The 44,863-nt window shown below is 71.9% G+C and carries 29 protein-coding genes and 1 tRNA gene (1 of these 30 cut by a window edge); 15 read left to right on the forward strand and 15 right to left on the reverse strand.

Annotated elements, in window-relative coordinates; genetic code table 11:
- From mfd to GVV75_RS01225, 7 genes are all read right to left on the reverse strand, one after another.
- Positions 1-3,357, reverse strand: the 5' portion of a protein-coding gene (gene mfd, locus GVV75_RS01195) for a transcription-repair coupling factor (protein ID WP_159813108.1). The gene continues 327 nt to the left of window position 1, outside the view; the window shows 3,357 of its 3,684 coding nt (coding positions 1-3,357); its start codon is at positions 3,355-3,357; its stop codon lies off the left edge, out of view.
- A gap of 94 nt (positions 3,358-3,451) precedes the next feature.
- Positions 3,452-4,894 (reverse strand): hypothetical protein, encoded by a 1,443-nt coding sequence (locus tag GVV75_RS01200; protein ID WP_159813110.1) that lies wholly within the window; start codon positions 4,892-4,894, stop codon positions 3,452-3,454.
- Between the two features lie 109 nt (positions 4,895-5,003).
- Positions 5,004-5,660: a hypothetical protein gene (locus GVV75_RS01205; protein ID WP_159813112.1), complete on the reverse strand. Its 657-nt coding sequence runs from the start codon at positions 5,658-5,660 to the stop codon at positions 5,004-5,006.
- A gap of 103 nt (positions 5,661-5,763) precedes the next feature.
- Positions 5,764-9,039 carry a PKD domain-containing protein gene (locus GVV75_RS01210; protein ID WP_159813114.1) on the reverse strand — a complete coding sequence of 1,092 codons (3,276 nt, stop codon included), beginning with the start codon at positions 9,037-9,039 and terminating at the stop codon, positions 5,764-5,766.
- 324 nt (positions 9,040-9,363) lie between these two features.
- A complete protein-coding gene (locus tag GVV75_RS01215; protein WP_159524432.1) occupies positions 9,364-10,347 on the reverse strand; it encodes a ribose-phosphate diphosphokinase in 984 nt (327 codons plus the stop codon).
- 58 nt (positions 10,348-10,405) lie between these two features.
- The gene (locus GVV75_RS01220; protein WP_159524433.1) at positions 10,406-11,425 is read right to left on the reverse strand and encodes a bifunctional UDP-N-acetylglucosamine diphosphorylase/glucosamine-1-phosphate N-acetyltransferase GlmU; all 1,020 of its coding nucleotides are present in this window, start codon (positions 11,423-11,425) and stop codon (positions 10,406-10,408) included.
- 109 nt (positions 11,426-11,534) lie between these two features.
- Positions 11,535-11,606: transfer RNA gene (locus GVV75_RS01225), tRNA-Gln, on the reverse strand.
- Positions 11,607-11,827: 221 nt separating this feature from the next.
- Here GVV75_RS01225 and GVV75_RS01230 point away from each other — a divergent pair.
- Together GVV75_RS01230 and GVV75_RS01235 are read left to right on the forward strand one after the other, a co-directional pair.
- Positions 11,828-13,126 (forward strand): acyltransferase family protein, encoded by a 1,299-nt coding sequence (locus GVV75_RS01230; protein WP_159813116.1) that lies wholly within the window; start codon positions 11,828-11,830, stop codon positions 13,124-13,126.
- A gap of 111 nt (positions 13,127-13,237) precedes the next feature.
- On the forward strand, positions 13,238-14,041 hold the full coding sequence (locus GVV75_RS01235) for a YveK family protein (RefSeq protein ID WP_159813118.1): 804 nt from the start codon (positions 13,238-13,240) through the stop codon (positions 14,039-14,041).
- A gap of 155 nt (positions 14,042-14,196) precedes the next feature.
- Here the strand turns inward: GVV75_RS01235 and GVV75_RS01240 are convergent, their stop codons facing one another.
- Complete coding sequence (locus tag GVV75_RS01240; protein ID WP_236266020.1) at positions 14,197-15,252, reverse strand: glycosyltransferase family 2 protein; 1,056 nt, start codon at positions 15,250-15,252, stop codon at positions 14,197-14,199.
- Complete coding sequence (locus tag GVV75_RS01245; protein WP_159813120.1) at positions 15,249-16,277, reverse strand: glycosyltransferase family 2 protein; 1,029 nt, start codon at positions 16,275-16,277, stop codon at positions 15,249-15,251. Before GVV75_RS01245 ends, GVV75_RS01240 begins: the two co-directional genes overlap by 4 nt.
- Positions 16,278-16,442: 165 nt before the next feature.
- On the opposite strand from GVV75_RS01245, the gene GVV75_RS01250 reads away from it, so the two are divergent.
- Complete coding sequence (locus tag GVV75_RS01250) at positions 16,443-17,459, forward strand: glycosyltransferase family 2 protein (RefSeq protein WP_159813122.1); 1,017 nt, start codon at positions 16,443-16,445, stop codon at positions 17,457-17,459.
- A 55-nt stretch (positions 17,460-17,514) separates the two neighbouring features.
- On the opposite strand, the gene GVV75_RS01255 is transcribed toward GVV75_RS01250, so the two are convergent.
- Positions 17,515-18,201 (reverse strand): hypothetical protein, encoded by a 687-nt coding sequence (locus GVV75_RS01255; RefSeq protein ID WP_236266021.1) that lies wholly within the window; start codon positions 18,199-18,201, stop codon positions 17,515-17,517.
- Positions 18,201-19,751: a hypothetical protein gene (locus GVV75_RS01260; protein ID WP_236266022.1), complete on the reverse strand. Its 1,551-nt coding sequence runs from the start codon at positions 19,749-19,751 to the stop codon at positions 18,201-18,203. The genes GVV75_RS01255 and GVV75_RS01260 overlap by 1 nt, the downstream gene beginning before the upstream one ends.
- Before the next feature lie 418 nt (positions 19,752-20,169).
- On the opposite strand from GVV75_RS01260, the gene GVV75_RS01265 reads away from it, so the two are divergent.
- The 3 genes from GVV75_RS01265 (at position 20,170) to GVV75_RS01275 (ending at position 23,310) form a co-directional block, all read left to right on the forward strand.
- Complete coding sequence (locus GVV75_RS01265) at positions 20,170-20,811, forward strand: LppP/LprE family lipoprotein (RefSeq protein WP_159813124.1); 642 nt, start codon at positions 20,170-20,172, stop codon at positions 20,809-20,811.
- Positions 20,812-21,043: 232 nt separating this feature from the next.
- Positions 21,044-22,177 (forward strand): DUF1972 domain-containing protein, encoded by a 1,134-nt coding sequence (locus GVV75_RS01270; protein ID WP_413227762.1) that lies wholly within the window; start codon positions 21,044-21,046, stop codon positions 22,175-22,177.
- Entirely contained in the window at positions 22,174-23,310 is a 1,137-nt protein-coding gene (locus GVV75_RS01275) for a glycosyltransferase family 4 protein (protein WP_159813126.1), read from the forward strand. Before GVV75_RS01270 ends, GVV75_RS01275 begins: the two co-directional genes overlap by 4 nt.
- 118 nt (positions 23,311-23,428) lie before the next feature.
- On the opposite strand, the gene GVV75_RS01280 is transcribed toward GVV75_RS01275, so the two are convergent.
- Together GVV75_RS01280 and GVV75_RS01285 are read right to left on the reverse strand one after the other, a co-directional pair.
- On the reverse strand, positions 23,429-24,193 hold the full coding sequence (locus GVV75_RS01280; protein WP_159626654.1) for a CDP-alcohol phosphatidyltransferase family protein: 765 nt from the start codon (positions 24,191-24,193) through the stop codon (positions 23,429-23,431).
- A gap of 27 nt (positions 24,194-24,220) precedes the next feature.
- Positions 24,221-25,516, reverse strand: a complete 1,296-nt coding sequence (locus GVV75_RS01285; RefSeq protein WP_201288679.1) for an oligosaccharide flippase family protein — start codon at positions 25,514-25,516, stop codon at positions 24,221-24,223.
- 652 nt (positions 25,517-26,168) lie between these two features.
- Here GVV75_RS01285 and GVV75_RS01290 point away from each other — a divergent pair.
- The 9 genes from GVV75_RS01290 to GVV75_RS01330 all read left to right on the forward strand — a co-directional run bounded on the left by GVV75_RS01290 (position 26,169) and on the right by GVV75_RS01330 (position 42,160).
- On the forward strand, positions 26,169-27,626 hold the full coding sequence (locus GVV75_RS01290; RefSeq protein ID WP_235925299.1) for a sugar transferase: 1,458 nt from the start codon (positions 26,169-26,171) through the stop codon (positions 27,624-27,626).
- Positions 27,626-28,081, forward strand: a complete 456-nt coding sequence (locus GVV75_RS01295) for an adenylyltransferase/cytidyltransferase family protein (protein WP_159524489.1) — start codon at positions 27,626-27,628, stop codon at positions 28,079-28,081. Before GVV75_RS01290 ends, GVV75_RS01295 begins: the two co-directional genes overlap by 1 nt.
- A gap of 40 nt (positions 28,082-28,121) precedes the next feature.
- Positions 28,122-29,657, forward strand: a complete 1,536-nt coding sequence (locus tag GVV75_RS01300) for an RDD family protein (protein ID WP_159813130.1) — start codon at positions 28,122-28,124, stop codon at positions 29,655-29,657.
- Between the two features lie 129 nt (positions 29,658-29,786).
- Positions 29,787-30,329, forward strand: a complete 543-nt coding sequence (locus GVV75_RS01305) for a hypothetical protein (protein WP_159524491.1) — start codon at positions 29,787-29,789, stop codon at positions 30,327-30,329.
- A 25-nt stretch (positions 30,330-30,354) separates the two neighbouring features.
- Positions 30,355-30,978 carry a TetR/AcrR family transcriptional regulator gene (locus tag GVV75_RS01310; RefSeq protein ID WP_159813132.1) on the forward strand — a complete coding sequence of 208 codons (624 nt, stop codon included), beginning with the start codon at positions 30,355-30,357 and terminating at the stop codon, positions 30,976-30,978.
- 176 nt (positions 30,979-31,154) lie between these two features.
- A complete protein-coding gene (locus tag GVV75_RS01315; RefSeq protein WP_159813134.1) occupies positions 31,155-37,229 on the forward strand; it encodes an Ig-like domain-containing protein in 6,075 nt (2,024 codons plus the stop codon).
- Positions 37,230-37,242: 13 nt separating this feature from the next.
- Positions 37,243-38,475: a DUF58 domain-containing protein gene (locus GVV75_RS01320; protein ID WP_159626660.1), complete on the forward strand. Its 1,233-nt coding sequence runs from the start codon at positions 37,243-37,245 to the stop codon at positions 38,473-38,475.
- On the forward strand, positions 38,472-40,769 hold the full coding sequence (locus GVV75_RS01325) for a transglutaminase-like domain-containing protein (RefSeq protein WP_159813136.1): 2,298 nt from the start codon (positions 38,472-38,474) through the stop codon (positions 40,767-40,769). Before GVV75_RS01320 ends, GVV75_RS01325 begins: the two co-directional genes overlap by 4 nt.
- A complete protein-coding gene (locus tag GVV75_RS01330; RefSeq protein ID WP_159813143.1) occupies positions 40,766-42,160 on the forward strand; it encodes an FHA domain-containing protein in 1,395 nt (464 codons plus the stop codon). The genes GVV75_RS01325 and GVV75_RS01330 overlap by 4 nt, the downstream gene beginning before the upstream one ends.
- A gap of 112 nt (positions 42,161-42,272) precedes the next feature.
- On the opposite strand, the gene GVV75_RS01335 is transcribed toward GVV75_RS01330, so the two are convergent.
- Both GVV75_RS01335 and GVV75_RS01340 read right to left on the reverse strand, forming a co-directional pair.
- Positions 42,273-43,685, reverse strand: a complete 1,413-nt coding sequence (locus GVV75_RS01335) for a serine/threonine-protein kinase (protein WP_159626666.1) — start codon at positions 43,683-43,685, stop codon at positions 42,273-42,275.
- On the reverse strand, positions 43,685-44,863 hold a 1,179-nt coding region (locus GVV75_RS01340), incomplete at its 5' end, for an FHA domain-containing protein (RefSeq protein WP_159813145.1). The genes GVV75_RS01335 and GVV75_RS01340, both read right to left, overlap by 1 nt.

Raw genomic sequence — 44,863 nt, forward strand, 5'->3', positions numbered from 1 at the left:
CACCGGATCGGGCACGGGCCCGTAGCGATCGGCGACCTCGTCCAGCACGTCGGCCACCTGCTCATCACTGCGCGCGGCGGCGAACTTCGTGTAGGCCTCCAAGCGCAGGCGCTCGTGGGGCACGTAGTCCTCGGGGATGGTCGCGTCCACGGGCAGCTCGATGCGCAGCTCGGCCTCGTCCTCGCCATCGTCCGCGGCCCCGGCCCTGTCCCCCATCCCCAGGGAACGCTTGTAGGCGGCGACGGCGTCGGAGACCATGCGCACGTACAGGTCGAAGCCGACCCCGGCGATGTGGCCGGACTGCTCCCCGCCCAGCAGGTTCCCGGCGCCGCGGATCTCCAGGTCCTTCATGGCCACCCGCATGCCGGCGCCGAGGTCGGTGTTGGTGGCGATGGTGCGCAGGCGCTCCAGGGCGGTCTCGGTCAGGGGCTTGTCCGCGGGGTAGAGGAAGTACGCGTAGGCGCGCTCGCGCCCCCGCCCCACGCGCCCGCGCAACTGGTGGAGCTGGGATAGGCCGAGGCGGTCGGCGCGATCGACGATGAGGGTGTTGGCGTTGGACACGTCCAGGCCGGTCTCGACGATGGTGGTGCACACCAGGACGTCGATCTCCTTGTGCCAGAAGCGGTCGATGACGGCCTCAAGCCGCGCCTCGCTCATCTGCCCGTGGGCGGTGGCCACGCGCGCCTCGGGAACGAGCTCGGCGATCTGGGCGGCGACGCGGTCGATGTCGGAGACGCGGTTGTGGACGAGGAAGACCTGCCCGTCGCGCAGGAGCTCGCGGCGGATGGCGGCGCCGACCTGCTTGGTCTCCCATGCCCCCACGTAGGTGAGGATGGGGTGGCGGTCCTCGGGCGGGGTGGCCAGGGTGGACATCTCACGAATGCCGGTGACCGCCATCTCCAGGGTGCGGGGGATGGGGGTGGCTGACATGGCCAGGACGTCGACGTCGGTGCGCAGTGCCTTGAGGGCCTCCTTGTGCTCGACGCCGAAGCGCTGCTCCTCGTCGATGATGAGCAGGCCGAGGTCCTTGAAGCGCACCTGCCCGGTAATGAGGCGGTGGGTGCCGACGACGACGTCGATGGAGCCGTCGGCGAGCCCGGCCAGGACCTGGGCGGACTCGGCATCGGATTGGAAGCGGGAGAGCTGGGCGACGCGCACGGGGAAGCCCGCGTAGCGCTCGGTGAAGGTCTCCGCGTGCTGACTGACCAGCAGGGTCGTGGGGGCCAGGACCGCGACCTGCTTGCCGTCGGCGACGGCCTTGAAGGCGGCGCGCACGGCGACCTCGGTCTTGCCGTAACCGACGTCGCCCATGATGAGGCGGTCCATGGGCTGGGGCTTCTCCATGTCGGCCTTGACGTCGTCGATGGTGGCCAGCTGGTCGGGGGTCTCGGTGTAGGGGAAGGCCTCCTCGAGTTCGGCCTGCCAGGGCGTGTCGGGGCCGAAGGCGTGCCCCGCGGCGGCGGCGCGGGCGGCGTAGAGGCGCACGAGCTCGCCGGCGATCTCGCGGACCGCCTTGCGTGCCTTGGACTTGGTCTTGGCCCAGTCGGCGCCGCCCATCTTGTTCAGGGCCGGCGCGTCCCCGCCGACGTACTTGGTGACCTGATCGAGGGAGTCGGTGGGGACCATGAGCCGGTCGCCGGGCTGGCCGCGCTTGGAGGGCGCGTACTCGATGACGAGGTACTCACGGGTGGCGGCGCTCTTGCCGGTGCCGACGGCGCGGCGCTTGAGCTCGATGAATCGCCCGACGCCGTGCTGGGCGTGGACGACGAGGTCGCCGGGGTGGAGGGACAGGGGATCGACGGAGGCGCGGGAGCGGCGGGCGGGCAGGGCCTTGGGGCTGCGTGGGCCGGTGGTGGCGCGCCCGGTGAGGTCCGACTCGGCGATGAGGGCGAGGCGCGGCCCCTCGGCGACGAAGCCGTGGCCGGCGGAGGCCTGGGTGATGCGCACGACGCCGTCGCCCTGCGGCACATCGCCGGGCGACCACCCGAGGTCGGCGGGCTCGTCTAGTTGGGTGACGATGCGGGCGGGCACATCTCCGTCGGCGAGCAGCTGGGCCATGCGGCGGCCGGGCCCGGGCCCGTCGGTGGCCACGACGACGCCCCAGCCTTCCCGGGCCATGCGGCCGAGGTCGGTGACGGCCTCGTCGAGACGGCCCCGGTAGCCGGCGGGGTCGCGCAGCGCCAGCGCCGTGGCATCCGGGGAGGAGGCCAGGGAGGTGAGCGCCCACCAGCCCAGATTGGTGGACAGGGCCAACGCCCGGGCCTCGCTGAGGCTCGCGAAGGCGGCGGCGGACAGGTCCACGGGGACGGTCCCGCCGGAGGCGGCAGAGGTCCAGGCGGCGGCGAGGAACTCGGAGGTGGTGGCCACGAGGTCCTCGGCACGCTTGCGGATGCGCTCGGGCTCCAGGGCGACGACGAGCCGTTCCCCGACGAGGTCGAGGACGGGCACCATGCGGGGGGCGAGCACGGGGGCCAGGGATTCCATGCCCTCGCAGGGGATGCCCTCGGCGATCTTGCCGAGCATGTCGGCGGCTCCCGGGATCGCCCCGGTCAGCGCCCGGGCGCGCTCGCGCACGGCGTCGGTGAGGAGCAACTCGCGGCAGGGGTGGAGGGTGGCGCCGTCTAGCTCCTCCACTGTGCGCTGGTCGGCGACGGCGAAGGAGGACACGGATTCGATGTCGTCACCGAAGAAGTCGACGCGCACGGGGCGCGGCAGCGTGGGGGGAAAGACGTCGAGGATGCCGCCGCGCACGGCGAACTCGCCACGCGACTCCACCATGTCCACCCGCGTGTAGGCGGCGTCGGCCAGTCGGGCGGCGATGGCCTCCAGGCCCTGGCTGGGGCCGGGGGCGAGCCGGATGGGCTCGATCTCCCCCAGGCCGTCGATGACGGGAGCGAGCAGAGCGCGGATGGGGACGACCAGGACGCGGATGGGGCCGTCGGCGCTCGCGGGCCCTGGCCGGGGGTGGGCGAGACGGCGCAGGACCGCGAGCCTGGTGGCCACGGTGTCGGCCCGCGGCGAGAGGCGCTCGTGGGGCAGGGTCTCCCAGGCGGGGAGGACGGCGATGTCGGTGGGCGGCAGGTAGCAGGCGAGGGCGGCGGCAAGGTCCTCGGCGTCACGGCCGGTGGCGGTGATGACGAGCAGTGGCGCCCCCTCGCCCGCGGCGGCGCCGGGCTCCGCCCCGACGGCGCGAGCGACGCCGCGCTCCCCCATCGCCATGGCGGCGAGGATCGCGGGCCGCGCCCCGGGGGCGACGACGGCGCTGTTCTCGCCTCGCCGGGTCGCGGCGGCGTCGCGGACGAACTCGGCGATCGCGGGGTCGGCCAGGAGCGGGGGCAGGAGGGCGGTCAGTCGCACGCGCCGAGTCTAGAGGCGCCGCGGACAGGGGCCGAGCGCGGGGCGCGGGTAGACGCCCGCCCGCTGGCCATCAGCGCGGGGCGCCGCCGCGCGCCTATCTCGATTCTGGGCTCGGCGACAGGCGGAAGCGGGCGAGGTCGGCTGATGACATCATCAGTCCTTCGGGCCCGGCGACGGCGCCACTGGGCACGGCGACGGGCGCCGGGCCCCCATTGGGAGAACCGGCCACGGCCCCACCGGCGCCGGGCGGGGCCTGGGCGCGCTGGCCGTCGTCGATCTGGCCGGGGCCCGGGCGCCGGCTGGGCAGCCCGGCAGCGTCGTCCCTCCCCTCGCGCTCGGCGGCGCTAGCGGCGACGCTGGCCCCCGCGATCACCCAGACCACGGTGGACAGCTGGGTGATGAAGGCGACGGACACGAAAGCCGGGATCATGGAGGCGATGGCGACCTGGGCAGCGTTGCCACGGCCTCCCATCACGCGCAGGACCACGTAGAGCGCGCCGATAAGGAAGGGGATGACGGGCGCCCAGCCGTAGCGGAGGGCGGCCAGGAGCACCTGGTCGTCGATGGAGCGGAACCCCTCCCAGTACACCGTGCCGTTGCGGACGACGCGGGCGGGCGAGGCGCCAATGAGCACCAGTCGTTTGACCAGAATGAGCAGTTGCCCCCGGTACTCCGCGCTGCCCTCCTGCTCATCGCCGGCCTGGGCGAAAACGTCCAGCAGCACGGGGGTGGCGATGAATATCCCGGCTCCCAGCGCGATGAGGGTGGCCGAGCGCCACGAGGGCGTGATGTCGGTGCGCATGATGGTCAGGGAGAGGACGAGGGCGATGACGGCGCCGATGATGCCCGCGCGTGACAGGGAGGGCAGGGTCACGCCGACCAGCGCCATCATCCCGGCGATCCTCGCCCACGAGGGCCAGCGGGCGATGGCCACCATGGGGACGCCCGCCGCCATGGACACGCCGAAGACGATCGAGTGGCCGAAGGCCCCTTCGATGCGGGGCAGGCCGGCGCGGATTTGGATGCTCGCCCAGTCGGCGTAGGCGCGGGTGGGGAACTCGATGAGCACGAAGGGATTGATGCGGGTGATCGCCTCGAAGTATCCGAGCGCGGCAGCGATCAGCCATATGGCGGCCACGGCGGTGGCGAAGTCTCTCAGCCCGATCCTCTCCACCAGCATGCGCCCGGCGAGGTAGGCGGGTGCGGCGTCGAGGATGAGCTCGCCCAGGACCGTGTTGAGGGACGCCCCGGCCGCCAGCGAGATCGCCACGAGGGCGAAGCCGGCGCAGATGAGGATGTCGCCCGGGGTGAGGCGCCAGGAGAAGTCGGAGGCCAGCGCCAGGCACACGAGCATGCAGACCCCGGCCGCGGGCGGGATGAACAGGCCGACGTTGACGGTCATCCAGATGCCCATGAGGGCCAGTGAGCCCGCGATGAGGACCGCGCCGACGATCGGCTTGCGCCGAACCGTCCACAGGGTCATCGCGATGACCGGGTAGGACAGGAGGACGATGGCCCCGAGTAGGAGCATCTGCATGATCGGCCCCTCCTCTCTTCCCGCGGCGCCGCCCGTCAAGGGGCGCCATGAGGCTACTACGCGCTCGCCGCCACCGCGCAGGGGCGCGGGTCAGGCGGGGTGGGACCGCTCAGGCCGCGGAGCCCTGGAAGACGACGGCGGGCTGGCCCGGGACGACGGTGACGGAGACGGTCACCTTGTCGCGCGCGTCAGCGGGCACGGAGAAGCGGAAGGACCCGGTGACGGTCTCCCCCGCGGCGACGCTGCTGGGCAGCTCAGTGCCTTCGGCGTCCCTGAGCGGGGAGGCCGGGGTCGCGTCCTCGCCGTAGGTGAGGGTCGCCGAGGCGCCGGACAGGTCGACGTCCTGGGAGCCGGCCGTGACCGAGATAGTGACCTGGAGCGCGGGGCCGGCGATCTCGCCGGGGGCGAGGGAGTCACCGGAGACCTCGATGGCCTCGACGGAGGCGACCTTGACGGTCGCGTCCCCGGTGGAGGAGGACTCGTTCAGGGCGACGGGCGGGGCGGAGGCCCCCCTGTAGCCGGCCTGGCCGGGCAGGAGGCCCTCGGGATCGGTGGCCTGAGCACTCGGCGCGGCCCCGTCAGAGGCGGGTGCCACCGGAGTCGGCGCGGTGGTGGCTCCGGCCGTCTCGGTCGTGGTGACCGGCGGCACGGACTCGGTGGCGGCGGCGTCGGTCGACGAGGAGCCGTTCGAGCAGCCGACGAGGATCGCTGCCGACAGGACGAGGGCGGAGGCCCGGAGGGTACGGGGGCTTGTCCGAGGTGACATGGTGACTTCCATGGGATCGTTGGGAACGGGTGGGGAGCATCGGCCGGCGGCGACGAGGGGATCGACGCCGCCGGCCGATGTCAGTGCCGGTTCGCGGTCACTATCAGGCGGTACGGGCCTGGAAAGTGGAGACTAGCATCTTGTTGGTCAGCGAGGTCGCCGAGCCGGAGAGATACCCGGACATGAGGACCGAGCCGGCGCCCTGGATCTCCTCGGTGGAATCCGAGGCGGTCAGGGTGGGCGCGGCGGGCTCCTGCTCGCCGTCGAGCCACACGGTGGCGGACAGGTTGGTGGTGCCCTTGCCAACGGCGGAGGTCTTCACGTTGATGTTCTTGCCCACGGCCCAGGTGCCCGGCAGCTGGGTCTGGGCGAGGACCTTCTCAGTCCCGCCGACCTGCGAGGTGAGGAACACGAGCACCTCGCCAGTGGACTTGACGTGGATCTTCGTGCCGTAGGCGCCCGAGGCGGTGGAGCGGGGCAGGAAGGAAGCGTACACGCCGCCACCGGTGGGAACCTCGGAGAGGGAGAAGGCCGAGGAGACCTGCGTGGACTCCGAGGAGATCTTCGGCAGCATGGCCGTGGACATCCAGCCAGCCTTGTTCAGGGCGATGGAGCCGACGCCGTCGGCCGTGGCGAAGCGCCCCGGCGAGGAGAGCTTCCAGGCGCCGCCCAGGCTTGAGTCGGGCCAGCCCTTCTCCTGAGCCTTCTTGAAGGCTGCCTGGGCCATGATGCCCTCGCCCTGCGGGACGTCGGTGACGGTGATGGACTGGGTGGTGGACTGGCGGGCACCGGCGTTGTCGGTGACCGTCAGCGTGACCGTGTACGTGCCGGCCTCGGCGTAGGTGTGGTTGGCGTTGGCGCCGGTGGCGGTGGTCCCATCGCCGAAGTCCCACTCGTAGGACTCGATGTTGCCGTCGGGGTCCACCGACTCGTTGCCGTCAGCGGTCACAGCCATACCGGCGACATGAGGACGCAGCACGGCGCGGGGCCCCACGTTGCCAGCCTGGCCCTGGCGCCGGGCGATCTGATCAGCGCTCAGCTGGGAGTGGTAGATAGCGGTGGAGTCCACAGTCGCCTCAAGCGTACCGGGGGTGCTCTCACTCACCTTGGGCCAGCCCTTGAGGGAGCCCGTGCCGAGGCGCCAGGAGCCGTTGAATTCCTGCGCTTTGACCACCGTCTTGTCGGAGGCGACGGGCTTGCCGTCGACGTAGAGGTTCTGCCCGTCTGCCCCCAGGGTGGCGACGACGTGGTGCCACTTACCGTCGTTGAAGCCTGCCTGTGAGGACACGACCTTGGTCTCACGGGGATAGACACCGAAGTGGATGGCGCCATCGGAGCTCATGTAGAGCAGGCGGTCGCGGTCACCGTTCTTCTCGTAACTCAGGATGGCGCCACCGCTGGTGGAGGTGGTCTTCACCCAGCTCTCAATGCTGAAGGTCTGGACATGGCCGTCGGTGCCCGAGGAGACAGCGGTGGCGTTCCCGCCGACGCCCAGGGCCTTGGAACTGCCCCGAGAGCCCTCCTGGGCGGCCTTCACGCCCGCGGTGCCGGTCATGTGGGCGCCGCCGAGGATGTCCTTGAAGGTGGTCCCGGCCTCCTCGTCGAAGGTCCACAGGTGCTTGGCACCCAGGTCGACGGCGCCGGTGTCGAGGCTGTCGAGGTCGCTGAAGTCAGCCGCCTTGGCGACGGTGACCTTCTTCGCCTCGCTGGTCAGGGTGTTGCCGCCCGCGTCGGAGACGACGACCGTGTACGTGTGCTCACCCGCGGGGGCGCGGTTGTCGCGCAGGGTCTTGCGGAACTCCCGGTTCCAGAAGCGGTCGGAGACCTGCAGCGTGCTCACGGGCTTCTGGCCACCATCGCGGTAGAGCGAGTAAGTCAGGGTCGAGTCGTCGCGATCCCAGGTGGGGGAGAAAGTGACGTCAACAACCCCGTCAGCGGGACTGCTGACATACGGGGCGAGGTCAGCGCCCTTCCCCTCGGGGGCGTGGCTCTTGGTGGCGCCGCGCTTGGGGAAGCGGACGAGTCCCTGCTGGGCCTTGCCGTCGACGGCGAGGAACTCGCCCCCGGCGACGATGTACTCGTCGTTGCCGGTGACGTCCCAGGCACCCTGGCCCTGGCCGGTGTACTTGCCGGCGGAGAGCTCCGGGAACCAGTCAACGATGGAGGGGGAGGTGTGGCCCGACCAGTCCTTGTAGCCGTCAGTGCCCTTGCGGCCGACGGTCACCTCGCCGTTGGCGGTGAAGGAGGTGAGACGGTACTGACGCTGGCGGGTGGTGTTGTTCTCGTCCCTGTAGTAGGTGTCCCCCCATCCGCCGATGGTCTCGCAGGAGTGCGCGTGGCTGGCGACGTAGACCTGGTCCTTCGCGGGGTAAATGGCGTAGGAGTCACCGTGGCAGGGCTCCACCCAGGTCATGTTGCCATCCCAGTCGGCCTTGAAGGCCCCCTCCAGGTTGGCGTTGCGCACGGAGAAGGAGTAGCCGACCCCGTACAGGCTGGTGCCGTCGGTCTTGAGGTCCGTGATGGCACCGTAGACGCCGCCGTTGCGGACCTCCTTGTTGACGGGAGTGGCCAGCAACTTGCCGTCAGAGGCGGAGACGAGGGCCAGGCCGTAGCCGGGGTTCTCCGAGTCGTTGAGCTTGGTGAAGGAACCACCGAGGGCGACCTTGGTGCCGTCGGGCGAGACCTGCAGAGACCAGACCTGGGCGTTGTTGCCCTCGGCCTTAGGCGCCCAGGAGAGGGTCTCACCGGTCTTGGCGTCCACGGCGGCCGCCTTGGAGCGCGGGACGCCGTTGACGTGCTTGAAGGCGCCGCCGGCGTAGACCGTGTTCCCGCGCACGCCGATGGCCCGCACGGTGGTGTGGAACTGGGGGCGGAAGGTGGAGATGAGCTTGCCCTCAGGCGTGGAGATGTCGAAGGCGGCCAGGCCGCTGTGGAACTCCTCGTTGACCTTGTTGAAGTCACCGCCGACGTAGAGGGTCTTCTTGTCATCAGACAGGGCGAGCGTGCGCCCGGCGCCGTTGAGCACGGGCTTGAACTCTTGGATGAGCTCGCCGGTACTCAGTTTGTAGGCCAGGATGTTGGCCCGGGGCGTCTCATTGGTCCCGGCGGGGGACCCTGCCGGGCGGGCCTGGGTGAAGGAGCCGACGACGTAGACGGTGTCACCGACGATGAGCTGGTCCCACACCACGCCGTTGATCTGAGTGGTGGGCAGGGGGTCAGCGGTGTGGTTGGACTGAAGGCGGCCTGAGGCATCGGCCGCCGCGGCGGCGGCGGGGGCCTCAGCGGCGGCAGCGGGCGCCGCCGCGGGCAGGAATGCCAGGGCCATGGGGACGCTGGCGGCCAGCGCGGCCATGGCGCGCAGTGGACGATAAGGGCTCAACGGTACTACTCCGGAACTGTGTGAGGAACCAAGGAGAAACCAAGGTTCGTCGTCGATCAGGGCAAGGCGCCGGCGGATGGGGAACTTTGGCGCCCATACGATCGTAGAGCACAGGACCTCAGAATGACAGCGTGGCTGGTTATGGGTCGTTCAGCACCGAAAAGCGATGCCGATCACTTTCGTACTACTCAGAAGATAATGACTCGCCCACCTCGTCCGACCTGCGTCGGAGCGCCTCTCCGACCTTCGGAGGAGCCGAGATGGGCGAGTCGTCCACCACCACGCGAGCACGGCGCGATGGCGCCATACCCGCCATGATTTGCCTCACACGCCAGCGGCGTCGAAGAGCTGGGCGACGGAGCCGTCGTCGAAGACCGCCTTGATGGCACGGGCCAGGAGCGGGGCGATCGGCAGGACGGTGAGCTGCTCGAACCGCTTCTCCGGGGGGATCGGCAGGGTGTCGGTGACGACCACCTCGCGGGCGCCGCAAGTGGCCAGACGCTCGATAGCGGGGCCGGAGAGCACCCCGTGAGTGGCGGCGACGATGACGTCCCTCGCGCCGGCGTCGAGGACCACCTTGACGGCCTTGGCGATGGTGCCGCCGGTGTCGATCATGTCATCGACCAGCACACAGGAGCGCCCCTCGACGTCACCGACGACGCGGTTGGCCACGGCCTCGTTGGGGCGGCTGATGTCCCGGGTCTTGTGGACGAAGGCCAGCGGCGAGCCCCCCAGGGCGTTAGCCCATCGCTCGGCGACGCGAATGCGACCGGCGTCCGGGGAGACCACGGCGGCGTTGGTCACGTCGAGCCGGCCCTTGATGTAGTCCACGAGCACGGGCTGGGCCCACAGGTGGTCCCAGGGGCCGTTGAAGAAGCCCTGCTCCTGGGCGGTGTGGAGGTCAACGCTCATGATGCGGTCCGCCCCCGCTGCGGCGTACATATCCGCCACGAGGCGGGCGCTGATGGGCTCACGGCCCAGGTGCTTCTTGTCCTGGCGCGCGTAGGGGAAGAAGGGGGCCACCACCGTGATGCGCTTGGCCGAGGCGCGCTTGAGGGCATCCACCATGATGAGCTGCTCCATGAGCCAGTCGTTGACGCGGTCCCCGTGGGACTGCACGACGAAGACGTCGCAGCCGCGCACCGACTCGTTGAAGCGGACGTAGGTCTCCCCGTTGGCGAAGTCGTAGGCGGTCGAGGACAGGACCTCGGTGCCCAACTCGCCCGCCACGTCGTGGGCCAGTTGCGGGTGGGCCCGGCCGGAGACGATGACCAGTCGCTTCTCACCGCTGGTGATGATGCCCGTCATGAGGTGATTCCCTTCGTTCGGGCCCGTCGGGCCCGGTCGGTGCGCGGGGCCGGGGCGGTCACGCGCCTGTGGTGCCGGAGCCCTGGGCGGGAACCGGCGTCTCGGCGTCGTACTGGGCGAAGGGCGCCACGACGGCGCCCGCCGGGATATCGACGTCGGTGAGGATGGCGTAGGCGCCGATGCGGGCGCCGGGGCCGATGCGGGTGGCGCCCCTCAGGAGGACCCCCGGCTCCAGGAACGAGTCCGGGCCGAGCTCGACGGTGACATCAACCCAGGTGGAGGAGGGATCGACGACGCCGACGCCGGATTCCATCGCGCGGGCAAGGATGCGGCGGTTGAGTTCGGCGCCGAGGGCGGCGAGCTGGGCGCGGTCGTTGCAGCCCTCGACGAGCCAGTGGTCGGCCACCACGAGCGCGGAGGTGGGCCGGCCCGCGGCGTGGGCATGGGCGACGACATCGGTGAGGTAGACCTCGCCCTGGTCGTTATCCGTGCCCAGGGTGGCCAGGGCCGCGCGCAGGTGCGCCAGGTCGAAGACGTAGACGCCCGCGTTGATCTCAGTGATGGCGCGCTGGGCCTCGGTGGCGTCGCGCTGCTCGACGATCGCCGAGACCGTGCCGTCCGGCTCGCGCACGACACGGCCGTAGCCGTGCGGGTCGTCGACGACAGCGGTGAGAAGGGTCACGGCGTCGCCCCGCTCGTGGTGCTGGGCCACGAGGGCGGACAGCGTGGCGGTGTCGAGCAGGGGCACGTCCCCGCTCGTGACGACGACCGCGCCATCGGCGTCCTCGGGCAGGGCCGCCAGGCCGCAGGCCACGGCGCGGCCGGTGCCGGGGATCTCATCCTGATCGGCGGGGATGGCATCGGGGGCGACCCGCGCCAGGTGGGCGACGACAGCATCGCGCTCGTGGCGCACCACGACCACGAGACGCTCGGGATCCAGGCCCCGGGCGGCGGTGACCGCGTGGTCGAGGAGGCTGCGTCCGCCGATGCGGTGCAGGACCTTGGGGGTGGCGGAGCGCATGCGCGTGCCCTTGCCTGCGGCCATGACAATGACGGCGGCGGGAGTGGTGGGAGCCACGAGTCCTCTTCTCGCTCAAGATGGGCGTCCTGCGGCGCTGCCGGGGACATGACGCCCCGTGCTGGCCGAGCCGGCCGGTACGGGCACATCCTACGACGCCGCGCACCGGCTCCGCCCCCAGGGTTCGAACCCGGGCCTCAAGGCTCCAAAGGCCTGCGTGCTGCCACTACACCAGGGCGGAATGCGCAGGCCGCCCCCACTTCCCCAGGAATCGGGCGCGCTCCTGCGCGGCGTACAGTCTCTCACTTTTTCGCCGCGACTTGGTCAAGAGGTGGCATCATCAGTTCCCCGGGCCCACCGGATGCGGCATCCTGACGCCCTGCGCGGGCCGATCCGGGCAGCCTCCTCTCCCAGTCCTGCCGCCACTCCCGCGCGGCACGCCCTCAGTCCCTGGAAGATCGCATGACCCTCACCCACCGCCATCCCCCGGCCAAGGGCGCCAACGCCACGCCCACCGCCACGCCCCAAAGCGCGGGCCGCCTGCGGGAACTGGACGGGCTGCGCGGCCTGGCCGCCGTCGTCGTCCTCATCCACCACTGCCTGCTCACCGTCCCCGCGCTGGCGGAGGTCGGCGCCCGCCCGGGGGCGGCGCCGGATGGCGCCCTGGAGCGCCTGCTCAGCCTCACGCCGGCGCATCTCCTGTGGGGCGGCTACGAGGCGGTGCTCATCTTCTTCATCCTGTCCGGGGTGGCGCTGAGCTACCCGATCTCCCGGCGGCGCGCCACCGGCCGTTCCTTCGACTGGGTGGATTACGCCCCCCGCCGCCTCATCCGCCTGTGGGTGCCGGCCGGCGCCTCGACGCTCCTGGCGATCGCCCTGATCATCCTGGTGCCCCGTTCGAACGACGCCTCCCTGGGGGCATGGGTGCAGGCCCACTATGTGTCAGATATCTCGATCAAGCAGACAGTCCGAGAGCTCGCCCTGCTGCCCGCCTACGCCTATCGCAACTCGGTGCTGTGGTCGCTGCACGCCGAGGCGGCCTTCTCCATCCTCCTGCCACTGGTCATCCTCGCGGTGGCGCTGGCCGCCAAGGCCCGCCTGAGTTGGGCGCTGGGCGCGGCGGCGATCACGACGGCCCTGGTGAGCGGCGACCCCGGCTCCGCCCTGTTCCTGCCGGTGTTCACGATCGGGGCCGTGCTCGGCTGGCACTGGGGGGCGATGCCCGACCCACTGCCCGCCCGACCCGTTCGGTGGGCCAGCACGGCCGCCATGGCCTGCCTCATCATCATGACCAGCCCGTGGTGGACCGCCCCGGAGGCCTGGCCGGGCCTACTCTCGGGAGGGCCGTCCGGGGCGCTGGTCCCCCTGGGCTCCCCCGCCTCCCCCTGGGGGCATCGGCTCGGATCGGCGATCGCCGTCGCCAGCGCGGCCGGAACGATCATCCTCATCGTGCGGGCCGGGGCGCTGCGCTCGCTGCTGCGCTCAAGGGCGGCCCAGTTCTGCGGCGAGCTGTCCTTCTCCCTCTACCTGGTCCATACCCCGGTCGTGCTCCTCGTGCGCACACTGGCGCCGTCGATCGACCCGTGGTGGATGCTCCTGGCGGGACCGGCCGCGGCGCTGCCCGCGGCCTGGGCCTTCCACCGGCTCGTCGAGCGGCCAAGTCATCAGTGGTCGAGGGCGGCGGGCCGCTGGGCCAGTGCCAGGCTCCGCACTCTCCCCGGCGGTGCCGGCCCCTGGCGGCAGGGCAGGCACGTGGCCTGAATCCGCGCCCACCAGCACGGCAGGGGCCAGGCCCAGTCCTTGGTCTACCGTGTACCCATGACGGCTCGCGCGCGGGCCACCACTCACTCATCCTGAAGGAACCACACGCATATGGAGCCGGCCGAGATCCTCCGCTTGCTGCGCAGGCATGCCCCCGTCCTCATCTTGCACATCGTCGTCGGCGCCCTGACGGGGTTCTTCATCGCGATGATGAGCACCCCCATCTACTCCTCGCACGCCAGCGTGGTCATCTCGACGTCGAGCCGCGAGGGCGGCGGACAGGACCTCGGCACGGCCTCCGGCCCGAACTCCCTCCTCATGCCCACGCTCGTCGAGCTGGGCACCACCCAGGACGTCCTCAACGAGGTCGCCGCGAGCACGGGCCTCGAACCCGCCGCGGTCAAGGGGATGCTCACCCTGAGCGCCCGGGAGAACACCCTCTTCATCGACATCACCGCCAAGGCCCCCTCCGCGGAGCAGGCCCACGCGGTGGCCGACGCCGAGGTGAGCGCCTTCAAGAAGGCCGTCAGCAAGTGGGGGTACAAGGACGGGCTGTCCCTGGCCGTGGTGGAGCAGGACCCGGCGACGCTGCCCACCGCGCCCATCTCGCCCATCCCCGAGCGCTACGCACTCAACGGCGCGCTCATCGGCGCCGCCATAGGCGCCGCGGTGGTCATCCTGCTGCGGCGCGCCGGCTTCACGGGGCTGCGCGCGGAGGCCGTGGGCCGCGTCGGCCGCAAGACGGCCGGCGCCCCCGACTTCGACGCTGAGGCCTCCGCCGAGCAGGGTCAGGACCTCGCCGAGGACCGGGACATGAGCCCGGGCACATCGGACGACCCCTCATCCGATGAGGGGTACCCGCCCCCGCCCGACTCCTCCGAGCTCTTCCCTCCCTCGATGCGGCACCGCCGCTGAGCGAGCGGGCCCACCGGCTGGGCACTGGTCACAACCACTTATGACCGCCGGCGCCGCCATGCCTACCGCGCCGGCACCGAACTGATACTCAACTGCTGATACTCAACTGATACTGGCCCCCGCGCCGGCAGACCGCCGGCGCGGGGGCCAGCCCCTCAGGAGCGGCCGTACTCGGCGTGGCCCGAGCCGCCCAGCGCGGCCGAGGCCAGGCCCGCGCCACGGGCCATGAGCCGGGCGCCCCTAGCGCGGTGGGAGGTGGAGCGCAGGATGACCCCCGCAGCCCCGCGCCCCGCGCCCGCGACAACGCGCGCCGCGCCCCCGACGAGGGCCCTGCCCCGGATCCGCGCGCGAACGACGCGGCTCCCCGCGCCCGCGAGGGCGAGATCGACTCGGACGGAGTTAGCGGCGTGACTGCGCTGTCGGCGCAGGATCCAGGCCCGGTCCAGGCGCTGCGCGGGCACATGGTCGACCACTTGGGCCTCGGCGCACCACAAGAGCGTTCCACCGGCGGCCACGAGTGAGCGGGTGAGCAGCGTGTCCTCCCCGCCGGTGGCGCCGAAGCGCTCGTCGAAGCGCAGACCCCGCGCGCGCAGGAAGTCCAGGTCGAGCAGCAGGCAGTTCGAGGCGGCGGCAGGCCGGGCGGTTCCGGTGGGCCAGGTGGCGCGCACGAAGAAGCCCCCCTCGCGCACCCAGGCCTCGGGCTCGGCGTCGTATGCGGGCAGCACATGACCGGCCACCGCCTGGGCCCCCTCGCGCGCCCAGAGCCCCACGAGGGAGGAGAGCCAGTTCTCCAGGGCCTCCTCGTCGTCGTCGATGAACACCAGGAGGCGGGCGCCGGCGGCCTCATCGAGAGCGCGGTTGCGCACGGCGGCCACGCCGGGGCGCTCCTCGACGATGTAGCGCATCGCGCTGCCCCCGGGCCCGGCGGCGAGGCGCTCAGCGGTGGCGCGCGCGCTGGCGGCGGGATCGTTGTCGATGATGAGCAGCTCGGCGCGCGCGACAGGACTGGAGACGTCCGAGACGATGGCGTTGATCTGGGGCAGGACGGTGCCGACGGCGCGCTCCAGGCCCTCCGGGCGCTTGTGGGTCGGGATGGCGACGACGAGGGACGCCCCCTCGCCAGGCGGCGGACCGCCAGCCGCTCCGGCACCGCCGGTAGCGCCGCCGAAGCCCTCCTCCGGGGCGGGCCCGCGCATGGCCCCGGCGCTCACTTCTTCCTCCAGGGCAGTCGGGGCCCGCGACTGTACTCCTGGACCCGCCCGCCGACGGCGCCCAGGACCATGCCCAGCGCTCCGGCGCAGGCGGCCTCATGGCGACCCCGGCCCGCCTCATCCCGGCGGGCGGCGCTGACCAGCGCCAGGGCGCCGTCGCGCCCAGCGCGCAGCGCCCCCTTCGCGGCGTAGCGGGCACGCATGCCCAGGCCCGCCGCGCCCGAGGCGGCCTCAACGCGCACCGCCGCCCAGGTGGCCCCCGAGCGCAGGGAGCGGCGCAGCACCCACGGGCGCGTGGCCCGGCTGGCCGGCACCCGCTCATCCAGGGCGGCATCGGCGGCGAAGCGGATGACGCCGCCGCCCTGCCGCAGCGCGCCGAGGAACGCGGAGTCCTCGCCCCCGCTGAGCCCGTAGCGCGCGTCGAAGCGCAGGCCGAGGCCCCGCACGGCGTCGAGGTCGAGTAGGAGGTTGTTCGTGGCAGCCTTCGTCATCACGGCCCCGTCTTCGGCGGTGACCGCGCTGAAGACACCCGAGCCCCGCACCCACGCGCCCGGCTCCGACTCGAAGCGCGGGTACCACGGCCCGGACACGGCGGCGCAGCCGTGGGCGCGCCAAGCGCGCACGAGGGAGGTGAGCCAGCCGGGGCGGGTGAGCTCGTCGTCGTCGATGAACACCAGGAGGCGGGCGTCGGCGGCCTCATCGAGGGCGCGGTTGCGGGCGGCGGTGATCCCGGGGACGGGCTCGTGGGCGTAGTGGGGGCCTATCTCGGCGGCCTCGGGCTCATCGGCGCCGGCGGCCCGGACCGCCTCGACGACCTCGCGCGCGCCCGCGTCCGGATCGTTGTCGACCACCACGACGCGCGCCCGCCCAATACCGGCCGCCTCATCCGCGCGGGCGGCGCTGGCCTGGTCCACGAGCTGGGGAAGGAGCTCGGCGAGCCAGTCATTGCGCCGATAGGTGGTCACGGCGACGACCAGTGAGACCAGTGGTGGGACCGGTGCGGGCGGCGTCGAAGACTGACTCATGCGTCCTCCTGGGGGCGGGTCGACGGGCAGGGCGTCGAGGGGAGGGAAGGGGTGGGGTCAACGCTACTATGCAGGCGCACGGGCCCCGCCCGCGGGCGCCCGGGACGACGGCGCGCCCAGGGGACGACGGCGCGGCACCCCTTGATGAGGACCTGAGAGGATCCCATGGCCGACTTCCCCCCCGATCTCTTCTCCCCCGGCGAGCCCGGGGAGCCTCCCACCGGCGCCGAGGCCGCCGAGTTGCTCGCGCGCACCGCGATCATCGTCGTCAACTACGACTCCGCCGCCCTCCTGGCGCGCAACCTCGCCGAGGTGGCCCAGCGCTCCCCCGAGGCCCGGATCGTCGTCGTCGACAATCACTCCTCCCCCGAGGCCCGCGAGCGCGCCCGCGCCCTGGCCCAGGCGCGCGGCTGGGCCCTGGAGTGCCCGGAGTCGAACACGGGCTTCGGCGGAGGGATGAACCTGGGGGTCGCCCGGGCGATCGCCGATGGCGCGCAGGTCCTCGTCCTGCTCAACCCGGACGCCGTCGTCGACCGGGAGTCCCTGGTGGCCCTGGCGCAGCAGGCGCAGGCCGATCCCCTGGCGCTCGTGGGGCCGGTCATCCGGGACTCCAGTGGGGCGATCGTGTCCGATGGCCACGTGGTCTGCCTGGCGGACGGGTCGATGCGCTCGCGCCGCTCCCGGCGGCCGATCCCGCCCGGAGGCACCGCGCCCTGGCTGAGCGGGGCGTGCCTGGCGCTTTCTGCGTCCCTGTACCAGCGGATTGGGGGCTTCGACGCCCGCTACTTCCTGTACTGGGAGGATGTGGACTTCTCCGCGCGGGTGCTCGCCGCAGGGGGGCGGCTGGTCCTGGAGCGCCGGGCCGCGGCCGTGCACGACGAGGGCGGCACCCACGGCTCCTCAGCGGGACAGGTGGCGAAGTCGGACACCTACTACTACTACAACACGCGCAACCGGCTCCTGTACGCGGGCCTGCGCCTGGACGCCCAGGGGCGTCGTCAGTGGCGGGCGACGGCGCCGAGCGCGGCACGCGAGATCGTCCTGCGCGGGGGGAAGCGCCAGTTGCTGCGCTCACCCAGGCCGGTAGCCACGGCGCTGCGCGCGACCCTGGATGGCCTGCGCCTCGCGCGCCGGGCCGCCCGGGGGCTCCTGCCCTCCCCGGACGAGCCGATCCTGCGATAGCGGGGCCGGCCCCGCGCTCACCGGCGCGGCGGGCGGGAGGATGGGCGGTTCGGGCTCAACTGGGCGCCGCGCCGTCGAAGGTAGCGGCCGCGTGATCGGGGCCGAGATCGACGACGACGTGCACCTGCCCTCGTCCGGAGGCGGGGATCGTGAAGGCCTTCTCCACAGTCTGCGTCTCCCCCGGAGCGACGGAGTCGGGCACCTCGCCATAGGCGCTGACCAACTCAGCCGCCGGGGACTTGTCCGCGCCGTAGGTCACGGTGACCACGAGGCCGGACAGCGACAACTCCGATCCGGTGTTGTTCGTGATCTTCACCGGGATGACCACGCCCGGGCCACCGGTCTCCCCGGGGCCGGCCTTGAGATCCTCGGAGCGCATGGTGCCCAGCGCGATGTCGGCTCCATCCACGGTGCTCGTCTGGTCGGGGGCGACGGGAGGGAGCTCGTCAGCTGAGATGTCGCCCTGGCTCAGGGCCGTGGCATCCTGTGAGGCCTGCGCCGACGGCGTTTCGGGGCCGGTCGGCAGCGGCTCGCCCGTCACCGTGGGCTCCGCGCTACTGGCCGGGACCGCCGTGCTGGCGGTGGCGTCGGCGGTTGGCGAGGCGGATGACGCCGAGTCGGAGGCCTCACCGCTGGAGCAGGCCCCGAGCGCCAGGACCAGGGCCACGGAGAGGGCGAGGGGCGGGCGAGCCGCGCGACGCGGCGCGCCCATCCCCACAGGCCTCAGGTGGCGGCGCGTCATCAGCGCCATCCCCAGCCGCGGTTCCACCAGTCGTTCCAGCCACCGCGGCCCCACCAGTCATTCCAGTCGCCGTGACGGCCACCGCGGTCCCACCAGTCGTTCCAGTCGTCGTCGCGGTTGTCGCGGCCATCGCCCCTGCGGCCGTCGTGACCGCCCTTGCCGCCCTTGCCACCCTTGCCGCCCTTGCGGCCGTCGTGGCGATCGCCCTTGCGGCCGTCGTGACCGCCGTTGTCGTCGCCCTCGCCCTGCGGCGGGACCTCCGTGGAGTCGATGGCGAAGCGGACGAGGCCCTGCTGGCCCTTCTTGTTGACGCCGACGAACTCGCCGCCGTAGACGACGTACTTGTCGTTGCCCTCAACGGTCCAGGTGGCCTGACCCATGCCGGTGTACCTGCCGACGATGAAGTTGGGGCGGAAGTTCTGAAGCGCCGTCGTGGCCGGCTGGCCGGAGTAGTCGGTGTAGCCGCGGGCGTGGTTCCGCTGCACCGTGCCGGTGCGCCCGTTCACGTAGGCCAGGGCGTTGTAGTAACTCGTCGGCGCGGTGTCGCCGAAGCCGCCGATGTTGCGGCAGTCGTGCGGGTGGCCCGCGACGTAGACGACGCCGCCGGCGGGGAAGAGATCGTAGGTGTCGCCGTGGCAGTCGGCCATGTAGTCGAGGTCGCCGGTCGACCAGCTGGCGCGGAACAGGCCCTCGAAGCTGCCCTCCTGGGAGTAGGCGACGCCGTAGAGGCCCTGGCTGTCCGACTTCAGGGAGAAGATCGCGGCGTAGGTGCCGGAGTTGCGCACGACCGAGTTGATGTTGGTCGACTGGACGGCGCCGTCGCTGCCGAGGATCGCCAGGCCGGGGTGGGAGGAGCCGCCGACGTCGCGGAAGGAGCCGCCGATGGCCACCCGGCTGCCATCAGGGGCGACGGTGACGGTGCGGACGAGGCCGCGACCCACCCGGGGGGCGAATTCGGTCAGGGTCAGGGAGGGCAGGCTGACGGCGGCCACGCGGTAACGGGCCTTGTTGTTGACCTGGGTGAACGCGCCAGAGAAGTAGAGGGTGCCGCCGTCGGGGGAAACCTGGACGTCGCGGACCTCGGTGTTGGGGGAGATACCGAGGTTCACGCGCTTGCCGTCGGAGGCGTTCACAGCGCCGAGGCGGAAGGTGCTCTCGCCGTTGAGGCTGGTGAAGTTGCCGCCGAGGTAGAGGGTCTTGCCGTCCTTCGAGGCGTCAATGGAGTAGATGACGCCGTTGGTGGTGGGCGCCCAGTCGAGGAGGGCGCCGGTGGTGATGTCGTAGGCCATCGCGTTGGAGCGCGGGACCTCGTTCTGACCCTGAGCGGAACCGGCCGGACGCGCGCTTGAGAACTCTCCGACGGCGTAGACCGTATTGCCGACGATCTTCTGATCCCACACGACGCCGTTGATCTGGGCGGTCGGGAGGGGCGTTGGCGAAGCGATGGCGACCCCGCCCGCCGCACCCTGGGCGTCAGCGGCGTGGGCGGCCGGGCTCGTGAAGGGGAGGACTGGCAGCGCCGCCAGGGCGAGGGGGAGCGCGGAGGCCATGGCAAGCCTTCGGGCATGGCAACGTAGACGCATAGAGATATTCCGTTCAACGGTTGGGGATGCAGGGACACTTCTAGCGAGGGCGCCGAGCATCGCCGCGGGAGCTCGGATGGGGCCAGGCGCCACACTCGACAATAACACTCAGATAACTTTCAGGTTACGAAATCCGTCCTGGGAGTTCCCTAAATAACACGACCTTCGCCCATCCGGCGCCATCGAGAGCGCTCCGGACATCGCCCCATGTCAGGCGCACCTTACCGCCCTTTGAGCCAGCCATCCGCCCCCTGGCGTGCCCAAACCTCGCGGTCAACCCCGACCGCGACGCACGAGAACCCCGACAGGCCTATCGGGTGCGGCACCCCTTCCATTACTCTAGTGAGATGCAACACACTGGATCTGAATTAGCCAAGGAGTCATCATGCCCCGATCGTCCGCTCTGGCGCCCGTTGGCGCCCTCCTCCTCGCACTGACCCTGACCGCCTGCGGGGGCGGCGCCACCGGCACCGCCCCGGCCAGTGGTGGCACGGCATCCACCGCCAACGCCTCGGAGGCCGGCGCGCAGCCGCCCCAGGCCCCCACCCAAGCGCTCACCCAGGCCCCCACGCAGGCCTCGGAGGCCGGCGCGCAGCCGTCCCAGGCCCCCACCGAGCAGTGCGCGGCCATGGGGGACGCGACCGCCGTCGCCGGCTCCCTCGACGAAGTCCCGGCGCCCCCGGCGGGGATGAACTGGAGCCCCGGCGAGGCCGATCTGAGCACCTACGACCGCTGCGCGCCGCTGTCCTGGGTGACGCTGCCGGTCCACGGCGCCACCGCGTCGTCGCCCTACCAGATCATGCTCTTCCACCACGGCGAGTACGTCGGCACCGCGTCCCTTGAGTCCTACGGCTTCAAGCCCGCCGTAGAGCGCATCGACGACGCGACGATCCAGGCCACTTACACCTGGCCGAAGGACGGGGAGTCCAACGCCGGCGCGAGCGGCCGCTCCGTGTCCACCTTCACCTGGGACGACGCCTCGGGCAGCGTGACTCACAGCGGCGAGTGGCCGCCGAGCGCCGGCTGACCGGGCGCCGGATGATTCGCATCGCCCTCCCACGCGATGGGGCGGGGCTCCCGGGCTCGGTACCATGGCGGTGTTCCCATGAGACGGCCCCGCGCCGTCGCCCCGCCGGAGCCGCCCCGTCCAGCGTGCCCGGCCGTCCCAATCCTCCGGCGCACCGGCACGCTACGGGCCCGCGCCCCGCTTGAAAGGCCCCGACGTGATCACCTCCTCCCCCGACCGACTACGCATCGCGATGATCGGCACCCGCGGGGTGCCCGCCCGGTACGGGGGCTTCGAGACCGCCATCGAGGAGGTCGGCAGGCGCCTGGCCGCCAAGGGGCACAAGGTTCTCGTCTACTGCCGCAACCCCGAGCCCGGCACGCCCCTGCCCGAGAGGTACCTCGGCATGCGCCTCGTGGAGCTGCCCGCCATGCGCAAGCGCAGCCTTGAGACCCTCTCCCACACGGCCCTGAGCACCGTCCACCTCCTGCGCCGCGCACACCCCGACGCCGCCATCGTCTTCAACGCCGCTAACTCCCCCTTCCTGCCCGCCCTGCGCGCCGCCCGCATCCCGGTGGCCACGCATGTGGACGGCCTGGAGTGGCAGCGCGGAAAGTGGGGCCCCACCGGCAAGCGCTACTACCGGGCGGCCGAGGCCCTGGCCGTGCGCTACTCGGACGCGCTCATCGCCGACGCCCAGGGCATCGCCGACTACTACGACACCGAGTTCCACGCCCCCACCGACCTCATCGCCTACGGCGCCCCGCGCATCCACGCCGGCACCGACCGCCTGGCCGAGCTGGGCCTTGAAGCCGGCCGCTTCCACCTGGTGGTCGCCCGCTTCGAGGTGGAGAACCACGTGGATGTCGCGGTCGAGGGCTACGCGGCCTCCAGCGCCGAGCACCCGCTCGTCGTCGTCGGCTCAGCGCCCTACGCCAACGAGTACACCGAGCGGATCCACTCCCTGGCCGACGACCGCGTCCGGCTCCTCGGGGGCCTGTGGGACCAGGAGCTCCTCGACCAGCTCTACGGCGGGGCCGCGGTCTACCTCCACGGGCACTCCGTGGGTGGCACCAACCCCTCGCTGCTGCGCGCGATCGGGGCGGGGGCCGCCGTCGACGCCTTCGACGTCTCCTTCAACCGGGAGGTGCTCGGGCCCGCCGGCCGCTACTGGACCACCGCCGGTGACGTCCGCGCTCTCATCGAGTCCGCCGAGTCCGACCCGGCCGGCACGGCGGCGCGCGGCGAGCTCTCCCGGGAGCGGGCCGAGCGCTACGACTGGGATGCCGTCGCCGACTCCTACGAGGCGCTGTGCCGCCGCCTGGCCATCGGCGGCCCGGTGCACCACCGCCCCTCGGGACGCAGGACGGGGGCCTTCCCCGCATGAGCACGATCCTCGTCGCCCACCCCTCCCCCGACCTGTACGGCTCTGACCTGCAACTGGTCGAGACCATCCACGCGCTCGTCGACGCCGGCCACGTGGTCAAGGTGGCTCTGCCCGCCGACGGCCCGCTCGTCCCGGTGCTGCGCCAGGCCGGGGCCACGGTGGCGATCATCCCCTTCACCGTGCTGCGCAAGGCGCTGCTCAACCCGCGCGGGCTGGTGGGGCTTGGCGCGGGAGCGGGACCTGAGGCGCTGCGCCTGGCGAGGATCATCCGGTCCTCCGGGGCCCGGGTGGTGCTGACGAACACCGTGACGATCCCGACCTGGCCGCTGGCCGCGCGGCTCGCCGGCGTGCCGGCCATCGCCCACGCTCACGAGGCGGAGGACTCCCAGCCGCTCATCATCCGCGCCGGCCTCTACGCGCCGCTGCTGGCGGCGCGCACCGTCGTCGCCAACTCGGGGGCGACCCGGGACGTCCTGCTGTCCGCCCACCCCTTGCTCAAGAAGCGCACGCGAGTGATCCACAACGGCGTCCCCGGCCCCGAGCGGCCCCTCCCGGGGCCGCGGGATCGGGCGGCGGGCACCCCCTTCCGAGTGGCGCTCATCTCCCGGCTCTCACCCCGCAAGGGGATCGACATCGCCTTGGAGGCCATCGGCCTGCTCCGCGCCGAGGGCGTGGACGCGAGCCTCGTGGTGGCCGGATCCGTCTTCCCAGGATACGAGTGGTACGAGGAGCAGCTGCGGGAGCGGATCAGCCAGCCGGACCTGAGCGGCGCCGTCGAGTTGCTGGGCTACGTCAACCCGACCTGGCCCCTCCTGGCCGACGCTGATGCGGTCATCGTCCCCTCGCTGGGCGAGTCCTTCGGCAACACGGCCGCCGAGGCCCTGCACGCGGGGCGCCCGCTCGTGGCCTCGCGCGCCCAGGCCCTCAGGGAGGTCGTGCGCGATGGCGAGACGGGGCTGCTCGTCGACCCGGCGTCGCCGCAGGCCCTGGCGGCGGCGCTGGCCGAACTCGAGCGCGACCCCGCCCGGGCCCGCGGGCTCGCGGCGGCCGGGCAGGCGGACGCCGCCGAGCGCTTCTCCGTGGAGCGCTACCGCAGCGAGATCGTCGACGCCGTCGAGTCCCTCCTCCAGTAACCCCCATCCTCCATCGCCGAGACCGGTCGAAAATAGGAGCGAGACCGGTTCGCGGATCGGTCTCGCTCCTATTTTCGACCGGTCTCGGCGATGGGGCGGGGCGGGAAGGGGCGGGGTGTCAGAGGGCTCGCATGTCCCGGTACCACTTGGGCAGGGCCAGGGCGAGGTAGCCGGCCGACCCCAGGAGCATGAACGCGTAGATCACGAGGAAGGGCTCTGGCGCCCAGCGCAGCGCGAGCACGATGCACAGCAGCCCGTAGTCCGTGGGCGCGGACAGGATCGACTTGAGCATCCCCGCGCGCCCCTCATCCTTGGCCAGCGGGGTCCCACCGTTGTAGCGCAGCTGGTAGGTCAGGATGTAGGTGAAGAAGTGGACGTTCTGCACGGCGCTGTAGGCCAGCGGCAGAAGCAGCAGGGCCGGCCGGGAGGCGACGACGTCGGCGAAGCGGAACAGTGAGATCGCGATGGCCAGGTGGAGGCTGGAGAGCTTGATCGCGTCGGCGACGTGATCAAGCCACTCCCCCGCCTTCGAGCCGCCGTGGCGGAGCCTGGCGAGCTGGCCGTCGGCGGAGTCGAGCGCGTAGCCGAGCACAAGCAAGCCCGCCGTCACGAGCGCGGCCCACACGGTCAGCGGCAGGGCGGCGATGAGGATGATGCCGGTCATCGTGCAGGCCGCGGACAGGATGGTGACCTGGTCCGGGGTGGCGCCCAGGCGGTGCGCGACGGCGGCCAGCACCCTTCCCAGCGGGCGGTTGACCAGGCGCGAGTACAGGGGGGCGCCCGCCTTGGCCTTCTGCGCGGTAGACAGCGCCCGAATCGACTCACCGATGCTGGGGCGCGCGCCACCGGCGGGGCCGGGACTCACTGGCTTCGAGGTTCTCATGAGGTCTCCAAGTATGCGGGTAGGGGATCAGGCGGTGGTGGGACGGGCCTCGTCGGCGGGAGTCCCGCCCCCCTCACCGGCCCGGCGACGGCGCGCCAGGTCGCGCCGCACCCACCACAGGTAGGGGATGGACTGGCAGATGAACACGGAGATGACGGAGCCCAAGACGGGTCCGGCCGCGCCGAAGGGCGCGATGAGGACCCAGGACAGGGCGAAGTTGGCGGGGACGAGCACGAGGACGGGGGCCACCTGGAAGCGCAGGCCGCGCGGGTCCGTCATGTACATGCCCAACGGGTACTTGGCGGCCTCAACGACGACCGACACGGCGAAGGCCACGATGAGCAGCGTCGGCAGGTGGATGGCGCCGTCGGACAGGATGTCCGCGGCCCAGGGGGCCAGCAGCGCCATGACAAGCGACATCACCCCAGCGACGCAGGCGAAGACCCCCGAGGGCTTGAGGGGGCTGGCGATCCGCCCGGCCGAGCGGGCCCTCGCGAATACCGGCCACATGGCCACGCCGGCGGCGACGACGGTCTGCGTGAGCAGGTTGAACAGCGTGTTGGCCAGGTTGTACTGCGCGAGCGCGTCGGAGGCGCCCAGGTGGCTGAGGAGGATGCGGTCGGTCTGGAAGGCGATGGGCAGGACGAGCGACTGCAAGAGCTGGGGACCGGCGGTGTTGATGACCTTGACGCCGGGGACCTCTCGCAGCCGGGGCACGTCGCGCGCGGCCTGCCGGAGGAGGGGGCCGGTGGCCCGCCAGGCCACGATGATGCAGATGATCGAGACCAGCGTGTTGGCCAGGTAGGAGTAGATGGACACGGCGTTGCCCGAGTCCATGCGGGTGACGATGGCCAGCATGAGGAGAGTCGTCATCGCCGGGGAGACGACGCCGGAGCTGATGACCTGGGTGGCCGATCGGCCGAGCCCGACGACGATGCGCTGCCCCACGCTCAGCGGCAGGGCGAGCGCGTAGATGAGGAGGCAGATGGTGGCGGTGGCGCCGCCGCCATCCATGAGCCGGGCGCCAAGCAGGGTGGGCCACGCCCCCAGGAGCTGGATGACGATGCCCCCGGTGCAGATGACCACCGTGGAGACGAGCAGGACGCGGATGGCGGTGGTCAGGGTGCGGCGCAGCGCGGAGTCATGAGCGGGATCGGTAGAGCCGGCGACGACGTTGAGGATGACCGCGCCGATGCCCAGGTCGGTGAAGGGCAGGAGGGTGGGGAAGGTCGCCAGCAGGCCGTACTGGGCGTAGGCGTCGGCGCCGAAGTGGCTGAGGATCAGCCGGGTGTTGATGAGGCCGAAGACGCCTGCGACGACCATGACGACCATCTTCGCGCCGGCTGTTCGGCCGACCGAGGCCCATGGCCCGGATCTCCGGGGGGCGGGCTGGATGGGCATAGCGGTACCTCGTTGCAACAGGGCAGGGACCAGCGTCAGAGACGCCGTGGGAACGGGCAGACTCTAGCAGCCGGTCTTCCCGAGGCCCGATGGCCCCTGGGCTTTTGGCGCCATTCCGTGATCGACGGCGCTCCCCCGCTGGTCCCAGGCCCCGCGGCCCACGACGGCGGCGCATCTCACACAGGGATCGCTCAGCGGCGAAGCCACAGGCCAGAGGTCTGGACCATTTTCGCACCAAGAGGCCCGAACGATCACCCTGGCCGGCGATCACCACAGACCACGCAGCCTTTCACGGCCACTCCGGCGGCCCCCGCTGCCGGAGGGCATCAATCGCACACACGTGCGATACGACATTGCCCAAGGAGTGCGCCTGGGAGATAGAATCTGCTTAGAACCCCGAATCAAGCCCACTGGCGACGACTCCGACCCGTCGCTCCCACGAAAAGGTCTGACCTTCAGGCTCCCAGCGGGTCGCTCCCTGCAACTTCACCCTATGACACCTAGCCTGACCTGGACATTTCCACCCTCTGGGTCTCTCCCCGAACATCCCTCGCATACTTCAACAGGAGCCCTGATGTACCTGAATGATGTTGCGGCCACTATCAGGCCGGAGACCGGTCTGCCCTTGGCGCGCCTCCCCCTCGCCGAGACCACGCACGGCCGTCTCGCATGGTCCTCCATGCGCCGCGACCTCCTGGCCTGGATCGTGCTCAGCGACCTCGTCGCGATCGCCATCCCCTCCTGGATCGCCCTACCCCTCGGCGGGGCCGAGGCCACCCTGGCCGCCATGACCATCGGCATCCTCATCATCATCGGCGCCTGGGCCCTGGGCGGACTGGGCACCGCCGCTGTTGACCACGGCTCCATCCCGCTGCCCACGCTCTTCGGCCTCCACGCGCTGGCCCTGCCGGTCAGCCTCCTGGCCCACCGGGCCCTGGGCTCCCCCCTCGGGCCGATCGCCGTGACCTGCCTGCTGGCCGCCCAGTTCGTCCTCATCCTGATGGGCAGGGTGATCGAGTCCAGCCATCTCCGTCGTCGCCGCATGGACGGCCACGCCCTGCGCCGCACCCTCATCGTCATGGGCCCCGGCGCCGAGCCGATGCTCCATGAGATGCGCCGCCACCCCGCCGACGGCTTCCTCGTCATCGGCTACCTCTCCTCCGGCGCCCCCGGGAGCCTGCGCAACGCGATGGCGGTTCCGGACGCCGACGACCTGGCCCAGATGGTCTGCGAGGAGATGATCGACGTCGTCATGACGCTCGGCGCGGTCGCCCCCGACGACCTGCGCTCCCTCATGCGCGGGCTGGAGGGCACCCACGTGCGCCTCATCGTCGCCCCCGGCCTCCAGGACGTCGTCCCGAGCCGCCTGACGGGCCTGCCGGTCACGCACGGCTGGACGGCGCTCATCGGCGTCAAGACCCGCCGCACCCGCGAATTCGGCAAGAAGGTCGTCGACCGGCTCGTCGGCCTGGCGCTCCTGCTCATCGCCTCGCCGATCATCGGGATCGCAGCCCTGGCCGTGCGCCTGGAGTCGCCCGGCAGCCCCTTCTACTCCCAGACCCGCGTGGGCCTGGGCGGCACACACTTCACGATGTGGAAGCTGCGCTCCATGTACGCCGACGCCGACGCCCGCCGGGCCGCGCTCATCGCCCGGGGCGGCGACTCGGGCAACCAGGTCCTGTTCAAGGACTCCCGCGACCCGCGGATCACCCGCGTGGGCCGGATCCTGCGCCGCACCTCCCTGGACGAGCTCCCCCAGCTCATCAACGTCGTGCGCGGCGAGATGAGCCTGGTGGGCCCCCGGCCGGCCCTGCCCAGTGAGGTCGCCCGGTACGACAGCGAGGCGCGCCGCCGTCTCCTCGTGCGCCCCGGCATGACCGGCCTGTGGCAGGTCTCGGGCCGCTCGGACCTGTCCTGGAGCTCGACCGTGGCCCTCGACCGCCACTACGTCGAGAACCGCGGCGCGCTGATCGACGCCAAGATCCTGGCCGCCACCGCGCGCGCCGTCACCGGCGGGAAGGGAGCCTACTGATGATCGTCGGCTATGTGCCCGGTGGCTTCGACATGCTTCACGTCGGCCATCTCAATATCCTCACAACTGCGGCCGCGCACTGTGACCGCCTCATCGCCGGAGTGGCCACGGACGCCTCCCTGGAACGGATGAAAGGCCGAGGTCCGATCGTGCCCCAGCACGAGCGGATGGCCCTCGTCCAGGCCCTGCGGATGGTCGATCACGTCATCCTCGATCACGATCAGGACAAGCGTCTGGCCTGGCGAACCGCGCCATTCGATGTACTCTTCAAGGGAACGGACTGGCGCGGCACCGACAAGGGCCGACTGCTCGAAGAGCAGATGGCGGAGGTCGGCGCCCGCGTTGTCTACCTGCCGTACACGCCGACGACCTCGTCGACGATGCTGCGCAGGGCCCTCCTCCAGGAGGTCGCGTCGCCCGAGCCCGAGGCCGGGGCAGCAGCGGCCACTGCGTGAGGGGCGGTACCAAGATCTCCGACGCGAAGGGAAAGCGCGCGTGACCGCCACCACCACTCAGGCGCCGAAGCGGGACCAGCGACAGGCAGCCCCCGGTCCCGCGCTCCCGGCGTCCCCGAAGGCCCGCCTCCTCGCCGTCATCATCGACATCCTCCTGGGCCTGGCGATCGGCACCATCATCACGCTGCTCGCCAAGGGGGCGCTGGGCTTCCTGATCACCGCGGGTGTCACCGCGGTGGGGCTCCTCCTCGCCCGATTCGCCCTCATCGCGACCACGGGCTGGACGCCCGGCGGCAGGATCGCCGGGGTGCGGATGGTGGACGCCTCTAATGACAACCCCTCTCTCGTGGGGGCCTTCGTCCACACCGACCTCATCCTCATTACCGCTGGCCTCGGCGGCCTGTTCATGCTGCGCAGCGCGGCGAGGGACCCCGAGGGGATGGGCTGGCACGACCGCCTGAGCCGCATGCGCCTGATCTCCACGAAGCACTCCAGTTCCTTCGCCCCGCCCGGCGGAGTCAGCGGCCCGTGCTCCGCCCCCAGCGGCCCGGCCGCCTCCCCGGCCAGTTCCCCGGCCGACGAGCCAACGGCGATGATGACGCCGTCAGCCGTGCCCTCCGTGGAGCATCTTGCGGGCGCCACCGGTGAGACCTTGGCCGCCCCCTCGCCGACCACCCCCTCGGCGGTGCCGTCGGTCCCGGCGGCCAGTTCTTCGGCGGCGGGGACGGGCTCCGATCCCGCCTCCCGCTTGCGCCACTCGATTCGCCACCCCACGCGCCGCCCCCACGAGCGCTCCTCCTCGCGCGCGCAGGAGCCCGGCGCCGTGGCGATCCTGGGCTCCATACCCTGGTCGGGGGAGGCCCCCGAGCTCGACAGCCCCACGCTCGACGGCAGTGGCTTGGACGCCCTGAACGCCGGCCTCGTCGTCGGTTCGGTGGCCCCCGCCCCCGACGGCGGCGCCACCGGGCCCGTCATCGACGCCGAGACCCCCGAGGCCGACTCGGCGCCCGCTGAGGCGCCGGCCCTCACCACCACGAGCGCGCCCGTCACCCGCGCCCCCAGCGCGAGCACGGCAAGCGCCGCGAGCGCGCCGATCGCGCCACGCGTCGGGCGGGGGCACGGCGCTCCTCCCCCGACGGAGCCGGTCGATCTGCGCCACATGGACCTGGGGGCGCACTCTGATGGCGAGGACTCCCTGGACTCCACCGTCCAGTCCATCCGCATGCCCTCCGCGATCGAGGACACCGGCGCCACCGCCATCCTCGTCCCCGAGCGGGATGGGGGGGAGATCGCGCTGGCCGGCGTCGTCGTCCTGGGCCGCGACCCGGTGACCTCGCCGGAGCACCCCGAGGCGAGCCTCCTCGTGCTGCGCGGGACCTCGCTGTCCATCTCCAAGACCCATGCCCTGCTCATCCCGGTTGTCGACGGCCTGTGGGTGACCGACCTGCACTCCACCAACGGCACCACCATCGTCCATGGGGGCACCTCGCGCCGCGCGGTCCCGGGGATCCCAGAACCTGTGTTTCCCGGCGATCGCGTTCTCTTCGGCAAGGTGGGGTACCGTGTCAAGGACTAGCCGGTACTAGCGCCCGAAGGCCCATGGACCGGCAATCGGCGCGCGGTCAACAGTTGCCGCCCGGGATGAGGCGGCGTGAGCGCTGACGCGCAGAGGCGACGACGAGGAAAACGAGGAAGCAGGACAACGATGGAGATCGCCGTTCGACCCGACCCGCGCGACTGGATCGTCATCCCCACCTACCCGGCACCGGGATGGGCGCGGATCGAGGCGCGACGACGGGCCGCGGGGGCCTTAGACCCCTCGGCCGAGCCCTTCCTGCTACAGGTCCTGGAGGGCCTCTCGCGCGCTGATCGGCTCGGCTCCGAGGCCCGTGTCGTCAGGTGCGAGGCCGGCCGCCCGGAGTTCGTCGTCGATCTGGCGATCGTCCCCGCCACTGACGACTCCTCCAAGGCCGGGCGGCACAGCGCCCAGAAGGCCGTCCTGGAGTCCCTCATCCCGGAGGCCGAGCCCCAGCGGCTGCGCCCCGCCCCGGATATGGCCGGCTTCTGGGCCATAAGCCCGGACGCCCACGCCCATCCGCAGGCGGCGATCATCCTGCGGATGGCGGGCCTGCCCACGATCCCCGCCGACCTCATCATGCGGGTGTGGGGATCGATCCCCGAGCAGTTGCGCCAGGCCGTCGATGAGGCGATCTCCCTGGCCGGCCGCGTCGTGCCCGCCGAGGCCTGAGGCGCGGCCCCCTGCGCCGATCCCCATGACCCCCAAGCGCACCCGGATGAGCGCCAGCCAGCGGCGCGAGCAACTCATTGCCGTGGCGCGCGCCCTGTTCGCGGACAGGGGCTTCGAGGGCACGAGCATCGAGGAGATCGCTCACCGGGCCACGGTCTCCAAGCCGGTGGTCTATGAGCACTTCGGCGGCAAGCAGGGCCTTTACGCCGTCATCGTGGACCGCGAGTTGACGATGATCTCCTCCACGATCACCGAGGCGCTGCGCTCCTCAAGCAGTCCCTCGGTGATCGTCGAGCGCGCGGCGCTGGCCCTGCTGACCTACATCGAGAACTCGCCCGACGGCTTCCGCCTGCTGTTGGCGGGCAGTGACCGCGCCGCGGGGACGTACTCCACGCTCCTGTCCGATGTCGCCATCCAGGTCTCCGGCATCCTCGCCGCACAGTTCCGCGCCCACGGGCTTGAGGCCTCCACCGCGCCGCTGTACGCCCAGATGCTCGTCGGCATCGTCGCCATGCCGGCCCAGTGGTGGCTGGAGGACCGCTCCATGAGCAAGGAAGCGGTGGCGGCCCACATGGTCAACCTCGCTTGGAATGGCTTGCGGGGCCTCCAGCCAGATCCGGCGCTGCGCCACCCGCCGGCGCTTTCGTGACACCCCGCCGTAGAGTCTGTGGGCCCCGCCACCGGGAAGATCACGAGGCAGCGGCAGACGAGCCCAGGGGGAGGACACCGGCGGGGGCGCGCCCGTAGAATGGATGGCGAATCCCGGTAGTGGGCTCGGCCCTGTTCACCCGAGCACGCGATCCCTTCCCGATTGGAGCCATCCCCGTGCCCTCCTCCATCGTCCGCACCCTGAGCGGCCGGATCCGACGCCGCGGCGCCAGCGCCCTGGCCGCCCTATGCGCGGCGGCCCTGGGCATGGCCGCCGTGCAGCACCAGGGCATCGCCCAGCAGGATCTCGACCTCCACGACAACGGCGTCTGGGTGACCTCGACGTCGAAGCACCTCGTGGCCCGCATCAACGCCTCCTCCCATGAGGCGGATGGAGTCATTCGCACGACGTCGTCGGACTTCGACGTCAGCCAGAACGGCGAGAACGTCCTGGTCTCCAACGTCTCCGGGAAATCGGTGGACAAGGTCGATCCGGCGCTGGTCTCCAGCGCGTCGGTGGGCACCCTGCCCGCCGGGACCACGATCGCCCAGGGCGCGGACCGCGTCATCGCGATCAACTCGACCGCCGGCACCGTCAGCGGCGCCCTGGCCAGCCAGGCCGGCCTCGTCACCAGCGGCTCGGCCTCCCACATCATCTCCGACTCCCCCGGCCTCCTGGCGACGATCGGCACCGACGGCACCATCCACGCCCTGTCCCCCTCCACCGGGTCCCTCACCACGGCGACGGCGACGGCCACCTCCTGGGCGGCCCCCACCTCGACCACGCTGACGCTGTCGGCCGGCGCGGACGCCACCCTCACCGCCGTCGGCTCCAAGCCGATCGTCCTGGAGCGCGGCACCGGCATCCTCCACCTGCCCGGGGGCGGCACCATCGACCTGGGTGAGACGGGGCTGACCCTCCAGCAGCCCGGGCCGGACGCCTCCAGCGTGCTCGTCGCCTCGCGCACGGAGCTCATCAGCGTGCCCCTCGACGGCTCGTCGCCCACGCGCACCCCCTCGGCGGCCAAGGGTGACGCCGCCCCGGGAGTCGCCGCCCGCCCCGTCCGCCTGGGCAACTGCTCCTACGCGGCCTGGTCCTCCTCCGGGCAGTTCCTGCGGATGTGCGGCTCCTCGTCTCCCGAGTACATCCACGACAACGCCCTGGCCTCCTCGACCACCCCGACCTTCCGCACCAACCGCGACGCGATCGTCCTCAACGACACGACGATCGGCACCGTGTGGCTGCCCGACCGGAACCTCGCCCAGGCCGACGAGTGGACCGAGAACTCCGGGCACTCCAGTGACGACGCCACCCCGGACGAGAACGCCAAGGACACCACCCAGGACCCCGCCCAGACGCCCAACCGCGATGAGGAGCACCCGCCGGACGCCGTCGACGACTCCTTCGGCGTGCGCGCCGGGCGCACGACGATCCTCCCGGTCCTGGCCAACGACTCCGACCCCGACGGCGATGTCCTGACCGCCGTGCCGGGCGATGTCGGCTCGACGGCGACGGTGACCCAGGTCCAGGGCGGCCTCGCCCTGGCGATCAAGGTCCCCCCGGACGCCACCGGGACACTCACCGTGCCCTATACGGCCAACGATGGGCGCGGTATGTCCGACTCCGCCGTCGCCACGGTGACGATCCGCCCCGATTCGGAGAACTCCGGGCCCGAGCAGCAGGCCACCCAGACCCTCAAGCTCGCCGAGGGCGGCACGGACTCCCTGTCCGTCCTGTCCAACTGGCGCGACCCCGACGGCGATGACCTGCACCTGGTCTCCGCCACCGGCGTCGGGCTGGAGACCCGCATCACCCCCGAGGGACTGCTCACCGTCACCGAGTTGAACGGCGGCACGGGGCCCCGCGAGCTGACCCTCGTCGTCTCCGATGGCCGCACCACCACCGAGGGCAAGTTGACGGTCGACGTCGTCCCGGCGGCCGACGCCGCGCCCGCGACCCACGCGGACCACGCTCGCGGCGTCGTCGGGCAGCCGGTGTCCATCTCCCCGCTCGCCAACGACTCCTCGCCGACCTCCACGCCCCTGCGCCTCGGCTCGATCAGTGAGGCGCCCCCGGGCACGACCGTCACGAAGGACCAGGCCGCCGGCACTGTCAACTTCACCGCCCAGAAAGCGGGCACCTACTACCTCGACTACGAGGCCTCCGACGGCACCTCCCTGGCCAAGGGGCTCATCCGCGTGGACATCGCCGAGGCCTCGGAGCCCTCGGCGGCGCCCATCGTGGAGGACGACACCGTCTTCCTCGCCCCGGGCGGCTCAGTGACCGTCAATCCCCTGGCCAATGACTCCGATCCCGCCGGAGGAGTGCTTGTGGCCGTCTCGGCCACCACGCCGCCCGGATCCGGGGTGAGCGCGACCGTCATCGATCACTCCCTCGTGCGGATCTCCGCCGTCGGCGAGGTCCAGGGCAAGATAACGGCCGAGTACACGGTCTCCAACGGCACGTCCACGGCCACCGGCAAGATAACCATCGTGCCCCTGTCCGACTCGACCTCCCAGGCGCCGGTCGCCGTCAATGACACGGCCGTCGTGCGCGTCGGCGACATTGTCACCGTGCCGGTCCTTGAGAACGACTCCTCCCCCTCGGGCCTGTCCCTGAAGACCACCGGCAAACTCACCGTCCCGGACGACTCGCTGGGCACCGCCTGGATCAACCAGGACAAGCTGCGCTTCAAGGCCGGGCAGACCCCCGGCACCACGGAGGTGTCCTACACGGTCGAGGACTCCGCCGGGCAGACGGCCACGGCCACGGTCACCATCGAGGTGCGCGAGCGAGACGACGCCGCGAACGCCGCCCCGGAGCCGCGCCCGGTGACGGCGGCCACCATCGCCGGCAAGAAGGCCTTGTTGACGGTTCCCCTGGACCAGATCGACCCCGACGGCGACTCCGCGACCCTCACCGGTCTGGCGACCCAGCCCACCAAGGGCAGCGTCGAGATCAAGGGCGACATGCTCGTCTACACCGCCTTCGAGGGCTCCAGCGGTACCGACTCCTTCACCTACACGGTCACCGACCACCTGGGTGCCACGGCCACGGGCACGGCGCGGGTCGGCATCGCCGCCCCCACAGCCGTCAACACGCCCCCCAAGACCACCGACGACCTGGTGACCGCCAAGCCCGGCCGCAAGGTGAGGGTGGACGTGACCGCCAACGACTGGGACTCCGATGACGACCCGGTCACCCTGGCCGGCGAGCCCACGAGCGAGGACCCGGCGCTGACGGCGAAGGCCGTGAACGGCCAGGTCGCCCTGGACCTGCCCGAGAAGGAGGGCAACTACACCGTCCACTACACGGCCACCGACTCTCGCGGGGGGACCGCGCTGGGCACCCTCACGGCGCAGGTACGCGCCGATGCCCCACCGCAGGCGCCCATCGCCGCTGACGACGCGGTGACGCTGTCCGATATCGACGCCTCGGGCACGGCCCTTGTGGACGTGCTCAAGAACGACTCGGACCCCGACGGGAGCCCGGAGACGCTCAAGGTGTCGAGCTCGGACCCGAATGCCACGGTGGAGGGCAATGCCCTGCGCGTCGCCGTCACCGACCACGCGCAGTTCATCCTCTACACGGTTACCGACCCCGACGGCCTCACGGGCCAGGCGGTGGTCTTCGTGCCCGCCGCCTCCGCCCTGGTCCCGCAGCTCAACCGCTCGACGACCCCGGTGAGGATCCCGGCGGACGCGACCACCTCCGTCCCGCTGGCCTCCCACATCCTCACCCGCGCGGGCACCTCGCCCATCATCGGGGACAAGTCCTCGATCTCGGCCGGTGCCGGGCTGTCCTCGGTCAGCGCGGAGGGCAACGGCTCGCTGTCCGTGACGCCCTCCCCGGGCTTCACGGGGCAGACCTCCGTGACCCTCACCGTGACCGACGGGACGGGCGACGACGCGCTCAGCACCACGCTGAACCTGCCGATCCTCGTGGAGCCGAAGGAGAACCGCCCTCCCAGGTTCACCCCGACGGCGCTGACGGTCGCACCCAACGAGAATCCCGTCAGCGTGGACCTGGCCACCATGGCCTCCGATCCCGACGGCGATTCCCTCACCTACACGATCGGCCCGGCGCCGGCCGGCTTCACGGCCTCCCTGTCGGGCTCGACCCTGACCGTGGGCGCGGATGCCACGACGGCGACCGGCACGACGGGCTCCCTGCTGGTGACCGTCTCCGATAGCAAGAACCCGGAGGTGTCGGCGAGCCTGCCACTGGCGGTGAGCGCCTCGACGCGCCCGCGCATCACGACGACCCCGGCGAGGCAGACCTCCCACGGCGAGCCGGTGACCGTGGACGTGAGCGGCTACGTGTCCAACCCCTTCCCGGGCCAGGGCATCACCCTGTCCGGATCCCCCACGATCACCTCGGGGCAGGGCTCTGTGACCGCCTCGGGCACCTCCCTGACGATCACGCCGGCGGCCGGCGCCACGGGTGACATCGTGGCCCGCTACCAGGTGCTCGACGCCACGGGCGCCGCGGATCGCGCCGCCACCGGCACGGTGACGGTCACCGTGGCCTCCGCGCCCTCCGCGCCCACACGGGTGGTTGCCGAGCCGCGCGATTTCAGTTCGGCCAGGGTGACGTGGGCCCCGGGCAGCGCCAACGGGAGCCCCATCACGAGTTACACCCTCACCGAGGTGGGCGGCGCGGGCTCCTGGAGTTGCACGGGCAGCCCGTGCTACGCCACGGGCCTGACCTCCGGCAGGTCCTACGCCTTCGAGGTGACGGCCACGAACGCCAACGGCACCTCTTCCGCGGGCCGTTCCAACACCGTCACCCTGGGGCCGTCCGCGCCGGGCGCCCCCACCGGCGTGCGCCTCCAGGCCGGCGAGGGGACGCTCACCGCCTCATGGACCCCGGGGGCCGCCGTGCCGGGCACCCAGACCACCTACCGCGTGGTCTTCCACTCCGAGAGCGGCGACATCACCCGCACGACGACCGGCACCTCGCTGACCATCGGCGCGGCCGACGGCGTGAAGGCGGGCAGCTCCTACTCCGTGACGGTCACGGCCATCGCCAGCTCGGGAGGCGCGGAGGTCGGCTCCTCCAAGAGCGCCAGTTCCGGCTCCTCAGCGACGCCCTACGGCAAGCCGGGCCCCTTCGAGATCACCCACGTCGTCCAGACGGGCTCCGGGGTGACGGTCTACTGGCAGCCGGCCAACCCGAATCACGCGGGCCCGGTGTCCTACACGGTGAGTGTCACGGGCCCGGAGTCCCGCACGGTCAACGCGGGCTCCGCCCTGTCGACCCCGATCAGCCTCTCGACGGCGGGGACCTACACCTTCCGCGTGAGGGCGACGACGAAGGCCGGCTCGACGGACTCCTTGAACACCAAGGGCATCAACCTCACCCTGAACCCGCTTCCCCCCACGGGGCTGTCCGCCTCTGCCTCATCGGACGTCCCCAACCAGATCTCCGCCTCCGCGACCCCTCAGGCCGGCAATGGCTGGAGCGCGAGCGACCTCACCGTCGAATACAGCGTCGACGGCGGCCGCAGGTGGAAGTCCTCGCCGACCTTCGATGGTCTCGCCGCCGGCCGCGTGACCGTGGAGGCCCGCGCCTACGGCATTCAGGATGGCAGCAAGGTCTACTCCGAGTCCGTATCCACCTCCGCCACGGTCGTCGGCAATCCCACCGACCCGGATGTGAAATGCGATTCCTTGGCCAGCGATGGCACTCTGACGTGCTCGTGGTACCCCTCGTCGCACTCTGGCGACCCCGATGATTCGCATATCAGATATTCGGCTTACGAGACTGGGGGCTCCGAGGCCCGGCTCCCCAGAGGGACGGAGATTAACGACCTGGAAAAGGCGCACAAATCCCTGACGACGACCGTTCCCGAGGGGGAGAGCCGCGGCTGGTGCGTCGTGGCGACCAACAGCTACGGGTTCTCCAGCAGGGACTGCGAGTACAAGACCCGACTGCAGAAGGCGGAGCCCCGCCCCGCGGCCCCTCAGCCCCGCACCCTGCCGATCAACGCCACGAGCCCGTACGCCTCCTGCACCGTGATCGAGGCGGCCAATGCCGGGTACTCCCAGGATGCCTGCCGGCGCGCCCTCCTGGACTTGTCGAGTTTCCCCGCGGGGAGCAAGGTCAGGTGCGAGTTCAACGACACCAATGTCTGGCCGCAAAAAGGCCCGTTCGACACCCAGCCGAACTCCACCGGCACTGCGCAGTGGCTCGGCTACGTCCTGACAAACAACCCCAAGTTGACCGCCAGTTGCCACATAGTGGAGTGACCCGACAACACCAATGACCTCTCTCGACACTCTGAGCACCGGCTCCTCCCCAGGGGCCCCCACCGCATCCCCCGACCTTCCCAGCACCACCGCGCCCGAGGGCGCCGGCGCGCAGGTCCTGACCCGCACAGGGTGGACCACCGCCGGCCTCGCCGCCGTCAGCCTCCTGGCCGGGGCCAGCCTCGGCTGGCAGGAGGCCTGGGCCGGTGCCGCCACGCTCATCGCCTGCCTGCTCACAGCCCTAGGCTGGGTCCTCCACCGGGGCGGCCACACCGTCACCCACGGCCTCATCGCCCCGCGCATCGCCGTCGGCGATCACGCCCTCGTGCAAGTCACCGCCTCCAACGAGGGCACCCGCGTCCTCCTGCCCACCCGCATGGAGATGCCCATGGGCGAGGGCCTCGCCGAGATCAACGTGCCCCTCCTCCACACCGGCCAGTCCCACGACGAGGGCTTCGCCCTGCCCACGGAGCGCCGCGGCGTCCTGTCCATCGGCCCCGTCCTCCAGGTGGTCGGCGATCCCCTGGGACTGGCCCGGCGCACGCGCGCCATGAGCACGGCACAGACGGTCCACGTCCACCCCCGCACGGTGCGCATCGGCCAGGCCATCCACGGAGTCATGCGCGACATCGAGGGCGCCGTCACCCAGGACCTGTCAATGTCCGACGCCTCCTTCCACGCGCTTCGCCCCTACGTGCCCGGCGACGACCGCCGCCACGTCCACTGGAAGTCCAGCGCCCGCACGGGCACCCTCATGGTCCGCCAGTTCGAGGCCACCCAGCGCGCCAGCCTCCTGACCCTGCTGTCCGTACGCGAGGACGACTACCCTGACCCGGACGACTTCGAGACGGCGGTATCCGCCGCCTGCTCGCTGGCGCTGAGCTCGATGATGGAGAGCCGCGAAGTGGCCCTGCTCACCCAACGAGACACCCTGCCCACCACGGGCCCCACACGATTGCTCGATGCGTCCTGCGATCTAGAGCTTACAGGCGCCGATGAGCTCGACGCCCTCGTCAACCACGGCACCGGGCTCCACCCCGGCGCCTCCATCGTCGCGCTCATCACCGGCAAGGGATGCTCCGAGGACTCCCTGGCCAGGGCGCGTCTGCGCATCCCCGCCGGCATGAGCTCGATCATCATCTCCTGTGGCGCCGCCGAGCCCAGCATCTCCATGCTCGCCGCCACCCCCGTGCTCAACCTTGACACGGTCGACAGCCTCCCCCAGCTCCTGAGGAGGGCCCTATGACCCCCCTGACGCTCCGTCGCACGGCGGGCTCCCCCAAGCCCGCCGGCAAGGCGCGCCCCCAGCGGGGGCGCCTGGCCGCGATTCCCTACCTCCTCCTCATCGCCCTGCTCGTGGCGGGGACGGCCCCGATCTACTCGCCCTTCGCCGGGCCCAGCGGCGTCATCGCCGCTGCCGAGGGCATCGTCATCGGCGCGCTCGTCGCCCTGGCCGCGGCCCGCCTGCGCCTGGGTCCCCTGCTCACCCTCGCCCTGGGCGCCGTCGCCCATGCCGGCCTGGGCCCCCTGCTCCTGCGCGACGTCGGCTCGGGCATGACCGCCGTGCGGGCCGTCCTGGCCGGCACGATCACCGTCTGGAAGGACTCCCTCACCCTGCCACTGCCGCTGAGCGGCTACGCGGGGATGTCCGTCCTGCCATGGCTCGCGGGGCTGGTCATCGCCACGCTGTCCTGCCGCCTGCTGCTGGCCGGCTGGGCCCGCACCGCCGGGCTCGCCGCCCTGGCGCTGCCCACCGTCCTCATCGCCTGGGGCGGGCGCAACGCCCCCGCCGCCCGTCTCATCGGGCCCGCGCTCGTCATCCTCCTGCTCCTCACGTGGGCCGCCGCCGCCCAGGGCCAGAGGGCCAGCCGCCTCGTGGCCGGCACCGCCGAGTCCCAGCAGGCGCGCCGGCTGGTCACCCTGCGCCGCCTGGTGGGCGCCACCGTCATCCTGTCCATCGGGACCGGCATCGGGCTGGCGCTGCCCGCCGCCTCCGGCGAACGCCACATCCTGCGCGAGGTCTTCGAGCCCCCACTGGACCTGCGTGAGTACGCCACCCCCCTGGGGCTGATCCGCACCATGGAGACCGATCAGGCCTCCACCCGGCTTCTCAACGTCGAGGGCCTGCCCGACGGCGCCCGCATCGCCGTCGCCACCCTCGACTCCTACGACGGCCTGGCCGCCCGCATCAGCGGCGGCACGGGCTCCAATTCTGGCTTCCGCCCGCTGGGCACCGGCGCCACCCTGGCACCCGCCGCCTCCAAGCCCGCCACCGTCCGGATGACCATGGAGGGCTACGCCCTGCCCTGGGTCCCCACCGTTCCCACCACCTCGTCCATCGAGGTCAGCGGGTCCCGCGCGCACCTGCTGCGCGAGACCCTCTTCCGCGACGGCGCCTCCCCCACCCTCATCACGACCGCGGGCCTGGCCAGCGGCGACACCGTCACCGCGCGCACGAGCCCGCAGGATGTGCCCACCGCGGATGCGCTCACCGGCGACACCGTGGTGCCCACCCAGCTCGGCACCGTGGAGAACGTGCCCCCGGGGATCGCCTCGATGGCCGCCCGGATCGTCGGCGACCAGTCCGACCCGGTCGTGCAGATCGTGGCGCTCCAGAACGCGCTGCGCGCGGGGGCGTACTCCAACGGCACCAACTACTCCTCTCCCCCCGGGCACGGCGCCGCCCGTCTGGCCTCGATGATCAGCCACGAACAGCTCATCGGCGACGACGAGCAGTACGCCGTGCTCATGATGCTCCTGTGCCGCTCCCTGGGGATCCCAGCCCGCGTCGTCATGGGATTCCGCCCCGCCACCGACGGTGACGCCTCGAACGTGACCGGCGAGGATGTCTACGCCTGGGTGGAGATCCCCTTCATGGATCACGGCTGGACGCCCATTGACGTCACCCCCGACCGCGATCAGGTCCCCGAGCAGCTCGCCGCGCACGACACCATCAACCCGCAGCCCCAGGCCCTCCAGCCGCCGCTGCCCCTGCCCAAGCCGGAAGACCTGCCGCCGTCCTACGACGACCCCGATCAGGACCTCAACCAGCCCGAGCCCGTGGCGGACTCCACCCCCCGCCTGGCGCTCGTCATCGCCGGGTCCATCCTGGCGGTCCTGGCGCCCTTCCTCATCATCCTGGGGCTCAAGGCCCTGCGGCGCAGACGCAGACGCAGCCGCCAGGGGACCGACGGGGCACTGGGCGCCTGGGACGAACTGCTCGACCTGGCCCGCGACCTGCGAGCGCCCATGAAGCCGGGCGCAACCCGCCACGAAACGGCCCACGGCCTCGACAAGCGATTCCCCTCCGCGGGTCTCATTCCCGTCGCAAATGGCGTGGATGAGGCGGTTTTCGGCGCTGACGAGCCAGCCTCCGATACCCTGAGCTCGCTGTGGTCCTCCGCGGACACCGCGGCGAATCAGATGAGGTCCTCCCTCTCCCTGCCGGGGCGCCTGCGCGGCCGCCTGTCGCCGCGCTCCCTGGCCTCCCACCGCCACACCGCAGCGAGCAACCGAGCCAGAAGGAATCGCCCCTCATGACCACCGAGCCCCAGGAGCCGGCCGCCATGCCAGAGCGCGGCGGCCGCCACATGGGCCCGCCGGGCGCCGCCCGCCATGTCCTGCCCGATCTACCGATCAGCCAGGGCGCGGCAGGCCCGGCCGGATCGGGCGGTCCCGATCTGCCCTCATCCAGCCCACTGAGCGCCAGCGCCCCATCCGACGCCGCCCGAGCGAGTCGGCAGGTCCGCCGCCGCCCGGTGCAGACCTTTAAGACGGTCCGGCCCATCCGCGTCGTCGACATGACCGATCCCTCCGCGGACGCGGCCGCGGCCCTCCCCGCCCTGCACGACCTGGGCAGCGCGGCTCCCGCCCCCTCAGCGACCTCCAGCCCCACGGGCATCATCCAGGAGGTGCCCCAGCCCAGCCCGGTCATCGAGGATGTCCCCTGGACCGGATCGGGCTCCTCCGGGGCCTCTGCGGGGTCCGGGACCTCTGCGCCGTCGGCGGCGTCGGCCTCCTCGGCCCGCGCCGCCTCGGCGCCCCGGCGCGGCCGGTCCTCCTTCTCCGCGGTCTCGGCAGCGGTGGCCGCGGTGCTCTCAGCGCGCTCGGCGGGCTCCGCCGGGACCTCCGGTTCGGCGGCCTCCGCCGGCACGCCCCGCTCGGCGGGCTCCGCCGGCACCACCGGTTCGGCGGCCTCCGCCGCGTCCGGCCTGTCGGCGCCCTCAGCGGTGAGCGCGGCCTCGGCGCCGGCGGCCCCAACCCGGCGCGCGCGCCGCAAGGGCCGTCACGCGGCTGAGGCCGAGGCCGTGACCCGCCCCGTGCCCCTCGCCTCCCTCGGCATCCCCGACGACGCCTTCTCCTCCGTGCGCTCGCCGGCAACCCCCGCCTCCCCGCGCTCCCTGACCGGTTCGCCTCTCTCCCCCGCGCCGACGGCGACGCCGTCGCCCTCCGAGCCCCCGATCATCACCTCCACGCCACTGGACTCCCCCGAGTCCGGACGCCGCGCCGCGGTGCCGATCGAGGACTGGTCCGAGGGCAGCGACGCCACCGTCCACGCTCTCACCGGATCGATGGCGCGCAGCCTGTCCGCGGAGGCCACCCCAACGCATCTGCGGCTCGTGCCGCTCACCGGCGGGCAGGCGATCGCGCTGAACGACATCGCGCTGGTGGGGCGGGCCCCCGAGAACATCTCGCGCTACAACGCGGCTGAGGCGATCCGCCTCGCGGACTCCTCGCGGACAGTGTCCAAGACCCACGCCTGCATCGTGCCCATGGCCAACGGCGCCTGGATCTCGGACCTGCACTCCACCAACGGCACGCGGGTCATCATGGATGGCGTGCTCACGCGCCTCCTGCCCGACGTCCCCGTGCCCGTGCTGCCCGGCACGACGATCTACTTCGGCTCGATCGGCTTCGTCCTGGAGTCCTGACCCCCGCCCCTCCCCTCCCCTCCCCAACGCCGAGACCGGTCGAAAATAGGAGCGAGACCGGTTCGCGGACCGGTCTCGCTCCTATTTTCGACCGGTCTCGCTGAAATGCGGCTCAGGGGGTCGGGGCGTTGACGCAGGCGTGGACGGGGTCCGACACCTGGCGGTCATCGCGCACGGCCACGACCTCAATGCAGGTCTGGCCCGCGGGCAGCACGGCGGAGGTGTCAGCCGTCCTCTCCCAGGTGGGGACCGTCCCCCGCCACTGGCGGTACTGGTACTCCCCCGCCCAGTCGGCCGCGGGCGCCGACCATGTGAAGCGGGCGGTCCCATCCTCTGCGAGCTCGCCGACGAGGCCCTGCGGCCCGGGAGCCGTCTCCTTCAACGGAGCCGCCTGGCCAGCCTGGATGGTCGCGAAACTACCCGGAGGCCTCTCCTCGCCGGGACCGCTCCACACGATGTAGCCGCCCACGACAGCCACCGCGATCGCGGCCGCACCGATGACGGTGGGGGCGACACGGGGCCTCCTGGGCGCCTCCTCCTCAGTCTCCTCGACACCGGCCTCCTCCTCCGGAGCAGCGGGGGCTGCCTGGGAGGGGGTCTCCACGCGGGAGAAGACGGCGATGCGGGTTCCGGAATCGTCGTCGTCGCCGGCGTCCTCGGGCCCATCGAGGGAGTCCTGGAGGAGGTCGATGGTGGTGGGCGGGAGGTTGAGGGAGGACTCGATCTCCTGCAGGGCCCGCCCCAGGGCCAGGGCGCTGGGGTAGCGCTGCATGGGACTCTTGTCCATGGCGACCTCGAGGACCCTCTTGAGGGCCTCCGGGGCGTCGGGGCGCTGGAGGGGCGGGACGGGGTCGGAGATGATCCTCCGGGAGAGCTGGAAGATGTCGTCCTTCTGACCGGCCGTGCCGAAGGGGCTGCGCCCGGAGAGGAGGGAGTAGAAGGTGGCCGCCAGAGAGTAGACGTCGGCCGACGGGTGCGGGTTGGCGGCGTCGATAAGCTGCTCAGGCGGCGCCCAGGGAACGGAGAGCCCCCGAGTGGCCTGGTTGACGTCTCCTGCCACGGAGGAGATGCCGAAGTCAGCCAGGACGGGACGGCGGTACGCGGTCAGCAGGATGTTCGCGGGCTTGATGTCGCGGTGGATGATGCCGGCCCGGTGGGCCGTCTCGACGGCGCCCGAGATCTGGATGATGGTGCGCAGGGCGTCGGCGATGCTCAGGGGCCTACGGCGCGCCACGGTCCACAACTGGGGCGGCGGGCAATACTCCATGACGATGTAGGCGAACCCCTCCTCGGTGACACCCGCGCCGAAGAGCGACAGGATCGCCGGATGGCTGGAGACGCGGGCCATAAGCTCGGCCTCGGACTGGAAGAGGTCCGAGGAGGGACCGCGCATGACCTTGACCGCGATCTCACGGCGGGGCACCTGCTGCTCGTAGAGGTGAACGGTGGAGTAGCCGCCCGAGCCGAGGACGCGCAGGTGCTTGAGCCCGGGGATGAGCGGGGGTGAGTCGATCTGGGCGGCCATCAGGCGGCCTCGAAGCGCGCGGTGACTCCCTCACCGAGCTCGAGCACGTCGCCACTGCGCAGAATGGTGGTCTCCACACGCGACAGGTGGACCGGGGCGGAGCCCTCCCGCAGCAGGACGGTGCCGTTGGTGTTGGACAGGTCGCGGGCGAGGACCGACCACTCGTCGATGTCGATGAGGAGGTGGTTGCGGGAGATCTGCCGGTCCGGACTAGACACCTTGATGCACGTGGGGAAGCCGGCGTCGAAGGTTGCCACGCGGTCGGCCGAGGGGCGCCGCCCCAGCACGATGGGCCCGCCGAGTGACAGGACGCGACCGTCGGACAGGATGAGGCTGCCGAGCACGGGTCGCGGCGCGAGCCTGACGGGCCCCTCCAGGGGAGCCTCGCAGACGCGGCAGGCCACGAGGTGGGTGGGGTTGGGATGCGAGTTCGCGCAGAAGGCGGACAGGACGCGCGCGCCGTGGGAGGGGACGAGGCCGCTGCGGTCGGGCGTGGGGAGCTCGGCCAGCTCGGAGCGCGCCGAGCGGATCTCCTCAAGGAGATCGCCCGGGAGTTCCGCCACGGTGGAGCCGTCGTGATCCCCGCGTCGGAGGGGGGCGGGACTGGTCAGGGAGGACTCTCCGGTGGACTCGGGGCCGACGGCGAAGCTCGGGGCCACCGCGATGCCCGGGCCGGTCTGGGCGGGCAGGTCCGCGGAGAAGGCCGCGGGGGCGGAGGGCGCGCCGGGGGCCGAGAAGGCCGCAGGGGCGGAGGCGGCGATCGGGGCGGAGGGCGCGGCGGGCCCCGAAGCCGCTGATGCCGGGAGGAGGGGCGCGGAGCCCGCGGACGGGGCGGGCACGGAGCCTGCCGTCACCGCCGGCCCGGAGGCGGTCCAGCCCTCGGCCTCGGCAGGAGTCGAGCCCTGATTCATGCCGGCGAGGATCGCGGCGGGGTCGAAGGGGACGGCCAGGGTGGACTCGACGGCGGGCTCGGGCAGGGTCTCGGGGACGCCGTCGGCGCTGGGGGCTGCCTGCTGGTCGATGCCGGCGAGGATCGCGGCGGGGTCGAAGGGGACCGCGAGGGTGGACTCGACGGCGGGCTCGGGCAGGGTCTCGGGGACGCCGTCGGCGCTGGGGGCTGCCTGCTGGTCGATGCCGGCGAGGATCGCGGCGGGGTCGAAGGGGACCGCGAGGGTGGA

Origin of the sequence: Actinomyces sp. zg328 (genome assembly GCF_009829635.1) — a bacterium.
GTDB lineage: Bacteria > Actinomycetota > Actinomycetes > Actinomycetales > Actinomycetaceae > Actinomyces > Actinomyces marmotae.

What these genes read in the sequence shown, in the direction of transcription:
- GVV75_RS01200 (WP_159813110.1), bottom strand. Translation starts at nt 4,894, where the DNA reads ATGCAGATGCTCCTACTCGGGGCCATCGTCCTCCTGTCCTACCCGGTC.
- GVV75_RS01205 (WP_159813112.1), bottom strand. Translation starts at nt 5,660, where the DNA reads ATGTCACCTCGGACAAGCCCCCGTACCCTCCGGGCCTCCGCCCTCGTC.
- GVV75_RS01215 (WP_159524432.1), bottom strand. Translation starts at nt 10,347, where the DNA reads ATGACGGGCATCATCACCAGCGGTGAGAAGCGACTGGTCATCGTCTCC.
- GVV75_RS01230 (WP_159813116.1), top strand. Translation starts at nt 11,828, where the DNA reads ATGACCCTCACCCACCGCCATCCCCCGGCCAAGGGCGCCAACGCCACG.
- GVV75_RS01235 (WP_159813118.1), top strand. Translation starts at nt 13,238, where the DNA reads ATGGAGCCGGCCGAGATCCTCCGCTTGCTGCGCAGGCATGCCCCCGTC.
- GVV75_RS01245 (WP_159813120.1), bottom strand. Translation starts at nt 16,277, where the DNA reads ATGAGTCAGTCTTCGACGCCGCCCGCACCGGTCCCACCACTGGTCTCA.
- GVV75_RS01250 (WP_159813122.1), top strand. Translation starts at nt 16,443, where the DNA reads ATGGCCGACTTCCCCCCCGATCTCTTCTCCCCCGGCGAGCCCGGGGAG.
- GVV75_RS01255 (WP_236266021.1), bottom strand. Translation starts at nt 18,201, where the DNA reads ATGACGCGCCGCCACCTGAGGCCTGTGGGGATGGGCGCGCCGCGTCGC.
- GVV75_RS01260 (WP_236266022.1), bottom strand. Translation starts at nt 19,751, where the DNA reads ATGGCCTCCGCGCTCCCCCTCGCCCTGGCGGCGCTGCCAGTCCTCCCC.
- GVV75_RS01265 (WP_159813124.1), top strand. Translation starts at nt 20,170, where the DNA reads ATGCCCCGATCGTCCGCTCTGGCGCCCGTTGGCGCCCTCCTCCTCGCA.
- GVV75_RS01270 (WP_413227762.1), top strand. Translation starts at nt 21,044, where the DNA reads ATGATCGGCACCCGCGGGGTGCCCGCCCGGTACGGGGGCTTCGAGACC.
- GVV75_RS01275 (WP_159813126.1), top strand. Translation starts at nt 22,174, where the DNA reads ATGAGCACGATCCTCGTCGCCCACCCCTCCCCCGACCTGTACGGCTCT.
- GVV75_RS01280 (WP_159626654.1), bottom strand. Translation starts at nt 24,193, where the DNA reads ATGAGAACCTCGAAGCCAGTGAGTCCCGGCCCCGCCGGTGGCGCGCGC.
- GVV75_RS01285 (WP_201288679.1), bottom strand. Translation starts at nt 25,516, where the DNA reads ATGGTCGTCGCAGGCGTCTTCGGCCTCATCAACACCCGGCTGATCCTC.
- GVV75_RS01290 (WP_235925299.1), top strand. Translation starts at nt 26,169, where the DNA reads ATGTACCTGAATGATGTTGCGGCCACTATCAGGCCGGAGACCGGTCTG.
- GVV75_RS01295 (WP_159524489.1), top strand. Translation starts at nt 27,626, where the DNA reads ATGATCGTCGGCTATGTGCCCGGTGGCTTCGACATGCTTCACGTCGGC.
- GVV75_RS01305 (WP_159524491.1), top strand. Translation starts at nt 29,787, where the DNA reads ATGGAGATCGCCGTTCGACCCGACCCGCGCGACTGGATCGTCATCCCC.
- GVV75_RS01310 (WP_159813132.1), top strand. Translation starts at nt 30,355, where the DNA reads ATGACCCCCAAGCGCACCCGGATGAGCGCCAGCCAGCGGCGCGAGCAA.
- GVV75_RS01320 (WP_159626660.1), top strand. Translation starts at nt 37,243, where the DNA reads ATGACCTCTCTCGACACTCTGAGCACCGGCTCCTCCCCAGGGGCCCCC.
- GVV75_RS01325 (WP_159813136.1), top strand. Translation starts at nt 38,472, where the DNA reads ATGACCCCCCTGACGCTCCGTCGCACGGCGGGCTCCCCCAAGCCCGCC.
- GVV75_RS01330 (WP_159813143.1), top strand. Translation starts at nt 40,766, where the DNA reads ATGACCACCGAGCCCCAGGAGCCGGCCGCCATGCCAGAGCGCGGCGGC.
- GVV75_RS01335 (WP_159626666.1), bottom strand. Translation starts at nt 43,685, where the DNA reads ATGGCCGCCCAGATCGACTCACCCCCGCTCATCCCCGGGCTCAAGCAC.